This window comes from Bacteroides sp. NGMCC 1.200775, from assembly GCF_040798045.1.
Classification (GTDB): Bacteria; Bacteroidota; Bacteroidia; order Bacteroidales; family Bacteroidaceae; genus Bacteroides; species Bacteroides hominis.
Genome location: NZ_JASCQK010000010.1, coordinates 1 through 57671, shown reverse-complemented (window position 1 = coordinate 57671; position 57671 = coordinate 1). Strand labels below are relative to the sequence as shown.

Genomic DNA, 57671 nt, shown 5'->3' with positions numbered 1-57671 from the left:
AGGAGTGAAGTCCCGGGAGGCAATCAGATATTCGGGAGAGAAAAGATACATCTGGTTCAACCATATATTTTCGGGATAAGGAAGCGAACGCTTGAACGTGCCATCCAGCGAATAGACGTGAATTTTTTGCCGGTTCATCTCTTTCAGATAAAGTTCGCCATTCTCCCTGTTTACGTCTACCGTCGCAATATCTTTGTATTCTCCCGGACCATTTCCCACCCGGTGGATACGGGTAAGGGCTTTTCCCTCCCGGCTGAACAGACAGACATCTTCACTCTGGTGACCTATCGTCACGATATATTTATCGGACACTATCGCGGCAACACCATTGAACAGAAAGTCATCGGTAGTTTCCAAAGGAATATATTCCACATCGGCAATGTCTTGCAGAACAATCTCTTTTTCAGGGTAACTTTTTGTCATGTCGACAACGGATAAAGCCTGAGTCTCCGCCTGCTTCGTCCCCTGGCATGAAACCAACAGGTACAGCACCAGAAAGTAAAAAGGGAATCTTTTCATAGTATCATCATTAATCACACCGGCAAGATAGAAAAAAAATACCGGATTCAGCTCTCAAACTTCAGAAAATAAAAAAAGAAGTTGTACCCCAAACCGCTGCAATTCTCCTATCCTCCCTAAACGGAAGAAAGAACTGTAACCGGATTGGGATACAACTTCTTAAATATGCTGACCGGATTCCCCGGATCAGTTGTTAGGCTTAATATCGAGTTTAACCGGATGAATCATGTTTTCCGGCTTCAGGATCGTATCAAGGTCTTCTTTCGAAAGAATGTTATGTTCCAACACCAGTTCGTAAACTCCCTTACCGGTCTCCTGTGCCTCTTTGGCAATTTTGGTAGAATTCTTATACCCGATGACAGGGTTGAGGGCCGTCACAACACCGATACTGTTGTGAACATCTTTCCGGCATTTCTCCTCATTGGCCGTAATGCCGTCTATGCACAAAGTACGCAGTGTATCGAAGCCATTCATCAGCAAATCGGCAGATTCAAAGCAACACTGTGCCATAACCGGTTCCATCGCATTCAGCTCCATCTGAGCCGCTTCGCCACTCATAGCCACGCAAAGGTCGTTGCCTATCACTTTATAGTCGATCTGGTTCATCACTTCGGGGATAACCGGATTTACCTTACCGGGCATGATAGACGACCCGGGTTGCATGGCAGGCAGATTGATCTCACCCAACCCGCAACGCGGACCGGATGCCAGAAGACGCAAGTCATTGCAAATCTTATTCATTTTTACAGCTATACGACGCATGGCTGAAGAATACCCCACCAGACAGGAAGTATCGGAAGTAGCTCCTATCAGATCGTCGGCCAAACGGATATCCAGCCCGGTAATCTTCCGAAGGGCCGCGATGCATTTGGTAGCATATTCCGGTTCGGCGGTAATTCCGGTTCCGATGGCAGTAGCTCCCATATTGACTGTCAGGAAGTCCTGTGCAGCAAAGTCCAGATTCTTAATTTCATCTTGAAGGATGCTGGCAAAACCATTGAATGTCTGCCCAAGCGTCATCGGCACCGCATCTTCCAACTGTGTACGCCCCATCTTGATCACATGTGCAAACTCTTCTGCTTTTCTCCGGAAAGCACCGATCACTTCTTTGAAATGCTTCACCAGTTTCAGATGCGTATAATACATACCTATATGGATGGCAGTCGGATAGGCATCGTTGGTGGACTGCGAACGGTTGACGTGGTCATTGGGCGAACAATATTGATACTCTCCGCGTTTATGTCCCATCAGTTCGAGGGCACGATTGGCTATCACCTCGTTGGCATTCATGTTGGTGGTAGTTCCGGCTCCACCCTGAATCATGTCTACCGGGAATTGGTCGTGATGTTTGCCTTCCAGAATTTCTTTACATGCATGGAGAATGGCATTTGCCTGTTCTTCAGTCAGCAATCCAAGCTCAAAGTTAGCCATAGCGGCTCCCATCTTGGTTATGGCAAGTGCATTGATAAACAACGGATACTCACAAAGGTGATATTTGCTAATGCGGAAGTTCTCTATTCCCCGAAGGGTTTGTACGCCATATAAGGCGGTTTCGGGTACTTCACGTTCACCTATTAAATCACTCTCTGTACGGGTTGCTTTCGATAATTCTTCTTTCATAATATATCTTTATTAACAATTATAATCTTAACTGTGTTTATAATAACCAAACTTAAGCAATATTGTTTTGAAAGCAATCATATTCACTATTTAGTTAACATACTTTAAACAAGGAGTGATTTACGTATAATAAAGCAAATACATGTATCATATTGTAAATAGCATCCGATTGAGAGATATTTTATAAAATCTCCTTCATAATGAAAAAATATGCAAATCAGCAAAAACCAATTAACTTCTTTTTTGTTGATTACCATATCATTTACCAATTCAGAGACAATTTATTAAATTATCTTTGCCAAAAAATTAAAAAAGAAAGATATGATTTTACAATTGGCTTTTGTACTGACAGCTATTATTATCGGTGCCCGTTTGGGAGGTATCGGACTCGGAGTAATGGGCGGCGTAGGTTTAGGGATACTGACTTTTGTCTTCGGACTGCAACCCACAGCCCCTCCGATCGATGTAATGTTGATGATTGCCGCGGTTATTTCGGCTGCATCATGCATGCAGGCAGCCGGCGGACTGGACTATATGGTGAAGCTGGCAGAAAAGTTATTGCGTAAAAACCCGTCACACGTCACTCTTTTGAGTCCTATTGTGACTTATCTGTTCACCTTCGTCGCCGGTACAGGACATGTTGCCTATTCCGTACTGCCGGTGATTGCCGAAGTGGCCACCGAAACAAAAATCCGTCCGGAACGCCCTCTCGGTATCGCCGTTATCGCTTCTCAGCAAGCCATCACGGCCAGCCCCATTTCGGCTGCCACAGTTGCCTTGCTCGGACTTCTGGCAGGTTTTGACATTACTTTATTTGACATTTTAAAAATAACAATCCCCGCTACCATTATCGGTGTGCTGGTAGGTGCACTGTTCTCAATGAAAGTGGGCAAAGAACTGGTGGACGACCCGGAATATCAGAAGCGATTGGCAGAAGGGTATTTCAACTCTAAGAAAGTAGAGATTAAGGACGTACACAACAAGCGCAATGCAATGATCTCGGTTCTGATTTTCATTTTAGCAACGGCCTTCATCGTATTCTTCGGTTCTTTCGACGGTATGCGCCCCACCTTCCTGATAGACGGAGAAACCGTTACATTAGGGATGTCTGCCATTATTGAAATCGTAATGCTTTCGGCAGCTGCGCTTATCCTGATGATTACCAAGACGGATGGAATCAAAGCAACACAAGGTTCTGTTTTCCCGGCAGGAATGCAGGCGGTAATCGCCATCTTCGGTATAGCCTGGATGGGTGACACATTCCTGCAAGGCAATATGGGGCAACTGACAGAATCTATCGAAGGATTGGTTCGGCAGATGCCGTGGTTATTCGGAATAGCTTTGTTCGTAATGTCTATCCTGCTTTACAGTCAGGCAGCCACAGTACGTGCACTGATGCCACTGGGCATCGCCCTCGGCATTTCGCCGTATATGCTGATCGCCATGTTCCCGGCCGTAAACGGATACTTCTTCATTCCGAATTATCCGACGGTGGTTGCTGCCATCAATTTCGACCGTACAGGAACAACCAAAATCGGTAAATATGTGTTGAATCATTCGTTCATGATGCCCGGATTGGTATCAACCGTTGTAGCTATCGTACTCGGATTGCTCTTCATCCAGGTATTTTAAAAATACGAACTATCTATTTTTTAACCTAAATAACAGTTGAGTCATGAAAGAACTAAAAAGACTAAGCCTTGTAGTGGTTACACTACTGCTTTCCACAATGATGGCCTTCTCACAGAAGCCAAACATTCACATCCTTGCTACCGGAGGAACGATTGCCGGGACAGGCGGCTCGGCAACCTCTACCAATTACACAGCCGGACAAGTAGCAATCGGTACACTGCTGGATGCAGTACCCGAACTAAAAAACATTGCCAATGTGACCGGTGAACAAATTGTGCGCATCGGTTCGCAGGACATGAACGACGAAGTATGGCTGATACTTGCCAAAAAGATCAACCAGTTGTTGAAACGTCCGGATATCGACGGCATCGTTATCACTCACGGAACAGATACAATGGAAGAAACGGCTTACTTCCTGAACCTGACCGTCAAAAGCGACAAGCCGGTGGTGCTGGTAGGAGCCATGCGTCCTTCCACCGCACTTAGTGCCGATGGTCCGCTGAACCTTTATAACGCCGTAGTCACCGCAGGGGCCAAAGAATCTGTAGGCAAAGGCGTACTGGTAGCCATGAACGGATTGATTCTCGGGGCAGAAAGTGTATTAAAAATGAATACAATCGATGTACAAACCTTCCAGGCACCCAACTCCGGAGCGTTGGGCTATATCTTCAACGGAAAGGTATTTTACAACCAAGCCCCACTGAAAAAGCATACCACTCAGTCTGTGTTCGACGTAACCAACCTGAACTCTCTGCCTAAAGTAGGTATCGTTTATAGCTACTCAAACATTGAGGCAGATATGGTAACCCCACTTCTACACCACGATTATAAGGGTATTATCCATGCCGGCGTAGGTAACGGAAACATTCACAAGAACATTTTCCCGGTACTGACAGAAGCCCGTAAGAAAGGAATACTCGTTGTCCGTTCATCCCGTGTACCGACCGGACCTACGACACTGGATGCCGAGGTGGATGATGCTCAATATCAATTTATCGCTTCGCAGGAATTGAACCCGCAAAAGTCACGTGTACTGCTGATGCTTGCACTGACCAAAACCAACGACTGGAAGCAGATTCAGCAATATTTTAATGAGTACTAACCGGGCATCGGACCGATAAAACCTGAACACTTATGAAGAAATTAATGGCAATGCTGCTCCTTGCGGGCAGCATTCAAGGAGTATATGCACAAAAGGCAGAAAAGAAGGAAATGTTTCTGGAAAACAAATCGTTGTACGAAGAACTGGCCAACGTGCAAAAAAAGACGGATAAGTTCAATCTGTACCTCAATATGCAAGGTAGTTTTGACGCTAACTTCCGCGATGGTTTCGACGAAGGAGTATTCAAAATGCGTCAACTCCGCATCGAAGCAAAAGGCAATCTCAACAGCTGGCTCTCTTACCGCTATCGTCAACGCCTGAACCGTTCGAACGAAGGAGGAGGAATGATTGATAACATCCCTACCTCGATAGACTATGCCGGAATCGGTGTGAAACTGAATGATCAGTTCTCTTTCTTTGCCGGTAAGCAATGTGCCGCATACGGGGGATTTGAGTTCGACCTGAATCCGATCGACATTTACGAATACAGTGACATGATCGACAATATGAGTAATTTTATGACCGGACTGAACGTCGGTTATAATATTACCCCCACCCAGCAACTCAACCTGCAGATTCTGAATAGTCGTAACAGTTCGTTTGACAAAACATACGGAATCACCGAAGATTCGGAAGGCAAATTGCCGGATCTCAAATCGGGGAAGATGCCACTGGTCTATACCCTGAACTGGAACGGCAACTTCAATAAGGTATTCAAAACCCGCTGGTCAGCCTCCGTCATGAGTGAAGCCAAAGGCAAGAACCTCTACTATTATGCAGTGGGCAACGAGCTGAATCTGGATAAGTTCAATATGTTTGTCGACTTCATGTATTCGCAGGAAGGCATCGACCGCAACGGTACTATCACCGGAATCGTGGGTAATGCCAGCGGACACAATGCTTTCAACGCCGGTTACTTATCTGTGGTGACCAAGCTCAACTACCGTTTCCTCCCGAAATGGAATGCTTTTGTAAAAGGTATGTACGAAACCGCTTCGGTTACTAAAGCAACTGACGGCATTGAAAAAGGTAACTACCGTACTTCCTGGGGATACCTGACCGGAGTAGAGTTTTACCCGATGAAGACCAACCTGCATTTCTTCCTGACTTACGTGGGACGTTCATACGACTTCACACATCGTGCCAAAGTACTGGGACAGGAGAACTACAGTACCAATCGTTTGTCTTTAGGTTTCATCTATCAGTTACCGATGTTCTAATACCAATAAAACAGTCCCGATAAACCGGATCGTTTATCGGGACTATTTATTATTTTCAATTCATTCGTTCGTATCAATACTCCTCTTCATTGAAGAAGAAATCTTCTTTACTGGGGTAATCCGGCCAAATATCTTCTATACTTTCATAGATTTCGCCTTCATCTTCCATTTCCTGAAGGTTTTCAATCACTTCAAGAGGAGCACCCGACCGCATGGCATAATCAATCAGTTCATCCTTAGTTGCCGGCCAAGGAGCATCTTCCAGTTTAGATGCTAATTCCAACGTCCAATACATAAGCTTTCGTATTTAAAATGTGAATATTAATACCTACTCTCTATTTTTCGGCAAAAGTATAATAAAAAATTTCACTTGCAACTATTATTCCAAAATATTTCGTCTTTTCCCTCATTAAAATTCATTTTACGAGACAAGACAAATAAATAATCAGACAGCCGGTTGACATAAGCCAGCAAATCAGCAGAGATTGTATAGCTTTCGGATAATGCAAGAATACGCCGCTCCGCCCTCCGGCAAACGGTACGGCAAACGTGGCAAAGTGCCGAGCCACGACTTCCTCCCGGAATGATGAAGGAATGTAAAGGCGGAAGAATTTCGTCGGCAGCATCAATTTCACGTTCAATAGCTTCTACATCGGCAGGGGTAATAATACTGACATCGTGCAGTTGGATCTTCTCCTGGTCAGTGGCCAGATGCGAACCAATGGCAAACAGTTTATCCTGCACCGACTGTACGAAATCCAAATCATGCTCGTCCATCAGGTAAGTTGCCAGTAATCCCAGATTCGAGTTCAGTTCATCGACCGTTCCATACGCTTCAAGGCGGATGTGGGTTTTCGGCACACGGGTTCCTCCTATCAGACCCGTTGTTCCTTTATCACCCGTTTTTGTATATACAAGACTCTTTTTCATAATGATAGTAAGTTTATTATTTCTGTAAAGGTTAACACACAAAAGGATTCAGAAGTTGACGATATAGTGCTGTTTTATCTTCGTACGGTCGAAAAAGACGATTCCAAGATCATATAAGTCGAATGTAACACCCGTCCGGTCATCCTGCTGTATCTTTTTCCAGAGTGCTTTCATCTTTTTCGTATAGCAGATACCGGCAATCACAAAAACTCCTTGTTCCGTTGTTCTCGACGCACAGATATCGAATACTTTCTCTACAAATTCCGGGTTACGGTAATGGTGCAAATAAAGAAAATCGACAGGTGTATCTTTCTCTAAAAAGAGTTCGGACAAATCAGAAGCACCCAGATAACCCGCCTTAGCATGTCCGGCCTGCAAATATAGAGACGATACCGACAACGTTCCGGCATCTACAATCGTAGCAGGTTGCATTCGGTTGACCAACCGGAACAATAACCGGTTCACCTTCTTTGATTCATGCTTCCACTTCCTGCCGGGATTTACCGACATTTTCTTTTGTTCAGTCTCCAGCAAACTGTAAGCATAGTAAGGGGTACGCTCATAAATGACGTTGGTTATCAAGTCGAAAGCAAATGGTGAATGAACCCCATATCCACAACGGTGACGAAAGCGGGCCAGCCAGATAAAAGGGCGTTTCAACAGTAGAAATCCGTTCATAATAAATTGAAATATATCGCGTTCAACGCACAAAGATATACTTTTTATCAAAACAGAACAATTTCAACCCAAACCTTCTGATAGATTCAACTCATATCCAAACTATCTATTCAGCACAGTTCTAAGAATATACTATATATCTTAGCACAATATCCTGATCTAAAAACCGATTAATATTTAATCAGCACATTTATTACAAGTTGACTTTTATTTAATATATTTGCATTACTAATGAAAAGATAAACATGGAAAACATATATTTTGCAAATCAGGGGCTATTAATCGGTGTCATAGACCACCCATTCCATTTAGATAGCGAAACTTTCTTTAGGAACTAACTTATTAAATATGAATTGAACATTAATTTATTATGATAGAAAGAGAGAATGACGTGATACTACAGTACATTAGAAGAAAGACCGCATTCCATTCGTGATGAGGGTGTGTCGAAACTCACCACAGAGGAGACAGAGTAACATAGAGTGATTTTTAAGTTATTAATTATCATCATTCTTATTCTGTGATAATCTGTGCAATCTGTGGTAAAAAAGAGTTTTGACACAGTCCCAAAAGCCTTTGTGTATCCATAGACAGCTTATAATAACCAAAACATAAAGACATGATCAACGTCATGCTATTTTTTCAATCCAATTGATAGGGTTACTCAACAAAGTAGCCCTATATTTTTTGCCTACCACTCTCCCTACCATTGATACTCTTCCTAAACTTTTTAGAACCAAATACTTCATAGTGTGTTATTCAAAGACTAAAAACCTAAACAGCATTAAGTATGAAGAAATTAATATTCCTGACCCTCTTGACGGCTGCAATATTCTACAGTTGTTCGGATGACAATTCGTGTGCGCCATGTAAGGAAGATAACGGAGGACTGGTCACCCCCGACCTGAGTGTCACCTTATCCGATACCCAAAGTCCGATGACCGGTGTATTAGAAGCCTATCCTTGCCAGGCTGGCAGTGCCATTTATTATGGAAATTACATAGAAGGCAAGCTGACCCCATTCCCGGGAATGTACTATCTTCAAGATGGGGCAATTTACGGAAATAAGAACAGGGAACTCTCACTTCCGGTAGGTACTTATAACATGATTTATTGGGGTACCCCGAAATATGAAGAGCCCATTTACAGCAATCCGGTTGTCATTGATCCCCAAATCACTATCGGAGGCGATCTTTCCCAGCAATACTTCGGGCTCCGGAGAATCTCGACGGATACCACCTATTATCCGGTATTCGATTTGGTATATACCGTAAAACCGGCACATATTGGTACGGAAGAGTTGAGCGCAGCCATGCAGCGTGTGGTTGCAGGTCTGAAAGTAATCGTAAAAAACAAGAACAATGGAATCCTCAGTTCCAGCATTGCCAGCATGGAAGTTCATATAGGAGGCATTGCCGAAAAACTGAATGTGTATACTGCCGCTCCGGTAAACCAAACCAAGACAGTGGCCTTCCCACTCGTACTGTCAGCTGACGGCACGCAGATGAGCAATGCTACGGTCATGCTTTTTCCTTCATCTGCGAAACCAATGTTCAAACTGATCATCAAACTGAAGAACGGAAATACCAAAACCTATCAGCAACCGCTGAACGCTCCGTTAAAAGCTAATAACAAGTTGACTCTCACACTGACTTTAGGTGACATCTTCTCGGAAGAAACTTCCGGAGGATTCACCATCGACAACTGGCAAGAAGAAAACGAAACGATAGACATACCGACACTGGAATAATAAATACGCCGGCTCACCCCACCATGAGTCGGCAAAACCCCAAAAGAATGCTTCATGTAACGTCTGTACTACGATTTGGTACGATTCATTATAGCCTCATCCGATATACTTTCTTAATATTGCGGCTACTTACCATCAATAAAATCGTATTATGGACACAAAATGGAAACAACTCTTATTATCTTCTCCGAAGCCTGAGTTTACAACAGGAATAATGAGATGGGGGATCACCTTACTTTTCTCCGCTCTGTGCACCTGTTCATTTGCACAGACAAAATATCAGATCACAGTAGAAACTCTCCTGAAAGAGATGACCTCACGGGATGAAATGAGCCGCTATCCGGCCCTGCCCTATCGCAGTATGCAGCAAAGCAGCTACGATCGCAGGTCCGTTTCTCCTGACCAGCCCAATTGGTTTGCCAATGATGACGGCGAAGGATTCATCCGTCTCGAAGAACGCAACGGACGGAAAGAAAAGGTTCTTTTTGAGGACAAAGGTCCCGGTGCCATTACCCGTATATGGCTCACAACCTTTGGCAGCATAAATACAATCTTACGTTTCTATTTTGACGGAAAAGACGAACCGGGCTGGGAGGTGCCCTCTTATGATCTCCAGAAGTTCGGTGTGCGAGGATTGAAGAAAGGGTTAATCGAACCGGACAACAAATGGAACAGAGGCAGCCTGATTTATCTACCTGTCCCCTATAACAACGGCTGCAAAGTGACCATGGAGGAACTTACCCCCGAACGGACTAACCGACACTTTTTGTTCAATTACCGCAAATACCCCACAGGTACTCCGGTAGAAACTTTCTCACAGGAAGTGGCAGACCGCATACCCGCTTTAGCAGAAAAAACATCCGACGCACTCTATAAAAATATGGATAAGGGATTTGATCCCCAGTCTGATTATGGCAAAGGTTCACTTAACCATCAACAGAGCTTTTCATTAAATAAAGGTGAAAAGCAAAAGCTGAACCTTCGCACAGGAAAAAGAGCGATCAGCCTTCTTCAGTTCAATGTGAAAACAGATAAAAACCTGAAACCCGGAACAGACGATTTTGCCCTATTGATGCGTAGCCTGATCGTAACCATAAGCTTTGACGGGAAACAAACCGTATGGGCTCCACTATCCGATTTTGCAGGCTCCGGCATGGGATCTTTTGCGTCCAGGAGTTTTTTCTTCTATTCCGACGGCAAAGGGATTGTCTGCAGCAAATGGTTGATGCCCTATAAGCAAGATTGTGAAATCACGATCTTGAACCTCTCTCCATACAAAGCCGATATACAAACAGATATTGTTTCACAGCCCTATGAGTGGGACAACCGGTCTCTCTATTTCCATACAGCCTGGAAGCAGGAACGTGGTCTGCCCGTCGTCACCTGGATGGAACACGAAAAATGTATGGATTGGAATTTCGCCACTATATCCGGCAGAGGAGTTTATCGGGGAGACCTGCTATCACTTTTCAACCATACGGCAGAGTGGTATGGAGAAGGAGATGAAAAAATAACCGTAGATCACGAACCATTTCCTTCCCATTTCGGAACAGGCACTGAAGACTACTACAGTTTCGATGGTTATTTTAAAAGTCAGACACCATTTGCCGGGCAACCCCGCCAGGATATGCGAAATTTTTATGGCTACAACAGCTTCTTCAGAGTCAGATGCTTAGATGCCATTCCCTTCAACCGGCAATTGAAGTTCGATTTCGAATTGTTAGGTTGGGAAAACGGGACGGTAGATTACTCTTCGACTGTATTCTGGTACGGAGACTTAGGTTCCGAAGCCACAGGCTCTTCCGGCTTAGAAGAAATAGAAGCAGGGTTATTGCCTACCCCTACTCAATCTCCTGTCTGCAACATACCAAATGCCATTGATTTTTGCCAAATCCAGCCAACTTCCAAATCAGAAAGGCTGCGTTATGACAGACAAAGACTCAGCGGGCATCCGGGCAAATGGAACTTAAAAGACCATCTGGTATGCCATGGCGGTAAGGAAGGCGATTACATCGAGTTCGAATTCTCCGGTTTTGAGGATCGTGAATACAGCTTGAATCTATTTTGTACCAAAGCAACCGACTACGGCAATATAAGGTTGTATGTAAATCACCCCAAAAACGGAAAGCAGTTGGACTGTTACAGCGAGAAAGTCGAGCCGACAGGTGCCATAAGCCTGGGAATGCACAAGCCCATAAACGGTAAATTTATCCTGCGGATAGAATTGATCGGACGGAATCCGCTATCGACAGGAACTTTGTTCGGACTGGATTGTATACAGATTGAATAAAATACATCTACAACTCCACCACACAATAGAAATTCCCGTTTTTCATTTTCCTGCAAGGCACTCCCAGTTTACGAAGTATTCTGCCAAAATGCACTATCTTCGTAGCCGACAGTTTAAAGCCGCTTTTCTTTTGTATGCGTCCTAAAATATCGACTGCGAGCAGGGTTTCACACTTTTCTCCCTCGCCGGCAGAGCGGAAATACTGTTGAAAGAGCTGTTCAACCGGAGTTTGCAGTTCAAATTCCTGATTGCTCTCCATCAAAATGGCCTCTTCCTCGGGAGAGAAATAAAAGCGCTCACCGTCACGGAGCTCCCGCACTGCCTGCGCATAGAGTTGCGGATAGTTGATGACAGCATCATTACGGATTCTGCCAGTGATATTGATACAGATAAAACGGCGGCTTCCCGAAGGATCGGAAAGCAAATCGCTATGATTGCTGGTCGCTATGAACGAAGCATAACGCTTCAACTCGCGGACAGCCGCCTCGTTGGGCTTACGCACATTAAGCACCGGTTTCTGGAGTATATGTTTCAAGAAGCCTTGATGATTGACACTTACCTGATCGAACTCGTCAATATTGATCAGCATGAAGCGGTTGAGATAAAGCTCGGCATCGCGTTTCCGGCTGAAGTCAATGCTGTCGGTATAATAGGCTCTCAAATCAGGCGGCAGGATATTGCGGCAATAAGTGGATTTGCCGCATCCCTGCGAACCGATCAACAGGGGTGAAACGGAGTTGGCATACTGCTTGTCATTTCCTTTCCAGTGGGCCACCATTGCGAGAAACCAGCGATGGAAGAAGTCGGGCCAATGCGAATTGTCGCAAGGCACGTAGCGGGCTAACGCCCGAATGCGGTCTTTTCCATCCCAACGGGGCAAGCCATACAAAAAGTCGGTAACAGGTGAATAGACCGGCACACGTTCGGAGTTAATCCAGCGTTTCACATCCCTGTCCCAAAGTTCAAGCCCTTCGCTGATAGCATTTACCGCAATTGTATTGAGCACCCGGTCCGTCACCGGACGAAAATCGAAACAAAACGTCTTTCGTTCACGATATTCCACCACTCCGGCCAGTATGTTATAGCGAAACTCATAACGTCTGCCCATAAACTCGTCGGTACGTATGGCCATGGTCTGCTTGAGAGAAATGCAAGGATTACTTCCGAATCGCTTCTCAACGGCATACACATTGTGAACCGTCTCACGTATCAGTATTTCGGACACTTTACCCCGGAAATGCATCAGCGTCCAACCCACTACCTCTTCTTCGGGGATTCCCGAACGAAAACAGTTCCGGGTCAGTTCCACGATCAAAGATTTAGAATCCTCCTCCCGGTCGCAGCCTACCGTATTAAGAGCTTCATACAGTGAAGTTTCAAACAATGTCGAGATAATTTCGCTCCGTTCGTAACCGGGCATCATACGCTGCAAAGGATCAGTTTCCGCCTCCACTGTTTCGCGGTAGGTAACTTCACCGGGCATCGACAAAGGTTGCTCCAGGCGAATGGGGTAGGCATCCGGATTGAAATAGAGCCCCGGATCGAATGAATACCGGCAACTCTGTTCCGGCACCGGATTCTCAAGCGTAACATCCCGGTGTTCCGCCAAAAGCTGCCCTCTGTAAAAGTTCACCGCCCACTGGTAGGCATGAGCATGAAAAAATCCGGCTTCCTCTACGGTTACGGGCAATGAACCGTCGGGACGTAGGAAAGGCACGAGTATCTTTACACTCCGCCCGCTTGAACCGACAAAAGCAATCATCGTCTGAGGCAGTCCGGACAGCTTGTCACGCAAGCGTGCAGCCTCTTCTACTCCGGTGAATCCCTTCACACTCAGAAGTACCAATCCATGATAAGCCTTCATCACCGATATTTCTTTACTCTTGCCCAGTTCCACCGAAAAAAGGATACGGGGCAGTTTGTCCACCGCCGTGACATGTCCACTTCCACCCGAAAACTTCAGTGTCCGACGTAAAGCACTCACGGGGCAGGTTTTGGTTTCGGTTTTCATATTCTCCAACACAGTTTCGAGTTTCACCGTACGTTGTGCTACGACAGTTTCTTCCTTTCGGATCAGGGTTATTTTCATGGTTTTTCCGGTTTTTTATAATGTGGTAAAGGTACTCTTTCTTACCGGATAAAGCAAGCGGATCATCACAAATAAATCAATTATATTTAATAACAAACAAGAGGAGTATTACTTGTTTTCACGATAAATATTATGTATCTTTATAGGAGCATTATCCAAGCCCGGACAGCGGGACTCATGGGCCCGCATACCCAGGCTGACCGGCCTGCATACCGAGGCTAATGAGCCCGGGGATGCGGGCTCAGGTAAAAAACAAAGGAAAAAGGCTAAAACAAAGAAAGAAAAACCAATAAACAAATAACTATCAACAATTAAAAACCAAACAAATTATGGCAGCACGTTATGATTTCAGAGAAGTTCCTTCTAAAAAAGAGAACGGAGAGGAACCCAAGCTTTATCCCCACATCATTTCGAGTGGAACCATCCGGACACGCACCATTCTTGAAGAAATTTCGGAAGCCTCCACCTTCACAGTAGGCGACCTGGAAGGAGTGCTCTGTGCCCTGACAGAGAAAATCTCCAAATATCTGGTGGACGGATACCATGTGGAGTTGGGCAAGATCGGCTATTTCTCGGCAAGCCTGAAGGCAACGCATCCGGTGAAAGATAAAAAAGAGATCCGCGCACAATCCATTTACTTCGACAACATTAATTTCAGGGCTTCGATGTGGTTTCGCAGACATACCAAGGGCTATGTGGAACGTGCCGGCAAATACGGTTCACGAAGCTCGTCACAGCTCAGCGAAGAAGAAAAGCTTTTTCGACTGGAAAGGTATCTAAATGAAAATGCTTTTATCACCCGTTCGGACTACACCCGACTGACCGGACGACTGAAAAATAAAGCGTTGGAAGATCTACACCGATTTGTAGATCAGGGCATTATCAAACCCAAAGGGCGAGGAAGCCTACTGGTATTTATCAAAAAATCGCCTTCCAAAGAGGAAATTTAGCGGGTGGAAGATGGAAGATGAGGGTGGAAGATAAACGGCTAAAAAACCGCATCTTCCACCCTATTAGTTTACTACGAATCAGACAGTTATCTTTTAAAAGGTGGAAGATGGAAGATCGAAATGCATTTTTTGTATGAGAGGAGGATTTTCTTCATGAAAGCGGCAAACTTCGATTCCTCGTTTATTGGGTCTGTATCCTGAATTTCAGTATCTTCCATGGAGACCAGCATTGCCGCAAGCCTCTCCTCTATCGATTCAAAGAGTTTTGACTGTTTGGAAACACATTCATTCAGCAGTTCGGTTTGCTTTTCCAGCAAACGGATCTTTTCTAATGCATTAGCATATAATTTCGCGATTATCTCGACATTTTCAAAGGTGATGGCACAACCGTAGTCTTTTCCTGCTTCAGCCGGAAGGCTATGCAATTTAATAAAATCACACACGCTGTCATCATTCAATAACAAAGTGTAGTTTACGTAAGTGAAAGTAATTTCAGGAAGTTCCGACCAAGAGAGAACATCTTTTACCGTAGTCTCGTATTTTTCGGCAGCTTGCCGTAGAGTAATCCAATTAGCCATACAGGGAAAAAGATTAAAGTTAAAATAATCTACCCTGCACGGTTTCTTGAATGTGATTATATGAAAAGGTACGGGGCATTACTCATCCAATGGATTAGGTATGTAGCGGCACCCCGACACATGGATAAGTAAGCCCGTACCAATACAGATACAGGCTGCACTCATCCGGTGTGTCTTATAAATCGCTACATTTTAATCCACCGAAGAGAACTGCGTATTTATGGGCATAAAAATGTTTATGCCAACCATAGTTCTACTGCAAAGATACGTTTTTTCTGAACAAAACAACAAACAATAATGAATGTTTTTCAGAAAAGCATTTATCTATCTGCAAGAAGATTATGCGGATGGCAGGATATGTTCAATCAAACGCAATCCAACTTTACCATTCATTCTATTCATTTACCACAAACTGTCTGATCCGGCAGGCCGTACCCTTACTTTGCGGATGATGATCTTTTGACATCCTGAGCATCAGACGATGTTTGCCTTTCGGCAACTCCGTATCGAACATATATACCCAAGGAATATACAGTCCGCCGCTCCAAGCCGTAAACGTATCCAACTTTTTAAACGTAGCACCGTCAATACTATATTCCAGAATCCCGGCAGCCGGACCACTTACACAGAAGATACCGACAGCCGTCCCTTCAAAGTCGAGTGTCAGTTTCGCTCCGGGACGATCGGTTTCAAGCATGGGCACATCGACAAAGCCCGGACGCGTTTCGGCAATAAGGCGCGGAGTCCACGAAGGGACTAACTGCCAGCCTTTATTTATATGAGCTTGCCGGATGTCGACCAACTTGCCATTTGTATAACTATATCCGTCTAGCGGCACGGCAGGAAGCACATGAGGCTTGACGGCAGTTCCGGCAGCAACACAAGAAGCATACATTTCATCGAGCACCTTATTTATCGTAGCCACATAATAAGCATGCCCCAAAGGTTTGGGATGCGTACCGCCAAACTGTTCCCAATTGAATTCACCTTCCCGCATACGGGCGGCGATTTCTGTAGCGAGGTTGACGGAAGGGACCAGATAATGGTTCGCCACCCGTTCGTGATTCAGAATCACATCGGGCATCTGACCTCCGTCCAGTTTCGGGATGAAAGGATCGTAGATAAAATGCAGCATCATGATATCCATAGACGGATTGGAAAGCAAAGCATGGCGTACGATACCTTCCATTCCTCTTACCTGCTCAATGGCATTAAAGCCGTTGGTATCATCGTTCACCGCCGCTTCCACAAAAAGCAGATCGACTTTGGCCTTGGACAACACATCGTCCGCCAAGCGGAATGCTCCGGGCGTACTGCCCGTAGAAGGAATCCCGGCATCGATAAAGGTAAACTTTGTATAAGGGAAACGCTGCTTCAAATCTTCACAAATCATATCCCTCCATCCCTTCATTTCTGTGATGGAACCTCCCAGAAAAGCAACCGTACCAACACGTTCTTTCTCAAACATCTGATACGAGTTACGATAGTCCCCTCTTAATGTATAGCATTGTTTGGCTTCATAACCCGGCTGATGGCGGATAATAAAGTCGACCACCGGAGCAGGATCTGACAAACTATGCGGATGATGATCCACTCCTGGTTTCAAGATAAGTTCGAATGGAGCCCCCATGGCTGTATATCGTTGGCGGACAATAGCCGAGTTCTCTGAAAACGGCACTACCTTGTCACTGTCTCCACATACACAGATCACCGGAATCCTCGCATCCGCCAAAGGTTTCAGCCGGTCAATCGGATTACCGGAAAATGAATTCATCTGATCATCCGTCAGCCCCCATTCCTCTAACAGACCTTTCCATAGTCCGGCATTCTCAGGCGAACGTCCCGGCCAACTGAATACGTTACAAACCGGAGCGTCCACATAGATACAGGCCACTTTATCCGGATGATCGGCCGCCCAATTATAAGCAAACAGACCTCCACGACTGAAACCCTCAAGCGTTACTTTGGGAGATAGTCCATACATACGTACCATATTCCAATAAAAATCAGTACCGGACTTCCGGGCACGGGGACTTCCATAAAGATGAGTCAGATCATAATATGCCACATGAAAACCACGCCTCAACAATTCTTCATCAACTGAAGCAAAAGCACCGAAAAAAGCAGGACGCCAGATCCAGGGATTGCCGGTTGCCGCATGTTTCGGGCAGACAACAATAGCCTCCCGATCCTGATAAGCAAAAGTATATTGATCGAACCCTTTCCATTTACCTTTAAGTCCCGGGAAGGGTTGAGAAACATGTGCCGGTGGTTCCTCGCCGGTCAGTTGCCGGTAAATGGCCTGTGCAATACGGACAGCAGCTTTTTCGTTGGGATGTACGTTGTCGGCAAAACACTCTTTCATCCCCGTTAACGGAGTATGCAGATCGATTACTTTCAATCCGTATTTGGCAGCCAACCGGTTGATAACCGGCATCACTCCATGAACAATGATACTATCATTGATGCCCCACTGGACAGCGTATGCGGGAATAGGATAACATAAATAAATTTCCGGCTTCGACGGTAATGCCCGAAGCGTTCGGATCATCGTCTCCATATCTTTCTTAAAATCGGATTTATATCGCCAGTTCTGAGGTTTCGTATCATTGGTCCCCAATTTAATAGTCACAATATCGGGATTATAGTCCAATGCTTGCCGATAGCGCTCTTCCTTCATATAGGGATTGTCCCCTTTCATCAGCATGGTGCGGGCACTGACTCCAAAGTTCCGGACCTCATAACCGTCGCCCAACATCTGCCCCAGCACAGCGGGATAGCTGTCTTTAGCAGGATTACGTGTACCTACACCATATGTGATACTATTACCGATACAGGCTATTTTGATAACCTTTTTTTGTGCTGCTACATATTGTACGGTAATAAAAAGCAGGAATAAAGAGATAATTGCGTTTTTCATTATTCTGTTAGTTTATCCGCCCCAAAGATACACAACGGTTTTTAAACCCAAAAAGATACGTATGAAAACAATTGTTCCTGACAATTATTCTAATTACCTTTGCCAGCAACCGCTATCAATAAAACAATGGAAACAAAAGACGAAGCCTGGCAAGTAGTCAGCAGCAAATATCTATTTCGCCGCCCGTGGTTGACCGTACGGTGCGACGACATGCTTTTGCCTAACGGCAATCATATCCCGGAGTACTACATCCTTGAGTATCCCGACTGGGTGAACACCATCGCCATCACCAGAGAAGGAAAGTTTGTATTTGTCCGCCAGTTCCGACCGGGAATCGGCAAACAGCTATATGAACTTTGTGCGGGTGTATGCGAGAAAGAGGATGCATCACCGCTTGTTTCGGCACAACGTGAACTGCTGGAAGAAACCGGATACGGCAATGGTAACTGGCAGGAATATATGGTGATTTCGGCCAATCCAAGCACACATACCAATCTGACTCACTGCTTTCTGGCAACGGATGTAGAACGAGTAGACATACAACATCTGGAAGATACGGAGTCACTTACAGTGCATCTGCTCACCTTTGAAGAGGTACAAGAACTCCTGAAAAGCAACCAAATCATACAGGCATTACATGCGGCACCGCTCTGGAAATACGTAGCAGAACAAAAACAAATGAAATAAAACAGTTATCCGGGTAGGGAATTTTTCATTGGGTGTTGTCTTTATAGGAAAGAACCTATAAAACCAACAAACATTATGAAAGAATTTATGCTGATCGCTTCTCTGGTTTTGTCATTCTGCATTCTTATTTTGTGTAGAGACTATATCGTATTTATGCTGAAAAAATGAAAAAGTTTCGCTTTTATGCCTCTTTTTTCGTTTTGACATGACATAACAAATAAGGAATCATTATTTTGCTTTTCTTTGCAGTGAGAAAGAAGAGCATCATGGATTCCTTTGATAAATATATATCCCGAAACCTTCCGCTGGTCAGCCTGATCAGTGCGGTTTTTATCATATACCCCAATATAGCCTGCACTCCGTGGGAGCTAAACTCTTTGAAGCCATCGGACTACCTTGGTTTCTTTTCTTATTTTATATATCGCTTCCTTTTCTTTTGGGGGATGATCGGTTTCCTGATAAACTACAATCTGCGGCAGATCCCGACAGCGCTATTCCGGAAACGCCTGACTCACAACTTCCTGTTTGCACTGACCGGTTATCTGTTCTTCGCATCCGTTTCGTACACCATCTCTTCGCATGGTTTCCATACGGATTTTCTGGGAAGCACTTTAATCTCCCAGTTCTTCACGCTCTGCTTTTTATGCACATTGGTAGGATACATCTCCATGCTTTATACCCGGCAGAGAGAAAAAGAGCAGGAAATAGAACGTCTTCGTTTTGAGAACTTACAAAGTCGTTGTGACGCACTGGCCAATCAGGTAAACCCGCATTTCTTCTTTAACTCACTGAACGGAATATCTTCATTAATACGAAAAAAGAATGATGAAAACACGCTGATGTACGTCAATCAGCTATCTGATATCTTCCGGTACATCTTGCAAAGCGACCGGAAAGGGCTCGTCACGCTGAGAGAAGAACTGGAGTTCATCCAATCTTTCCAATACGTAATGGAGGTACGTTTTGCCAATAAACTGGTTTTTGCCATCGACGTAGCCGAAAGGCAAAAAGATTTGCTGACACTGCCTGTACTCTCACTACTTCCGTTAGTCGATAACGTCACCGTACACAACCGGATAGACAGCGAACACAAGATGGAGATCTCCATCCGGCTGAACGAACAATCTGAACTGGTGGTGTCCAATCCCATTTACCCTAAGCTATCCCCGCCCGACACAAACGGAACCGGACTAAGTAACTTGGAAAATCGATTCAATCTGTTAATGAATAAGCAAATCCGGGTGGAATCTGACGAAGAGACATTCCGGGTATATCTACCTCTAATATAGTAGTTGTTATGAAAGTACTGATTGTAGAAGACGAAACCGCTGCCTATGAAAACCTGACGGATATCCTCGCGGAGGTAGCCCCCGATATCCGGGTCATGGCCAATACAGAAAGTGTCACGCAGACTGTCGGATGGTTGCAGTCAAATCCGGCTCCGGATCTGATATTCATGGATATTCATTTATCAGACGGATCGGCCTTTGCCATTTTCGACAGAATAAAGCTGGAGACTCCTATTATATTTACAACGGCTTATGACCGATATGCCATCGAAGCTTTTAAAGTGAACAGCATAGACTATTTACTGAAACCTGTCAAGGTGGAGGATGTAGAACACGCACTGGAAAAATACAGCAAACTGACCCGACAGGACCTTTTGCAATATTTGGCACAACTGACGCAGCTGAAACCCGCACCCAAGTACAAAGACAAACTATTGATTGCACATAAAGACAAACTGCTCCCGGTGAGCATAAAAGAGATTTCTTATTTCTACGCAACCGGTAAAAACACATATGTATGCCTGAAGGACGGCAACTGTTATCCTTATTCCAAGACCTTGGAACAGATCGTCTCCTCACTCAATCCGACAGACTTTATCCGGGCTAACAAACAGTTTGTCATAGCCAGAGACAGCGTAACGGATATAACTATCTGGTTTGACAGCCGACTGCTCATCACACTCGATACCGAAGTGCCGGAACGTGTTTATGTCAGCAAAAACAAAGCATCGGAGTTTAAGACGTGGCTTGTAAACGATAAATAACAAACTCAATAAAAACAAACGCAATGATACGAAAAATCAGACTAACATGTGGCATCATCTGCCTGACACTGATCACCCTGCTGTTCCTTGATTTCACCGGAACACTGCACGGTTGGTTCGGCTGGCTGGCAAAAATCCAGTTCCTACCTGCGATACTGGCATTGAACATAGGGGTAGTAGCCTTTTTAATAATTCTGACAGCCGTATTCGGACGAATCTACTGTTCGGTGATTTGTCCGCTCGGAGTATTCCAGGATGTGGCAGCCTGGGTTGGGAAAAGACGGAAAAAGTTGCCTTACTCCTATTCTCCGGCACTCTCTTCACTACGCTACGGGGCATTGGCTATATTCATCATTACCCTGATAGCAGGAGTTAGTTTCATCGCAACTTTGTTTGCTCCGTATAGTGCTTACGGACGTATTGCAAACAACCTGTTCCAACCCATCTGGTTATGGGGAAACAACCTGTTTGCTCATCTGGCGGAACGAATCGACAGTTATGCATTTTATGACGTCGAAGTCTGGATGAAAAGTCTGCCGACATTTATCATCGCTGCAGCGACTTTCGTCATCCTGATTCTGCTGGCATGGCGAAACGGGCGTACCTACTGTAATACCATCTGCCCTGTGGGGACAGTACTGGGATTTCTTTCACGCTATTCTTTATTCCGCGTCACGATTGATACGGATAAATGTAACGGGTGCGGACTGTGTGCACGCCATTGCAAAGCGGCATGCATCAACTCCAAAGAACATACGATAGACTACAGCCGTTGTGTGGCTTGCATGGACTGCCTTGGCAAATGCAAGCAGAAAGCGCTCAGTTACCAATTACGAACAAGCAAAACAGGATCACCACAAGTGAAGCAGAATGCTCCTCTGGCTTCATCCGGCCAAGTAAATGAAGCACGCCGCAACTTCCTGACCGTAACGACAATGGTAGCCGCAACATCGGCACTCAAAGCACAGGAGAAAAAAGTAGATGGCGGACTCGCCACCATAGAAGATAAAAAAATACCCAATCGGCAGACACCCATCACACCTCCCGGTTCGTTGAGTGCGCGTAATATGTCTGCACATTGCACGGCCTGCCAACTGTGTGTATCAGCCTGCCCCAATCAGGTATTGCGTCCTTCCACGAAACTGATGAACCTGATGCAGCCCGAAATGTCGTACGAACGCGGCTATTGTCGTCCGGAGTGTAACGATTGTTCCCAGGTATGTCCGGCAGGAGCAATCCGCCCTATCACGGTGGCCGACAAGTCTTCGACTCAAATCGGGCATGCGGTCTGGGTAAAAGCGAACTGCGTACCACTGACTGACGGGGTGGAATGTGGCAATTGTGCCCGTCATTGTCCGACAGGAGCCATTCAGATGATTCTATCCATACCGGACCAAACAGACTCCCCCAAAATACCGGCAATCAATACCGAACGTTGCATCGGTTGCGGAGCATGTGAAAATCTTTGCCCGGCACGCCCGTTCAGTGCCATCTATGTAGAAGGTCACGAAAGGCACCGTATCATATAACACATCCCAAAAGTAGAAACATATGGAAAAACAGAATAAGCATATAGACCGAAGAGGATTCCTCAAAATTGTGGGTATCAGCGCCGCTACAACAACTGCCGCTCTTTATGGTTGCGGCTCCGGAGATAAAGCCGGTCAGGGACGGAGTGCCTCTTCTCCTGTCCCCACAGATAAAATGACCTATCGCTCAGTCGGAGGAATCAAAGATCAAGTTTCTCTCCTGGGCTATGGCTGCATGCGCTGGCCTACAATCCCTTCACCGGAAGGGAAAGGAGACCTTATCAACCAGGAAGCCGTCAATGAACTGGTAGATTATGCTATCGCCCACGGAGTAAACTATTTCGATACATCGCCCGTATATGTACAGGGCTGGTCGGAAAAAGCAACAGGAATTGCCCTCAAAAGGCATCCGCGTGAAAAACTGTACATAGCAACCAAACTATCGAATTTTTCAAACTTCTCACGTGAAAACTCACTGGCTATGTATCACCAGTCGTTTGAGGATATGCAGGTAGAGTACTTTGATTATTATCTGCTGCACGCCATCGGTGGCGGCGGAATGAAAGTGTTCAACGAACGATATATCGATAACGGCATGCTTGACTTCCTTCTCAAAGAACGTGAAGCCGGGCGTATCCGGCACCTCGGCTGGTCATTTCATGGTGATGTCGAGGTTTTCGACCAGGTACTCGCCATGCATGATACGGTGAAATGGGATTTTGTACAAATTCAACTCAACTATATGGACTGGCGCCACGCTACAGGAAACAATGTCAATGCGGAATATCTTTACGGAGAACTGGCCAAACGAAACATTGCCGCTGTCATCATGGAACCACTGTTGGGCGGACGCCTGTCAAATGTCCCTGAACACATCGTGGGACGACTGAAACAGCGACGTCCTGAAGACAGCATAGCATCGTGGGCTTTCCGCTTTGCCGGTTCACCGGAACTGGTACTGACTGTATTGAGCGGTATGACTTACATGGAGCACTTGCAAGATAACATCCGTACTTATTCACCACTGGTTCCTCTGACCGATGGCGACAAGGAATATCTGGAAGAGACTGCACAACTTATGATGCAATATCCTACCATCCCATGCAATGACTGCAAATATTGCATGCCCTGCCCATACGGCATCGATATTCCTGCCATCCTCGTTCATTACAACAAGTGCGTAAACGAAGGGAATATTCCGCAAAGCCGGACAAGCGAAAACTATAAAGAAGCACGGCGCGCTTTCCTGATAGGCTATGACCGCAGTGTACCCAAACTACGGCAAGCCAGCCATTGTATTGGCTGCAACCAATGCACCTCACATTGTCCGCAGTCTATCCGGATTCCGGACGAACTGCACCGTATCGATCATTTTGTAGAACAACTCAAACAGGAAACGCTATAATGGAAAAGATAATCGATCTACTCCACTCCGGAGGCTATTCCTGTGTGATCGGGAACGGAGCGGAAATACGCACCTTCACTCAGCGGGGCGTAGCCGATTTATACGATCTGTTCCAGCAAGAACCCTCTTTCATGGAAGGAGCCTGCATTGCCGACAAGGTGATTGGGAAAGCTGCCGCAGGACTAATGGTTCTGGGAGGAATCCGGCGGGTATATGCAGATGTCATCAGCCAACCCGCACTTACACTCCTGCATGATGCCAATGTTGAGGTTACTTATATCCGATTGGTGCCTTTCATTGAGAATCGGGACAAAAGCGGATGGTGTCCGTTGGAAACAGCTTGCCATGAAATCAGTTCTTTAGAAGAAATATTCCGGATCATTGAGAATTTCCTCTCCCAAATGAGGATGAAAAAAAATCTGCTTGGCATCCTGTTTGCCTGTACTTTTCTAAGTACCTCTTTAGAGGCACAAGTCCGGAGAGACACGACCCACACGACACAGAATTACGAGATAGACGGGGTAGTAGTCACCGGCACACGAAATGAAACTGACATCCGCCATCTGCCTATGACTGTTTCGGTCCTGAACCGCGAAACCATAGAGAAACGTTTAGAGCCTTCTTTACTCCCCATGTTGACAGAACAGATCCCGGGGTTATTCACAACCAGCCGTGGCATCATGGGGTATGGCGTGTCGAGCGGTGCGGCAGGTGGTATCAGCCTGCGTGGCATCGGAGGCAGCCCCACTACAGGATTATTAGTATTGATTGACGGACATCCACAGTACATGGGGCTAATGGGGCATCCTATTGCCGACGCTTATCAATCGATGCTGGCTGAAAAAGTGGAAGTAGTACGTGGCCCTGCATCCGTACTTTATGGTTCGAATGCAATGGGCGGAGTAATCAACATCGTGACCCGTCAGCAGCGGGAAAACGGAGTGAAAACGGGAGCCCGGCTGGGATATGGCTCATATAATACATGGACGACCGAAGTTACCAACCAAGTAAAAAAAGGACGTTTCAGCAGTGTTATCACCGGTTCTTACAACCGGACAGACGGACATCGCCCCGATATGGAGTTTGAGCAATACGGCGGATATACAAGGCTGGGCTATGAATTGAACCGCACATGGAACATATCTGCAGATCTGAACCTGACGCATTTCAATGCCTCTAATCCGGGAACAGTCAGCACTCCGGTTTTCGATAACGATTCACGCATTACACGTGGCATGACTTCATTTGCTTTGGAGAATAAGTATGAACATACATCGGGGGCACTCAAGTTTTTTTATAATTGGGGTAAACATCACATTAATGACGGATACGGTACAGGCGAAGAACCACTGAACTACCGTTTCAACTCTAAAGACCGGATGACGGGAATTTCCTGGTACCAGAGTACTTCTTTATTTACGGGTAACCGGCTGACTGTAGGATTAGACTATATGCGGTTTGGCGGTGAAGCATGGAATCGCTTCATTACAGACCGCCATAAAGAAAATATCTCGGATAAATCGGAAAATGAAATTGCGGGATACGTTGATTTCCGTCAGGCAATCGGTAGTCATCTGACAATAGACGCAGGGATCCGTGCAGATCATCACACTGTCTCCGGAACAGAATGGATACCACAAGTCGGCTTGTCGGTACAGTTGCCACACAACGCAAGCTTGAAAGCTATGGCCAGTAAAGGATTCCGCAACCCTACAATCCGCGAACTATATATGTTCCGCCCTGCCAATCCCGATTTATTGCCGGAACGGTTATGGAATTACGAATTGTCTTATTCTCAACGACTGTTCGATCAAACGTTTTATTATGGGGTTAACCTCTTTTATATCAATGGTGACAATATGATCCAGACTATCCGCACAGACGTACGTCCGCTGAACGTAAACACCGGTAAAGTAGAGAACTGGGGAGCAGAAGCCAGTATAGCGTACCACATCCATCCTACATGGAACCTGACTGCCAACTACAGCTGGCTTCATATGGAACACCCTCTGGTTGCCGCACCGGAACATAAATTATATGCAGGAATTGATTACACAAAAGGCAAATGGAATTTCTCCACCGGAATACAATATGTGGCAGGACTTTATACTGTAGTGAGCCCTGAAGAAAAGAAAGAAAACTTTCTTCTATGGAATCTTCGGGGTAATTATCGTATCTGCTCCATCGCCGGTCTGTTTGTAAAAGGAGAGAATCTGCTGGCGCAACGTTATGAAATAAATGCCGGTTACCCTATGCCGAAAGCTACATTTATGGGAGGAATCAACATTAACTTTTAATTATCATATCATAATATGGAAACAACATCTATCAAGCTTTATTCATTAAATTACAACGATGCCAAAACATATCTGGCAGCAATGCTGTTTGTCGTGGGAAATATGGCATTGCCCCAACTTTTTCATCTCATCCCCCAAGGGGGTATCACCTGGTTACCGATCTATTTCTTTACTCTGATCGGAGCCTATAAATATGGGTGGAAAGTCGGATTGTTGGCAGCACTCTTTTCACCTGTCCTGAATTCATTGTTATTCGGTATGCCCCATCCGGCAGTTTTACCTGCTATCCTTTTAAAATCAGTGCTTCTGGCTGTAGCGGCCGGTTATGCCGCCCATCATTATAAGCGTATCTCCATTCCCATTCTGCTGGTTGTCGTGTTGGCCTACCAGGTGGCCGGTACTCTGGGTGAGTGGATCATGGTCAAAGATTTCCTCAGTGCCGCACAGGATTTCCGTATCGGCCTGCCGGGAATGGCTCTGCAAATATTCGGAGGATACCTGTTTATAAGCCGTTTGATTTATAAATAAACCTGGCTACAGCTACCCTGCCCATACTCCTAAAATGAAAAATGGAAGATACGGCTTTCCAAACCGTCCATCTTCCATTTTTCTGATTTATTCGGCATTCTTCTTCAACCATTCTACTCTGCGTTGGTCAGGCAGATGCCTTACCTTGAAGTGCTCAAATCTCACCTCAAATCCATTTCCATCAGGACAAGCAGCCATCAGTCCCACCTTCACGGGTATATTATCCTGTAACCAGGCATTACGCATTAGCGTGTAAGTTTTATCATCAAATGAATAGAAAATTTCTACCGCATCCAGTCGTCTGACAGCTTTTATCCAGATATAAGGCACGGTTTTATCCAAAGTTATCACGCTCCAGTCACTCGTTTTATGAGTAACGACTGTACTCAAATTAAACTTCCCGTCTACAAACTCAATACCTGCTTTAATATAGTTTTCATGGTCAATACGAAGCATCAGTCCGGCTTGGTCGAAGCGTACTTTATAGTCACCTGTCACTTTTACTTTCGCTTCAAACTCACCACCATAGGTAGCATAATAGAATGGTGCATCATCCACCGTAAAACCATAGTGAGAAATCCGCCAATAATCACTTTGCGGAGTGACAGACATCGATAGTACATTATCTTTTATCTCCCATTGGTCCGGTTCATTGAACCATTGCATTTTTCCCAGCGTCTGCGCAAATGTCACTTGCGCCATCAAGCCCATAAATAGGGCCAAACATACTTTTTTCATTTTACTTTTTAATTATGCTTATCTTATAATGTATATTTTACTTTATCTTTTTCCGTGATTTGCCTAATCACACGGCAAGGATTACCTGCTGCAATCACATTGCCCGGGATATCTCTATTCACCACACTCCCCGCACCTATCACTGTATTGTCACCGATTGTCACACCCGGCAGCACACAAACTTGTGCTCCTATCCAGACATTATTACCCACATGAATGGGACGGGCATACTCTAATCCCCGGTTTCTTTGTTCTGCATCCAGAGGATGCCCCGCAGTATAGAATCCACAAGAAGGAGCTATAAAAACATTATCACCGAACGTTACTTTCGCTTCGTCCAGAATGACACAGTTCATATTGGCATAAAAATTCTCTCCTATCTCAATATTATAGCCATAATCGCAATAAAAGGGTTGTTCCAACAGAAAATGCTCTTTCGTCTTGTGAAGCAATCGACGAATAATGGCTTCCCGTTCAGTTATTTGCAAAGGACGTAAACGATTCAGTTCATAACATAATTCTTTGCAGGCCTGCCGTTCGGCTATCAGCTCTGTATCATAATTAGCATCATACAGCCTGCCTGTTCCCATTTTTTCTTTTTCACTTTCCATCAACAACTATGTTTTATGATTATCTTTGCAAAGGTAAGAGCTTGTATCTAAGCCTGCAATGCTTATTAATAACCATTTCCCTTCCCGATATGGACATTGTTGACAAACTGAACAAAGAGTTTCTGGCACAGCCTTTCTGCAAAGATGAACAACTGCCTGAAGAACTAAAAGAGTATAAACAAATAGCATACAACTATGCACGGATAGAAAATGCAATTGCTGTGCTTAGCGATATGCATACCAACATCAGCTACATTTATTATGGGGGAACAGCCGAAACGTTGGGTATAGCCAAACGTGGAGAAAGCCGGAATTTTGAATCAATATGGGAAAAGGAAATCTTTAAACAGATTCATCCCGATGATCTGTCAGAAAAGTATGTACAGGAACTCCGCTTCTATCACTTCCTGAAACAGATTCCTGCGAAAAAGCGTGCAGATTATTTTCTTATGAGCAAACTCCGCATGCGTAATACTTCCGGAAAATATGTTCCTGTCCTGCACAGAATGTTTTATGTATCTACCCACTCAAGCAATAGCATGTGGCTGGCCCTGTGCCTTTACAATTTATCGACTGATCCTACCATGAATTGCATGGTCATCAACTCGGCAAACGGACAGGCCATAGAACTGGAAAAACAGGACTACAGCAGCCTTTTATCCGACAGGGAGAAGGTGATATTGAAGCTGATCGATACGGGGAAAACAAGTCAGGAGATTGCCCGGACCCTATTCATAAGTAAAAATACCGTCAGCCGACACCGGCAAAATATACTGGAGAAACTCCAGGTAAAGAATTCCATAGAAGCTTGCAGAATAGCGAAAGAGCTAAAACTACTTTCCTGACCGGGCTTTCAGAAGGGTGACAGATCACTGGTCCGGGAAATCCTTATGGGCAGCTTCCCAACCAATAATAGCATTCTTGCGCATCTCTCCCCAATGATAATTTCCCGGTTCGCCGGTAGCCTTTATCACACGATGGCAAGGTATCAGAAAAGCAACCGGATTCTTCCCCACAGCAGTTCCGACAGCCCTACAAGCACCATTGTATCCGGATTTGGTCGCCAAATCGGCATAAGTCGCCAGCCCTCCTGCCGGAATCTTCAATAAAGTTTCCCATACTTTTAACTGGAATTCCGTTCCTTTCAAATGCAGTTTAATTTCTTCCAGCCTGTTCCAATCCCGATCAAAGACAGACAATGCATGTTGCTGCTTCGTGTCCGGTGATAGCACATATTTAGCGTTAGGAAATATACTTCGCAAATGATCAAAAGCTCTCCTCTCTCCTTCATCGACAAAGGCCATGTGACAAACACCTTTATCGGTAGATGCTGCTATTATTTTACCAAACGGTGTATCGGCAAACGAATAATTAATATTCAATGCCAGTCCGCCGTTTTTATATTCACCGGGAGTCATTCCCTCTATGTTTATAAACAAGTCATGAAGTCGCCCTGTTCCCGAAAGTCCAAGCTCGCAGGCTGTATCAAAAAGTGTCGCATGGGTTTCTTTCAATATCTTTTTTGCATACTCAATATTCAGATATTGCAAGAAACGCTTCGGAGTTGTTCCCGCCCACTCGCTAAACATCCTTTGGAAATGGAAGGGACTCATATTGATATGTTCTGCGATCTCCTCCAATTTAGGCTGCGTACGATAGTTCTTCTTAAGAAATCGAATAGCATCTGCAATCCGATTATAATTCAGTTCCTGCTGTGACTTCATCTATATTCAAAAAAACACTTTGTCAGAAAGTTCAAGTTCAAGTAATATCTTCTTTGCAGGAATTCCACCACCATACCCTACTAATTTACGGTCACTGCCAATCACGCGATGACAAGGAACAAGTATTGAAATGGGATTCGCCCCATTGGCGGCAGCCACAGCGCGAATAGCTTTGGGATTGCCTAATTTCCGCGATAAATCGCCATAAGATAATGTCATCCCATACGGGATATTCAACAACTCTTTCCAAACAGTCTTCTGAAAATCGGTGCCGGCAAAGAACAACGGAATATCAAAAGCCGTTCTTTTCCTGCCAAAATATTCATCCAACTGAATTATTGTTCGTACAATTACTTCGGATGAACTCTTTTCATAATCGGCATGTAACAGTTTCTGCATTCTCCGGTCAATTAATGCCCGCCTTCCTTCTCTGTTCCAATCGCACATGCAAAGTTTTCCTTGGTAAGAGCCTAATATCAGCTCCCCGCATGGTGATTGGCAGTATTGTATCTGAATAACGTTTTTCATATTTCTCTCTTCGTTGGAAAATTAATAGTTTTTTGTTTCTTTGATTTATCTGTCATTATCCGAAGCACAAGGAACACAGACACATTCACTCTGTTCGAGTACGTAGCAAATGTACGAAGTTTCCAAATGAAAAATAATCCGAAACTTGCTAAAATCAGTTCCCGAATGAGTTATTTATATAATAAAACCAATTAGAGCGGAATTAATTGCACGAACGCTTCAACCGAACCATTAAAAGAACCTGTTTAATAATTCTTCACCGGCTCTTCATGGAATGTACAGAGGCTACAAATACTAAAAAGGGTGTTTAAAAACTAATTGTTTAATAGAATATAGCTCTTTCTAAAAAGATAAAGCAATAAAAGAAATGCAAGAACGACATATTGACCGTAAACGCTATTTTAATGAACAAGCGCAAACCTGCAGAAACGATTACATTCCATATATAAAAAGCAAGATAGGATATCTTCCCGATAAAGTATTGGAAGTAGGATGTGGCAAAGGACATCAACAGATTGCAAAAGGAAAAATTATCTCACATCTACCTTTTATACATCTCCTTCCTCGTTTCTTGTACAGATGGCTACTAAAACTATGCGGTAAAAAAGATAATACGATAAAAGAACTACTAAATATCAAACAGGCAAAATGTAGCGTTGAAATATTCAGAAATGTCGCAAAACAAGCCGGATACCAGATTATGAATGAACAACTATATCTTTTCAATCCTCACTATGAAGTCAAATTTGGCTTTCCGCCAAGAAAACTAAGCAAAGGAATCTCTATGATTCCATATGTAAGAGATTTCTTCAGCACAAGTTGTTTTATATGATTATAGAAAATGATTAAATGTTTCAGTAGAAAAATAGAAAACCCTTGTAAACTTTGTATTTACAAGGGTTTATCTTCATCTTTCGTACCCAGACCCGGTACAAGCCATAGAAATCATAGGAAAATAAAAGAATTTATCTTCCTTATTATCAACTATTTGAATATTTCCTATTTTCTCTATTTTTGCCATATTTTGCCCATTTTCCGTTATTCAGTACACTTTTAGTACACTTTGAAATATCATTTTCTTTTGTACCTTTGCAATATTGGAAAACAAAAGAAAATCAACTATTTAGCGTAATCACCCGGTTATGGTACCTAAATCGGGATAAAACCTCTAAACAATGGCAAAGTTAGAAAATAAAACGAAAGAAAACCCCAAGTTAGAGCAAAATAAGCTCTCGGATGGTAGAATCAGCCTTTACTTAGAGTATTATTTAGGTAGAGAGGAAAAGCCCGTATTAGATGAAAACGGCAATCAAGTGTACTATGATAGTGGAAAGATGCAAGGTAAGCCCAAGTTTGCAGTAAAGCATAACAGGCGAAAAGAAAACCTTAGTCTGTATCTGATAGATAAGCCCCGTACCCCTGCGGAACGCCAGCAGAACAAAGAAACATTGGAGCTTGCCACAAAGATACGTGCGGAGCGTGAGCAGGAATTTAAAGAAAGTATGTTGGGCTATCGGTTGAAAAAAGATAGAACGGTCAATTTCTTAGACTATTTCCAAGCCTATATCAACAGTTATACCAAGAAAGATATTCGCATGGTACAAATTGCGCTTAGCCGTTTTAAGGACTTCTTAAAAGAGCAATACCCCATGAATGAGTTTAGTATCAAACCGGAACTTATCACCAAAGAAATGATGGAGCAGTTTGTAGCCTATTTGCAATCCCGAAGTGTGGGTGAAGGTGCTAAAAGCATTTACCAGCGTTTCAAGAAAGTTATTCGATATGCGATTGACCACGATGTAATGTTGAAAGACCCATGTAAAAGTGTTACCTGTAAAGTGGATAGCCAAATGCTTCGAAAAGATGTTCTTTCTCCCGAAGAAATACAAAAGTTGGCGGCTTGCCATTATGACAACGAGAACCCGAATGTCAGACGGGCTTTTATCTTCTGTTTATACAGTGGTTTGCGTTTCTGTGATGTAAAAGACCTTACCTATAAGAATGTGGATTACGCTAATCGGTTATTGAAATTTGAACAAAGCAAGACAAAGGGACATTCTGCCAGTAGTGGTGTGGTTATTCCCCTGAATGATGGTCTATTGTCTATCATTGGTGAAGCCCCGGCAGATAAAAACTGTTTGATATTCGATTTACCTACTTACGAAAGTTGCTGTAAATCAGTAAAGCGTTGGGTAAAGAGAGCCGGGATAGACAAACATATAAGCTGGCATTGTGCCCGGCATTCGTTTGCCGTGAACATTCTGAACAATGGGGCAAATATCAAAACCGTAGCCAGCCTTTTAGGGCATAGCGGATTGAAGCATACGGAGAAGTACACCCGTGCGGTGGATAAATTGAAAGAGGAAGCAATAAACAGCTTGCCCGAACTAAAGTTTTAACCATAAAAGACTTATCTTTGTAACTATGAACTTTGAAGCATTAGTAAAACATATCAGCACGATACAGAACACGTTGCAGGCACAAGCCGCACATGCTGTAAACCTTGCCCTTACTTCCCGTAACTGGCTTATGGGTTGCTATATTGTAGAATTTGAGCAGAACGGAGAAGACCGTGCCGCCTACGGTGAACAACTGTTGAAGAAGCTGGAACAACGACTGAAAACAAAAGGTCTGAATGAACGTAGATTCAGGGAATTTAGACGGTTGTACCTTGTTTATCCACAACTAAAAGAACCTGTTACACAATACATTGCATCACAAATTCAAATTCGGCAGTCATTGACCGCCGAATTCACTGAACCAATTCGGCGGTTGGTGACCGCCGAATCTGAAAATGGAGTTTGGAAACTATCAACAGAATACCCACAAACCGAAACATGGATGATTCCGGCTGATAGATTATTCAATAGATTATCTTCCACCCATTTAAACACTATATCGGGAATTGAGAACCCGGTAAAACGTGCTTTCTATGAAATGGAAACCATTCGTGGCTGCTGGTCTGTAAAGGAGTTGGAGCGACAAATCGCATCTTTATATTACGAACGTAGCGGACTATCCAAAAACAAAGAAGCCCTCTCCGCTTTAGTCCAGCAACAAGCAACCTTATTACAACCTAAAGATGTTATCAACACCCCTGTTACTTTGGAGTTCTTAGAGTTGAATGAACGTGCATTGGTGACAGAAACTGATTTGGAACAAGCCATTCTTGACAACCTGCAACACTTCCTGTTAGAAATGGGACATGGCTTCTGTTTTGAAGCCCGGCAAAAACGTATCTTGATAGACGAGGATTATTTCTTTGCCGACCTTGTGTTCTATCACCGCATTTTGAAATGCCATGTTATTGTAGAATTGAAGATAGATAAGTTCCGCCATGAGTACGCTTCGCAACTAAATATGTATCTGAACTATTTTAAAGCGGAAGTGATGCAGCCGGATGATAACCCACCTATCGGCATTTTGCTCTGCACCGAAAAGGGAGATACCTTGGTTAAGTATGCCACTGCCGGGTTAGACCCAAATATTTTTGTGCAAAAGTATAGGATAGAACTTCCAACAGAAGAAGAAATAAAAGTATTCATTTCTTCCTCAAACTATGAGAGTTACAAACTTTAAAATTGGCGAAAAGAAAAAAGATTGTTTCTTCTTTCGCCAGCACATATATTTTGCAGGCTACAAAAGTTAGTTTGGTACGTTTTGGATATATATACAAAAGCACAAACTAAACTCACAATAAAGTAGATTAAAAAAAAGAGAAGATGTTTTGATAAAGTCAGGAATCTATTTTCCCTTTTTAAGAGAACAACTCACGAGGTTATTCTATATTTTAATTGCAATTAGTTTATAGTATGGAAGATTTTAACTCACAATATGCCAACCATTCGAAATTAGAACAGCTAAAGCAGTTCATTTTGGAACATGGTACTTATATCGAACTCAAAAAGGGTGAACAATTCACTATTCAAGGCAAAGTGAATCATCGGGGAGCTTATATCGAACACGGCTTATTGAGATATACTCGTGTGGATGAAAAAGGGAATATACATATAGTAGGATATACTTTCTCCGGAGAGTTTACAGGAAGTTTATGCACACTTATAGAGCCTAATCAACCGTCATTAGTAACAATTGAAGCCGTTTGCGATACAAAGATTTGTTATATACCCTATTTAAAAGTAGAGGAATTCTTTGCCACAAATGTAGAAACCATGCAAGTAAAATGTACTCTTATTGAACAATCATACTTATTAATGTATCATAGATTAATAGATATGTACTGCAAGACTACGGCAGAACTGTATCTTGACTTATTGAATAGATGCCCCGATATTCAAGAGTACATTACGTTAAAGGAGATTGCCTCTTTCTTGCAAGTCACACCGGAAACAATCAGTCGCATACGCCGTGGACTGAATAAATAGCTTACGACAATGAAAGATTTTAATTCATACCTCGACAATTTAGACTATTCCCTCGTAAAAGATTTATTTCATGAAAAAGGGAAGCAACGTATATACCACAAAAAAGATTTCTTTATTCGTCAGAATGAAATATCACGTTTTGCCGAATGGGTAGAAAACGGTACATTCCAATATACATATATTGATGGAGAGGGTGAAGAACACATTGTTGGATACGCTTTCACCAACGAGTTTGTATGTGACTATTCTTCTTTAATGAGAAGTGGCTTATCGTTAGTAAATATTCAAGCCATAACAGAGTGTTCTGTATATGAAATATCCCGTCATGACATTATTGAATATTGGGAAACGGATATGAAAACTCAACGATTCGGAAGGCATGTGGCAGAGAGTCTATTTGAAATGGTATATGAACGATTACTTGATTCATATTGTACGCCTGAAATACGATACAGGAACTTGATGGAACGTTGTCCTAACTTGAAAGAAGTAGTTCCTTTGAAAAGCATCGCTTCATTCTTAGGGGTTACACCGGAAACCATTAGCCGCATACGCCGCAAGTTAGAGATATAACTCACCTTTTAACAATTGTTATATTGGGGTCTTGATAATTGTCAAGACCTTTTTCCTCCACCTTTCATTACTTTGCACACATTGATTAAAAACTATTAGTATGATACGGAAATTAATGAAAGAAGAATATAAAAATGCTATAAACTTATCCTATCAAGTATGTATAGAGTGTGGCATTAACGATTTTACGGAAGAAGGGATTGAAACCTTTAAAAGTTTCGTGTATGACACATCGTTGATGAATACGCTTGACATATATGGGGCTTTTGACAATCATTTATTGATAGGAATAATCGGTGTACATCGGGAAAGGCAACATATATCCCTCTTCTTTGTCTTGCCACACTATCATCGGCAAGGAATAGGAAAATCGTTATTTGACTATATGATGAGCAATTGTAATTTTACTTATATAACAGTTAATTCTTCAACCTATGCAGAAACTTTTTATACATCTTTAGGCTTCAAAAAAGTGGGTAAAAAAGAGATTAATAAAGGTATTGTTAGTATCCCTATGAAGAGAAATATATAATTATTGTCAATCACTTAAAATAGAGATAAGATGAAAAAGAAAATTACTTTATGTATGGTGCTTTCCACATTCATTATTTGCGCCATGTTATGTCTGACAAATTGTAGTAACGATGATGCCCCTACTTCTGTCTTCACCCCCGAAGCCCTGAAGCAAACTACTTGGCAAGCGCAAATGACCGTGTACAATATCGAAGATGAGATAGACTACACAAAACAATCCATTCTTCAGTTTACTAACGAATCAGAAGGCATTTATACAAGGACGAACGAAGAAGACGGATATATGTGGAACACAGATTTTACTTATCAAGTAAATGGAAAAATCATCACGTTCGACAACATAGCAGGTCCGTGGACAGTGATGGAATACACAGGAACACATCTCGTAATGGAAGCCTATAATCCCAATAAGATGGTGTGGACGTTGGAGAAGATGTATTAACCTAAAAATAGCGGATATGAAGATTTCAACAATTCTCTTTTTCTGCCTACTAATGACAGCTTGTATGCAGACAAAATCCTTTCACCGGACAAACGGCTGGTACTACGTAACATCACAGACTACAGACAGCCTTTCACAAACACCTTTCCTTACTGTTATGGATTTCGATTCTTTACGTTTGGAAACTGATGCTTTTGGACACTCGGTCATTACCGGTGTCTTCCTCCAAGATAAATTGCCTATATGGAGAGAAGCCACAACAAAGAGTGTAGGAAAGTACATCGCTTTCGTTTTCAATGACACGGTGATAACTGCTCCTCAGGTTAATAGCCCCATAGAAAGCGGATGTTTCCAAATTTCCAATCCGCATGGATATGATTTGGAACGTATCTTTAGGGAACTACAAAAAGAAATTGATATATCAAGGTTTGGAAATTAAATGTTAACTGGAAAATGGGAACATTAGGTTGCATAAATGATATGCTACAACGGGACAAAGAGAACCGTGAGCTTCGCAAGTTGAATAGAGACAGGATGAAAGAACATCACAAATATCTTGTAGGCAAAGGTAAAAATGCTGATTTATCCAATGTTTCCATTGAAAAGATAGAAGAAATCCGTAAAAAAACCATAGAAAAGGAGCAATCAGACCAAATATATATGTTTAGGATATATATATTTCTTACAATATGCCTTTTAGTGCTATTTTTATTGGGATTACTTTGCTATAAACTATTTTTCTAAATTCCCCCAAAACAACAACTTGCGGATTACAATATTATGAATTGAAATAAGCCTTTTCCTAAGTCTCGCTAAGGCTTATTTTTTATATGAATACATACATGAATCTAATTTTAGAACAGCGATTTTTCCGCTTATTGTCGGAATATTCACAACGTAAAGTTTCTGCATCGGAGTTTACAGAAGCTATTGAGGAATTGGCTACGCATGTAGCCGATTTTGGTATCAACGAACAGGATTACAGTATTTTACTTCGCTATTTTTCCTTTGGTTTACACCGTCTTAAATCGTATCGTGTACGGTTTGAGCAAGAAAAAAATGCCCTATTTGCATTTAATTGATGAAGCGATAGGACTTTTGAACACTGAAATACGCCTTATTGAATGGCGCATCAAATACCCGGAACAACTACAGCAACGCATCAATAAACAGCCCCTTTCCCCTCTCTACCTCGCCGACAAAACAACCCTTATCAATATCATGGAAGTGGTAAGCGGCTTATTCCTCTCCAAAGACATCGTTTATCAGAACGGTAAACCTGCCTATTTAGTGGACTTATCCAAAGGTTTTGAATGGTTGTTTAACATTAAGATAAGCGACTGCCACCAAAAACATGAGGACGTGATAAAACGGAAGCCGGGCAAACTCACCGAATTTCTTAATGGACTGGCAAACCTAATCAAAAATGAACATGATAAGAAAGGATATAGATAATCAGCAACTTATGATTTATTTATAGGGGACTCCATTAGTTCTCCTGTAATTTCTTTGTATCCGTTTTTAGAACTTTGCTTCATCAATCGATTGACAAACAAAATGTATAATCTGAAAAATGAAGCAATTATGTATATAGACAATGACGAATTTGGTGGATGGATGCAGAAGCTGTATGCCAAACTGGAAGAACTCTGCAAAGATGTACGGGTACTACGCAATGCAGACAGGGTACTGCCCGAAGATGATAACCTATTGGATAATCAAGACTTGTGCCTGCTGTTCAAAGTAAGCATCAAAACCCTGCAACGCTACCGGGCTATCGGTGCGTTGCCATACTTCACTATCAGCGGAAAAGTGTATTACAAGGCTTCCGATGTCCGGGAGTTCATCAAGGAAAGGTTCAGCGTCACCACGCTACGCCAGTTCGAGAAAGAACACTGTACGAAGAAAAAGAAGTGAATCTGAAAAGCCGGAACGGTGAATGTGCTTCATCCATCCCGGCTTTCCCCGTTTATGGCTTACCCAGCTTATCAGCTTCTTTCTTTAGCTGTTCGGCTTGCTCGTTCAACAGCCTTGCACGTTCCAGTGCTTCCGCCTGCTTTTGGATGCGGTATTCAAAATCCATCACTGAATCGGTCAGACTTCGGATAAAGCCGTTATCCCGTTGCCATTTGAACTTGTTTTCCAGTATATCAAAAGTTTCCCCGTCTGCCTGTCCTTGCATCAGCAAATAGCGGTATTTCATATCGTTGTCCTGTAACTGCTGCATACGTTCAGCCAAACGGATATTCAAGAATATGGAAACGGAACAGATAACCAGCACTGCCGAAAAAAGGAACAATCCCGGACGAATCCAAGAAGCGACCTTGTTGCAAATCCGTTGATAGAGCGGTAAGGGTATAGCTTCCTCTTTATCCGTCTTGCAAGAGCCCAAAGCATCAAGCATTACCTTGAAACAACGGTAGGTTTCCAATACTATTTTCTTGGTGTCCTCGATATGTTTCTGCTGACCTTGCATCCTATTCCTTATCTCGTCAAGCTGGCTTCGGATAGCCTGCAAATCCTTTTCGGGAACAGCCGGGTTACTGTGCAATTCCGACAATGCCTGTTCGATTGCGTTCAGTCTTTCAAGAGTTTCCTCCCGACTGGCTGGCGTTACCTGTGCTTCCTGCTTCTCTTTCAATTCAGTAACCATTGAGAGAAGCCCCTCTAAAATCAAATTTTTCTCCATGTGTTTACAAATTAAGTTGTTTTTTCTTTTTCTTCTTCTTTCTTAAATTCAAGTTTGGTTCTTCATCCGCAGGGGGTGATGAAGCGGTGAACAGACCGAGTGAGCCAGTTATCAACGGACTGTCAGTCTTTCCCTGTGTCGGCAATGGCTCCCGAACGGGTGTAAAAGCTGTCTGCCGTTGATTTCCGACCGTATTCAGTCCTGCATCCCCGAAACATTTATCCAGTTTGGAGAAACTAAAATTGCGGTCTATCTCCGAACCCTTGAACGTGTATTCGCCTTTGGAAAAGGAAACGCCCTGTATCTCGCCCGTCTGCCCCTTGTACTTGAACCGGACAGTAATACCCTTTTCCGCTAACCGCTCCTGTAACTGCCGCCAGTTCTTGAACTTCCCGATTTCGTTCTTTACAGCCGTGTAAATCTCGTATTTCGACTTGTCCGGCTCTTTCAAGCGGTGCTGCTTTACCTGTTCTTTTCCACCAGCAAAATAAAGCCCGTGTTTGGTTTTCAGCTTCTTGCATACCTGCTCGTTACGGTACATATCGTTCCTGTCCGAAATGGTCTTGCCGTTGTTGTCTATGCGGTTGAACACGATATGCACATGTGGGTGTTCCCGGTCTTGATGGCGCACGATGATATACTGCGTATCGGTGATTTTCATTTCACGCATATACTCCTGCGCAAGCTGTACCATCTTCTCGTCTGTCAATTTGGGTGCATCCACTGCCGAATAACTTAACGCAATATGTCCGACAGGCTTCTTCAAATCGGGATTCATCCCGGTCTGCATACAGAAGCTGCGGATTATATCGCCCCGGCTTTCAGTCAGAACCCCGTCCGCATGAAGCAAAACCGCCTGCTCCTTACCAAGCACATAGTTCACACAGCCCTTAAACCCGCTTCCCTTTTTTATTTTTCCAATCATCCGACAACTGATTTATAATTTCGACAATCCTGTTTTTGAGTTTCACCAGTTCCACCGCCACCAGTGCGAAACCTCCGGCATTCGCTCGGTGCGCCAGTTGGTTGATGTTGTTGGCTTCCCCTGCCAGCTTGCGGATGGTGTCCGCATCCTGCCTATTCAGCCGGGGTATGACCTCTGCCGAAACAACCGCCTGCCGGACATACTCACTGACACGCAACCCGGCTTCCCCGGCTCGCTTCCTGATGGCATAATACTGCAACTCGGTCAGCTTCGTGCTGACTACCCGTTGCTGCTTCTCTATCCGTTTCTTTGCCGGACGTCCCCCCGGCTTATCCTTTATATTCGTCATAGGTTTTTACATTTAAATGGTATCTTAAAAATTGCGACCAACGGGAGAAATTTTCTTTGCTGTCAAGCAAAGCAAGGTAGTTTCGGTTTACCGAAACATAACCTTGCTCTCCAAATTAAACCGCCTGTCGCTGGTAATCCTGCCGGACTAAATGCCCCTGCCCCTTTTCTGTCTTGGGGCGGCACGTTGTCCGGTTTCCTGCTTTATCTCCTGCGCTTGGCTGGTGCTGTTCTTCTGTTCCTGCTTCCTGCCGCACAGGTAATCGTTCAAGTCCGAATACCCCCTGTAATTGCCCGAGAAGTCACGCACACGGTAGGAGTATTCCAATTCGATAGCCCGTGTCGCTTCATATCCTGCCTTGTCATTGTCAAGCATACAGTGGATGCGTTCATACGGGTACAGCACGTCAATAGCTTTCGGCACATTGACAGTAGAGTTGAGTATGACATAATCCTGCCTGTCAAGGTCGGGCATGGTCGGGCAGTTCTTCATCCGGAGCGTGAGGAAAGAAAGATAGTCCATAAAACCCTCGAATACCAAACACTTCTCTCTCGGCTCTCCCTGCTGCCGTATATGGGTGATGTCTTTCGGGGCGATGCAGCCTTTGAAAAAGGAATTGCGAACCTCGTAACCTCCTGCTATGTTCGGGAAACCGATAGCAAAGAACGGTCTGCCGTTATTGGTAAAATGGAGTTCCTTACATTCTCTTTTTGCCAGTTCGATATTGATACCCCGTCCCTCCAAGTAACGGAGCAATGCCGGATGGGTCAAGTCACGGACTTCCAAATGTTGGAAACTCGGTTCTGTCCTACGCTGGGGAAAAGAAAAACTGACCGGGCGGACGTGCGGTGTCTGTTCCGCTATCCGGTTTAACAGGTATGGCAGGCTGTCGGAGCAATAGAGTTCCTTTGCCAGTGCGATGATGTTGCCGCCCTTGCCTGCGCCAAAGTCATACCAAAGGTTGCGGTCAGTGTTCACCTTGAAAGACGGTTCGTGTTCCTCCCTTAACGGTGATTTGTACCATAAGCCGTTACCCTGCTGCTTGACAGGAGAGTAACCTAAACTATGCAGATAGTCTGCGATGGGTATTTGTTTCACATCTTCGATGTTCATAACATTTTCTTTTTTGGGGATTAAAAAATAGTTGAAAAGTGCGCCAGTCCTGTTTAGTCCGTTATATATATACCCGTACCATACTAAACCTGCCTGTTCCGATACAGGGAAATAGTAAGTCCGTTCCTCTTATATATACACCCGGACTAAACCAAACTGACTTTTAATAATGGAAATCGGGATTATAGCGGTAGCCCTTGCCCTCTTTCACAATCATGCGCTTGTTCACAAGGAACTTGTTCAAATCCACATGGATATTGCGTCCACGCTTGTAGCCGATACTTGCATAACCCTGTTTCAAGGTCTTTAGGACATTCTCGTAACCATATATGACCTGTTTGCCAAAACCGTTTTCCAAAGCTGTCCTGTGCTGTTGCTCCGTCAGTTCTGCCAGTGGAAAGCCCCTGTCTTGGCTGGGTTGCTTGAATACATAACCGTCCACGGCTTCGGGCAATGCGCTGTCGTTGATACGGAATGCGAACGGGTCAAACTCCCGGTCACGTATGTGCATCGCCTTTACCTCGCTTATGTTGCCGTCCTGCGTACTTTTGGTAATTTGCAGGACGGTTTCAGCCTTATTGTTCAGTTCCGTACCGATATGCCCCCTTGTGTTGTCATCCCCCTTGTTCAAATGCAGTACGGTATGGATATGCAGGTTATATCCGCTTGACCAGCGCATCAAGAGGTTGATTAGGTCAGTCGATTCGCTGGGGCTGTTGATGTCATACATCAAGTCACGGATTCCGTCAATGATGAGCAACCCCACATCGGGCATATTTTCAAGCATATAACCGATAATCTGTTTCCGCTTATCGGGTGTCTGCTCCCTTAGCACGATGAAAACAAAATCGTCCCTGTCCTTGTCGGTAGGCAGTCCGGCAAGCCGCAAAATACGCTCCATGACCTTGTGGCAATGGTATTTGCTCTGCTCGGTATCTACATAGAGGATTTTCCGTTTGTTCGGTGGCAGGTATGCCGAATACTTCAATACCTCGTCATTCTTCAACGCTGCCGCAACGATAGCGGAAATGTTGAATGTCTTTTTGCTCTTGGCTTTACCCGTGGATGCACTGAAATTACCCAACGTGCCAATGGTAGAGCCGTTCACCCAGAGTATTTCGGGCGGCACTTCGTAAGTGTCCGTCACCTTTAGATGAATGGTTTTCCAAAGGGCTGCGAAATCCTCTTTCTGCATGGTGATGTCCTGCCCGGCTTCTGTCGCTTTTCTATTTTCCATAGCCGTTATTTCTTTAGAGGACGGTTAAGGATATACTTCTGCGCTTCCTGCTCTATCTGCGCCTGCGTCTTGACCGGGTTCTGACGCAACCATGCTTCCAACTCCGCTTTCTCAAAATAAAGCATTTTGCCCTGCGGCTTGTAATGGGGTATCAAGTTACCCGAAGTCAGCTTGTACAGGTAACTTTTAGAAAGGTTCAAGAACTTGCTCGCTTCATCGAAGCTAAGCACGTTCTTTGAAAGGAACAACATCTTTTCGAGTTCGGAAACTCTTAACTCTAAATTTTTTTCCATATTGTTTAGGAATTTAGGTGAAACAATATGAAGGTGCGCACCCTCGTTTTTTTGTTAACGGGGGCAAAGTTAAGAGCTTGAAAATGAAGTCTAATTGACCTTTGTTTGAGCGTTCAATCTATGCTCAACCTTTTTGCAGTTGTTTGATGTATTTGTCTATGATTTCATATCCTTTCGGATAGATGTTTTTCGCTTGGTCTGTCGCACTCGACAGGTCAGTACGTGTAAGCGGTTCACCTTTTATCTTCTTCAATATCAGTTTATTGTTTGCTATGACAGACTGCCATTCATAAACGATGTAATTATAACAGCTAAGTTGCATCATAAGATAGGCTAACAGACGGGTATTATTAACTTTCAATACCCCATTCAGTTTGCAGTTGAAAAAATCGGTAAGTATTTTGGCACTGACGGTAGTAGTAAACATATTCGCTTCATTCACACAGTCGGTCAGAAGTTTGATTTCATTAGCTTTCAACGTGGACTTGAAAGGATTGCTTTTGCCCACAATCTTGGTTGGATTAGTATCTGCACTTTCCTCTTTCTCTTTTGGCAAGGCTTGCTCTTGGATGGCAACCGCATCTGTATGGTAATTGCTTTCCTGTTCTTGCAGATAGCGCAAATATTTGGAAAGCACGACAAGATTAACGATAATGGACAAATAAGGAAGCCGCCCATCATAACAGGACGGTTCATGCAAATATGCATCCATATCAAAATCAGAGCAGCGGAAACCGATATACTTTTTTCTTTCATCAGAATTCAAGTCCTCAAAATAACCACTTTCCCACAAAAAATCGGGAATATCCATGTCCAATACAATGTTACGCACGACACGGTATTTTTGTTGGATGGCTACAATATTTTCAGTCACACGGAAAATTTCTTGTCGCAAATAATCCTTTAGCTGGGCTTGCGTCAAATATTCACGTTTTAAAAATAGTGCATCTACTTTAGTTTTATAGTCATGAGCTATACAACTATCTAATATCTTCTGTATTTCTCTGAAATTGGTTTCTATATGATTTTCCATAATCGTGTGCCTTTAAACGTTCTTACTACAAATATAAGGTAAGAATCTCACTTTTCCCGAAAACATCGGCAATAATAAGGAAGAAAAGATAGGATAAGCGTTAAGAAATTATAAAGATATGGGGAAGAAAACTATTAAAGTACACCTTTTCTTTGTATTCGTCATTCAGTACACATTTAGTACGCCCTATAAAAGCAGAAAACCCTGATAATCAGGTGATTATCAGGGTTTATTCGTACCCAGACCCGGGGTCGAACCGGGATGGAAGTGAATCCACTGGTGTTTGAGACCAGCGCGTCTACCGATTCCGCCATCTGGGCATTGGTTTCAAATGCGGTGCAAAGATACGGCTTTTTTTTGAACCTGCAAGAGTTTTATAAAAAAAAGGAGAAAAAAAGAATAAAACATCTCATAAACGCTTCGGTTTTCAGAGAATAAACTGTATTTTAGCAGAAACATTTAAAACAGTCAATATCATGACAAGTAAAGATAATTATTGCGTAATTATGGGCGGAGGTATCGGCAGTCGTTTCTGGCCGTTTAGCCGCAAGACAATGCCTAAACAGTTTCTGGATTTCTTTGGTACAGGTCGTTCGTTGCTGCAGCAAACCTTCGATCGATTCAATAAAATTATTCCTACGGAGAACATACTTATTGTGACAAATGCGATATATGCAGATTTGGTAAAAGAACAACTTCCGGAATTAGACCCCAAACAGATTCTGTTAGAGCCGGCAAGGAGAAATACAGCTCCTTGCATCGCATGGGCCTCTTACCATATACGCTCTTTAAATCCGAACGCTAATATCGTAGTTGCTCCTTCTGATCATCTGATTCTGAAAGAGGGAGAATTCTTAGCCGCCATAGAGAAAGGTCTGGACTTTGTTTCAAAATCCGACAAGCTCCTCACCTTAGGGATAAAACCTAATCGCCCGGAAACAGGATACGGATATATTCAGATAGCAGAACAGGAAGGAGATAATTTCTACAAAGTAAAAACATTCACGGAAAAGCCCGAGTTGGAGCTTGCTAAAGTTTTTGTCGAGAGTGGAGAATTTTATTGGAATTCCGGACTTTTCATGTGGAACGTCAATACAATCATCAAAGCAGAAGAAGCTCTTCTTCCAGAATTAGCATCAAAACTGGCTCCGGGAAAAGATGTATATGGCACACCGGAAGAGAAAGCCTTCATCGAAGAAAACTTCCCGGCATGCCCAAATGTTTCAATAGACTTTGGTATCATGGAAAAAGCCGACAATGTATATGTTTCTTTAGGAGATTTCGGATGGTCGGACCTTGGAACATGGGGATCATTGTACGACTTATCACCTAAAGATGAACAAGGAAATGTAACTCTGAAATGCGATTCTATGATCTATAACAGTAACGACAATATCGTTGTATTGCCAAAAGGCAAGCTTGCTGTAATAGAAGGATTAGAAGGATTCCTGGTTGCCGAGTCAGACAATGTATTGCTGATATGCAAAAAAGACGAAGAACATGCCATACGCAAGTATGTAAACGATGCACAAATGAAATTAGGAGAAGACTATATTTGATTTCTGCGTAAAACTAAAAAAGGGACTGAACGCCAGGTTCAGTCCCTTTACTATATTATGAAGGAAGGATTTTATTGGGCTGCTTCGTAAGCAGAATTAATAGTCTTAGCAATAGCGACGAACTCTTCATCTGCCAGCTTCAGTTTCGGATTAGAAAAAAGCATATCCGATTCATTCTGAATAGGAATCAAATGAATATGAGCATGTGGAACCTCAAGTCCGATCACTGCTTCACCCACTTTTTTACAAGGAAAGGCTTTCTCAATAGCACGGGCTATTTTTTTGGCAAAGACGTGCATTGCAGCCAGATCCTCATCACTCAAATCAAAGATATAATCAACTTCCTGTTTAGGCACAACCAAAGTATGTCCCTTCACCAACGGATTGATATCAAGGAAAGCAAAAAACTTTTCGTTTTCGGCTACCTTATAGCATGGAATTTCACCTGCTATGATTCTACTGAATATTGTTGCCATAATCCCATATATATAAAATAGGGCAAGCCCCAGTATGGACCTGCCCTCTTGTTAAAACGAAATGTTTACTACTTCAAGACTGATTTTACCTTGTGGAACCTGGATCTCAGCAACATCACCTACCTTCTTGCCGAGTAATCCCTGAGCAATCGGCGTACTAACAGAAATCTTTCCTTCTTTCAGATTAGCCTCGCTTTCTGAAACGATGGTATAAGTCATCTTCATACCATTCTTGGTATTCTTCAGTTCTACTTTATTCAGAATCTGCACTGAATCTGTTTTCAGTTTCGATTCATCGATAATCTTAGCATCCGCTATTACAGCTTTGAGTTTGTTGATTCTCATCTCAAGCATACCCTGAGCCTCTTTTGCAGCATCGTATTCGGCATTCTCCGATAAGTCTCCTTTATCGCGTGCCTCAGCTATTGCCGCAGAGATTTTGGGACGTTCCACTGTTTCCAGTTCTTTAAGTTCCGCCATCAATTTCTTGTAACCTTCTTCTGACATATAAGCCATGATGTTTTCCTCCTTTTATTTTTTAACGGTCATATAAAACAAAAAAGAATTCCAACATGAGTCATGCTGGAACCCTCTTTTCAATTATTTCTTCGCAAAGATAACCTTTTAAACGATATGCGTCAAGCAAAAAGTAATGCTATGTAACATATTTAAACGAAAACTTCTAATTTATAACAACTTAAAGCATAGACTTGATAGTTCCTTCCAAGTCTTTTATCGTCTCTCCACGGGCTCTCAGTTCATTGTTACGATTGATAAGGAATAGAGCCGGCAGATTCTTTACGCCATATAAAGCTGCATTCGTTGAGTAAATTCCATTTTCATCGCGAACACATACCCAAGGCAAATTATCGGCTGAAGTTTTCCAGAAATGTTCATCAGCGTCCAATGAAACCTGATAAATTTCCAGCCCCTGGCCCGCATACTTATTATACAAGTCACGCAGCATCAGGTTATGTGGAGCCGAAACTGCACTTTGGTAGACCGTAAAGTCAAGAAGAACGACTTTACCCTTCAAATCAGTGAGTTTACGGATATTACCTTTCATATCTCTCAAAGCAATATCAATCACACCTGTTTCAGCAATCTTTTCTTCCGGTATCTCGATTGTCTTTTGCTGGGGGGTACGAGTATTCTTCATACCTTTTATAACTATATTATAGAGATTCTTCGAACGTACCGCATGCGGATAAGTATTGTTCAGACTTGTGGCTACGGCACCAAAACATTTAATATCGTCTTTATTGTTCAAAGGATCAAAAATCATATAATTATTTAGCTTCTGGAACAAAGCAAAATAAGCAGAAGCTGTATTGGGAGCGGCAAAAATATAATTGATTTTCACATCATCCTTATAATTCTTCAACAATACAGCCAGGCTGTCTTCAAACACATCGTTACCTAATTGATTGGCTTGCGCAGCTTTTACCAACGCATCCACATTCTTCTGTAAACGGATCTGTTTTAGAGTCAGTTCTTTAATTTTCGCAGAATTGTCCGAGCCTTCTACTGTATAAGCAGTCGAAAAGTCTGTATAAGGCGCTTTGATGCTGACAGTTTCTGTAGAGTCAACCGAGAAATTAATCACTTTATCTTCCACCCGTAAACGATAAAACTCAGGAGATTCAGGGCGTAATTGTTTAAAACTGAATGAACCGTCTCCTTTCAATTTTACAGAATCCAAAGGCACAATTCCTTCAAGTCCGGAAGCTTCCAGATAAAGCATTTTTCCATCTGCTCCCGAAACATCTCCTTTCACATTAAATTTAGGGTCAGAATTACAAGAACTTAAAGCAAGAGCCACAAGAGCTACTAACGTTACTTTTTTCATAATATGCGTGTTATTTTTCAAGCTGCAAATATACTTCTTTTCAAGATTAGTCAAAGCATTTTGCCATGTTCTTCACTCCAAAATTGAAAAAAATCAAATTCCCACTAACTTTTTATCTCATTTTCACGAGATTAGTGCAATAAATGTATATCTTTGCGGGAATTTTGAAAGAAAGATATTAGATAAAACAATTTTTATGATTAACCCAATTGTTAAGACGATCGAGTTGGGAGATGGCAGAACCATCACACTCGAAACGGGAAAGCTGGCAAAACAGGCAGATGGCTCTGTGATGCTTCGCATGGGTAACACCATGTTGTTAGCTACTGTTTGTGCCGCTAAAGATGCAGTTCCCGGAACAGATTTCATGCCGCTTCAGGTAGAGTACAAAGAAAAATTTGCAGCATTCGGCCGCTTCCCCGGTGGCTTTACAAAAAGAGAAGGAAGAGCATCTGATTATGAGATTCTTACCTGCCGCTTAGTAGACCGTGCTCTCCGTCCTTTATTCCCCGATAATTTCCACGCAGAAGTTTACGTAAACATTATCCTTTTCTCAGCAGACGGTGTTGATATGCCCGATGCATTGGCCGGACTTGCAGCTTCAGCAGCACTTGCTGTTTCAGATATTCCTTTCAACGGACCTATTTCGGAAGTACGTGTTGCGCGTATTGATGGCAAGTTCGTTATCAACCCGACTTTCGACCAGCTTGAAAAAGCTGATATGGACATCATGGTTGCCGCTACTTATGAAAACATCATGATGGTAGAAGGTGAAATGAGCGAAGTATCAGAAGCCGAATTGCTGGAAGCAATGAAAGTAGCTCACGAAGCTATCAAAGTACATTGCAAAGCACAGATGGAACTGACTGAAATGGTTGGTAAAACCGTAAAACGTGAATATTGTCACGAAGAAAACGACGAAGAACTCCGCAAAGCCGTTCACGATGCCTGCTACGATAAATCGTATGCCATCGCAGCTTCCGGAAACAGAAACAAACATGAACGTCAGGATGCTTTCGACGCTATCCGTGACGAATTCAAAGCTCAGTTCTCCGAAGAAGAGTTGGAAGAAAAAGGTGCACTGATTGATCGTTATTACCATGACGTAGAAAAAGAGGCCATGCGTCGTTGTATCCTTGATGAAGGAAAACGTTTGGATGGACGTAAGACTACTGAAATTCGCCCTATCTGGTGTGAAGTCGGCTACCTACCCGGACCTCACGGATCAGCCATCTTTACCCGTGGTGAGACTCAGTCATTGACTTCAGTCACTTTGGGTACCAAACTGGATGAAAAAATCATTGACGACGTTCTGGCTCACGGAAAAGAACGCTTCTTATTGCACTATAACTTCCCTCCTTTCTCAACAGGTGAAGCAAAAGCTCAACGTGGCGTAGGCCGTCGTGAAATTGGGCACGGTAATCTGGCACACAGAGCACTGAAGAGAATGATTCCGGAAGATTACCCATATGTAGTACGTGTTGTTTCAGATATCCTTGAATCAAACGGTTCTTCATCCATGGCTACTGTATGCGCCGGAACTCTGGCCCTGATGGATGCCGGTGTGAAGATTAAGAAACCGGTATCGGGCATCGCTATGGGATTGATTAAGAACGCCGGCGAAGAAAAATATGCAGTATTGTCTGACATCCTCGGTGATGAAGACCACCTGGGTGATATGGACTTCAAAGTAACAGGTACCAAAGACGGTATTACAGCTACCCAGATGGACATTAAAGTAGACGGTCTGTCTTATGAAATTCTGGAACGTGCTTTGAACCAGGCAAAAGAAGGACGTATGCATATTCTTGGTAAAATCCAGGAGACAATTGCCGAACCACGTACCGAACTGAAAGATCATGCTCCCCGTATCGAAACAATGACTATTCCTAAAGAATTTATCGGTGCTGTAATCGGCCCGGGTGGAAAAATCATTCAAGGTATGCAGGAAGAAACAGGTGCTACAATCACTATCGAGGAGATCGACAACGTGGGCCGCATCGAGATTTCCGGAACCAACAAGAAATCAATCGATGATGCAATCCGCCTGATCAAAGGTATTGTTGCCGTTCCCGAAATAGGTGAAGTATACAAAGGTAAGGTACGCTCAATCATGCCTTATGGTGCATTCGTTGAATTCCTTCCGGGAAAAGACGGTCTACTCCATATCTCAGAAATTGACTGGAAACGCCTTGAAACTGTAGAAGAAGCCGGCATCAAAGAAGGTGACGAGATCGAAGTGAAATTGATCGACATTGACCCGAAGACAGGTAAGTTCAAACTTTCAAGAAAAGTTTTGTTACCCCGTCCGGAAAAAAAATAAATAATTCCTGTCCTTACTGACAGATTGATAACCTGGCTATTATTTATAGCCAGGTTATTTTTTAACCGGCAATCAGCATAAAAGTCATTCTTTTATTTTGATATTCCAAAAAGTTTATGTTGCTTTGTCATAACAAAATCCAACGAACCTTTAAAATCTATTCATGTCAAGCAACAACAGTCTTCATACCATGGACCTATTCAGTCGGTTCTTCCAAGAAAACCAGGAGAGGTTTCTGTCGTTTGCTTACTCATATACCCGAAATAAAGCCGCAGCTGAAGACATCCTGATGGAAGCAATGATCAGCCTGTGGGAAAACCGTGAAAAATGGGAAAAAGATTCTAATCTCCACGCATTATTGCTCACTATCATCAAGAATAAATCTCTTAACTACCTTGAGCACGAACAGGTACGTATGCGGGCCGAAGAAGCCATCAACACACACAAACAGCGGGAACTCGACCTCCGCATTGCTACTTTGGAAGCTTGTGAACCCGAATCGATCTTCAACACCGAAATACAACGCATTGTATATAAAACACTTGAACAGCTACCGGAACAAAGCCGTCACATCTTTATATTAAGTCGCTATCACAATGCTCCCAATAAAAAGATAGCCGAACAACTTGGCATTTCCATCAAGAGTGTAGAGTTCCATATCACTAAGGCACTGAAATTATTGCGGCTTGAGCTCAAAGATTATCTTATTTCCCTACTTTTCTAAAAAAAACTTCATTTTCCTTTAGGGTTGTCCGGGAGTATCCTGTTATATATACAGAAAGAGGAAATAAGGCCTCCGACAATATATAAACTAAAAACATTTTATGGAAGAGGAACTACTATACAAGTATTTTAAAGGAACTGCCTCCGAAGAAGAAGAAAAACTAATTCTAAACTGGGTGGATGCATCTCCCGAAAACCGGAAAGCATTTCAAAAAGAACGGATGCTATATGACATCGCTCTGTTCACGGATGAAAAACAAATAAACCGGAGAGACAAAAAAAACCGGATTCTCCCGATGTTGAAGTGGAGTGCACGTGTTGCTGCCGTACTCATCGTAGCTGTCAGTTGTGGGTTCTTGTTTAAGAATTACCAATATGAAAAATCAGCTCACCGCCAAACCATAACTGTTCCTGCAGGACAACGTGCACAAATCACACTGGCAGATGGAACAAAAGTATGGTTGAACTCAAAGTCTACTTTGACTTATGCATCCAACTTCGGACGCCAAGAAAGAAACGTAGAGCTGGACGGAGAAGCTTATTTTGAAGTAGCCAAAAACAAAAAGATACCATTTTTTGTCAACACGGAAATAAACCGGGTAAAAGTGGTAGGAACCCATTTCAACGTCTGCGCCTACAAAGGCAGTAACGAATTTGAAACGACCTTGATTGAAGGTATTGTCGACATCTATCCGGTAGGAAGTGATCAAGTGATCACCCGACTGACCAAAGACGAGTTCTTCGGATCATACAACGGAAAGTACAAGAAAACTACTTTACCTTCGTACGATTATCTGAGATGGAAAGAAGGATTATACTGTTTTGATGATGCGCCGCTTAACAGCCTGCTCAACAAACTGGAAAAATATTATAATGTGAACATAAGCGTAAGAAATCTGAAAATACTTAACTACCGCTGTACAGGTAAGTTTAAAGAGCAGGATGGCATAGAGCATATTCTGAAAGTCATTCAGAAGGATCATAAGTTCACATACCGCATCAATGAAGAAAAAGACAGTATCATCATTGAATAGAAATAAGGAAAGAGCTCAATATAGACCTTAAATTAGTACGAACCATTAAAAACCAGATACGCATGAAAAAGTAGAAAAGAAAGTCCATTATTCTCAAAAAAGAGAATCGGAAAGTACCCCCATACTTTCCGATTCGAAACAGTCAAAAATCGACCTTAATCAATTTATTAACTTAACACGTTACAAAGATATGAGAAAAATTTCTTTGCCAAGGCATTTATGCCCAAAAAATTTTGTTTCAAAACAAATATTGTTAACCATGAAGATCACATTATTCCTTCTCTTTTTCGTAGCATTCCAAGCTTACAGTGAGAATGGATACTCTCAAAATGCTAAAATAAGCATACCACGTTCAAGTCTGAAAGTAAGCGAATTACTATCAAAGATTGAATCTCAGACGGAATATCTGTTTGTCTATAACAAAAAGAATGTAGATACCAGACGTACAGTAAACGTACAGGCTGACAACAAAGCCGTATCCGAAGTTCTCGACGAGGCATTTAAAGGTACCAACATTAAATATGTAATGGAAGGGCACAACATTGTTCTGACCAAAAACAACGATAACGCCTCAACAGCCCAGCAGGACAGAGTAACCGTAAAAGGAGTAGTTACTGACCAGAATGGCGATCCCATCATCGGTGCCAATGTATTGGAGAAAGGTACTACAAACGGTTGCATCACCAATATGGAAGGCAACTTCAGCCTTAATGTACCCAGCAACTCTATTCTTACGATTACCTATATCGGTTATCATCCACAAAACATACAGGTAAACGGACAACAAAATCTCAACATAAAGATGCAGGAAGAAGCCATGGCACTGGAACAGGTAGTCGTAACCGCCATGGGTATCAAGAAAAAAGAAGCCTCCTTGACCTACTCAACCCAACAAGTAGGTGGCGACGAACTGACCCGCGCCAAAGATCCGAATATGATTAATGCCCTTGCCGGTAAAACAGCAGGTGTACAAATCACCAAAAGTTCATCCGGACTGGGCGGCTCAGCCAAAGTGTCTATTCGTGGCAGCCGCTCTATCAGCGGAAACAACCAGCCCCTTTATGTGATTGACGGTGTACCGATGCTGAATAGCAGCAACGAACAGGCTTCCACAGCCATCGGTGGTACTGCCGATGCAGGTAACCGTGATGGCGGTGACGGTATCTCCAACCTGAACCCGGATGATATCGAAAGCATGAGTATCCTGAAAGGAGCTTCCGCAGCAGCCCTCTACGGCTCACAAGCTGCCAATGGTGTCATCCTGATTACTACCAAGAAGGGTAAAGCCGGTATCCAGAAAATCACATTCTCTTCTAACTTGACTGTAGACCATGCCATCTGCCTGCCCGAATTCCAAAACAGTTATGCCATGGATCCCGAAGCAAAAAACGGTTGGGGGAAAAAGGCAACTCTAAAAGATTATGACAATGCAGATAATTTCTTCCAGAATGGTGTAACAGCCATCAATTCCGTATCCTTTATGAACGGCAGTGAAAAGATGCAAACTTACTTCTCTTATGCTAATACCACTGCCAAAGGTATAGTCGAGAAAAACAAAATGCAGAAGCACAATCTGAATTTCCGCGAAACAGCCAATTTCTTTAACGACTATCTAAAGCTGGACGCCAATGTCAACCTGATGACACAAACAATCAAAAATCGTCCGACTTCCGGTGGTTATTATATGAATCCGCTGGTGGGGCTCTACGGTTTCCCGAGAGGTGAAGACTTATCCGAATATAAAAACAACTTCGAAGTGTTTGACCCGGCACGTAATATGAATGTACAGAACTGGTATACTTCTTATCAGGATATGGAACAGAATCCTTACTGGATCACCAACCGCATCAACAGCAACGATAAACGTACACGCGCCATCGCTTCACTGACCGCCAACGTGAAAATCACTGATTGGCTGAATATCCAGGCTCGTGGTACTGCCGATTACACACACGATCAGTATCAACAACGTATGTACGCTTCTACTGCTCCTGCCCTATCAGGACAAAACGGACGTTATATTGACTTGAACCATACTGAAACATTGTATTACGGTGATGTCATGGCTATGATAAACAAAAAATGGAATGACTTCTCATTGAATGGCGCGATCGGCGGCAGCATTAACAGTACGAATGTCAATTCTTTGAGACTGGACTCCAAAACAGCTTCACTGTACTACCCCAACGTCTTCACCGTAGCCAATATCAAAATGACACAGGCTGCTTATATCGACGAACAAATCAATCAAAAAAGAGTATTACAGTCTCTGTTCGGCACTGCCCAGTTAGGTTGGAAAGAAAGCCTGTATCTGGATGTCACCGCACGCAACGACTGGTCGTCTACATTGGCCTATACCAAACATAGCAGTTTCTTCTATCCCTCGGTAGGTCTGTCATGGGTGCTGAACAATACAGTGAAACTCCCCGAATGGATTTCTTTCGGAAAGATCAGAGGTTCATGGTCCAAAGTTGGTAACGATCTCCCGTTGTTCATCAGCAACACGATTCCGGGCAGTAATGATATCATCGGTGCAGGTGGTGCCATCGTTACTTACTCTAAAGCTCCTTTCAATGATCTGAAACCCGAGATGAGTACTTCCTATGAAATCGGTACCGAATGGAAATTCTTCAACTACCGACTGGATTTTGACTTCACCTATTATCGTACCAACACCAAGAATCAGTTATTTACATTGCCTTCATCGGCAGGTGCCGAGTATAAATACTACATGGTAAATGCCGGTAACATTCAGAACGAAGGTATAGAAATCACTTTAGGAGCCACTCCGGTGATGAATGACGCTTTCCGTTGGAAGATTCAATTTAACTTCTCTACCAACAAAAACAAGATTATCAAGCTTCATCCGGACCTGAAAACATTTGTTTATGGTGACGAAAGTTTCTCTTCCTCCTACTCCATGCGCCTGGTAGAAGGTGGTTCATTCGGTGATATTTATGGCAAGGCATTCGAGCGTGACAAGAATGGCAAAGTGGTGTTCACTGCAGACGCAGACGGTGATAAGATTCCAAACGTTATCGGTGGCGGCAATACAGAAAAAGTAGGAAACTGTAATCCGGACTTTATGTTGGGATGGAGCAATACTTTCACTTACAAAGGTTTCTCACTCTACTTCCTGATTGACGGACGTTTCGGTGGCGATGTACTTTCACAGACTCAGGCCGAACTTGACCAAAGAGGTGTCAGCCTGAACAGTGGAAAAGCCCGTGATGCAGGTTATGTCAATGTCGATGGAACCCAAGTGAAACCGCAAAAGTTTTATACCGCAGTCAGCGGACGTGACGGATGTACGGAATACTATATGTACGATGCTACCAACATCCGCCTCCGCGAACTTTCATTAGGCTACTCACTTCCTCAAAGCTGGTTGGCCAAAGCCGGCGGTGCTTTCAAAGATGTCCAGTTGTCATTCGTAGCACGCAACCTGTTCTTCATCTCCAAGAAAGCTCCGTTCGATCCGGATGCTGTTCTTTCAACAGGTAACGATAATCAGGGTATTGACGTATTCGGCATGCCGACTACCCGCAGCTTAGGTTTCAATATTAAGTTCACATTCTAAAAGAGATTCATCATGAAAAACAATATCAAATATATAGCAAGTATACTCTTAGGAGGACTGATCGGATTTTCAGCCTGTACCGATTCTTTCGAATCATTCAATACCAACGAAGCGGGATTCGATAACGATAGCAAGAAACAGGATTTCAACTATTATGGTATTCCACTGGGCATTATCCAGCAAGGAATCTACTTCAATTACGATTGGGGAAGCGGTAAGAACTGGCCTTTCCAGACCATGCAAAATCTGGGAGCGGATTTATTCTCGGGATACGTACATGACTTCAAACCCTTCAACGAGGGGAAGAACAACAGCACTTATTATATGATGGACGGATGGAACGGTTCCACATGGGATAACACCTACGGATACATCATGCCGGAAGTCCAGAAATCTGAGACAATCAACGAAAAAGACAATATAGGATTCTATGGCATCACCAAGATATTGAAGGTGGAGCTAATGCACCGTTTGTCCGACTTATATGGTCCGATCGTTTACACCCAATTCGGATCGAAAACTGGTTCTACTCCCGATACACAACCGGAAGCCTACAAAGCTTTCTTCAACGATCTGGACGAAGGTATCGCAAAGATACGTGAATATCAAAAAGCCAATCCGGAGATAGAGAGCTTTGCTAAGTTCGATATCCTGATGCCCCAGGGAAAACGCACTTTCAGCGAGTGGATCCGGTTCGCGAACTCTCTCCGTTTGCGCCTGGCTGTCCGCATCGCCATGGCGGACTCTAAACTGGCTGTTGCAGAGGCGCAGAAATCCCTTACAGACAAAGAAGGATTGCTGGAAGGAAATGATGAGGTGATAGCCGTATCGACAGTGTCGGGCTATACCAACCCTTTCGGAGAAATCAATATTGGATGGGGCGAGGTGTTTATGAACGCCAATATGGAGTCCTTGTTAGTAGGCTATGAAGATCCCCGTCTGGAAAAATACTTTAATAAAGCAGCCGGCTCCGACGCAACAAGTATTATTAACTACAAGGGTACTTACAAAGGGATCCGCCAGGGAACGGGTTTCAATCACCAGAACTACAACGGACATTCCAAAAGCACTATCACCCAGCAAACCGACGCCATACTAATGACTCCTGCCGAAATATGGTTCCTGCGTGCCGAAGCAGCTCTGAGGGGGTGGAGTAGTGAGTCCGTCAAGGATTGTTATGAAAAAGGTGTAAAAGCATCATTTACCCAATGGGGTGCTGCAGGAGCAGAAGCTTACCTGGAAAGCGAGAAGAAACCTGCAGACTACATAGATGCTTTCAAAGCGGAGAATAATGTGAAAGCTGTCAATACGCTGACCCCAAAATGGGACGATGCTGCCAGCAATGAAGATAAACTGGGACGTATCATTACACAAAAATGGCTGGCCATGTATCCGGAAGGAGGAGAAGCTTGGGCAGAACAACGTCGTACAGGTTATCCGAAATTATTCCCTGTTTTGGTCAATCAGAGTGAGGGTACAGTAGACACCGGCATCGGGCCACGCCGACTGAACTTCTTCGTAGGTATCAAAACAACAAACCCGGAACAATATACTCAACTGGTAAATGCTTTGGGTGGAGCCGATAATTGCGGCACTCGCCTGTGGTGGGACACCGGAAGAAATTTCTGACACACAAAGGTATAAATTTTAATTAGTGGTGTTTTCTTCGTATTAGTTACGGGAAAAAAGATTGGAAGGGGCAAAGTCGGGGGGCTTTGTCCCTTTTCTATTAAAAATAAAATCAATAGAAAAAATCCCCGAAAACCTAAACAATAAGTCTATAATAGATTAATAACAAACATATTACCCATCATAGAGTGTTTCAAAAGACGTTCGTTTTATGGAACACGATTTTTGCTTCCTACACAGAATGTAAGAGAGAGAGATAAAAGATTGATAATTAAAACAATGTGGAAATATTTGCACAGATGAAAAACACACCTTATCTTTGTTCCATAAAACGAACGTCTTTTGAAACACGATTGTATTTTCCAAGACGTTATATCTAATTGTAATACACAAACTTACGCATAATAAAAGTTGTATCAAACAGTCTTTACCGACTTATACACACATGTATAAGCCGGGCGAGAGATTTTTGATCTGATTATTCACTAAACAAATTTAGAATGAACAAACTTTTTATTATGCGAGCACACCTCTTATGGATCGCGGT

At 43.3% G+C, this 57671-nt stretch carries 54 protein-coding genes and 1 tRNA gene (1 of these 55 running past the window's edge); 32 read left to right on the top strand and 23 right to left on the bottom strand.

The window, feature by feature from the left end; translation table 11 throughout:
• Together QK890_RS18995 and aspA are read right to left on the bottom strand one after the other, a co-directional pair.
• Positions 1-519 carry the start of a 6-bladed beta-propeller gene (locus QK890_RS18995; RefSeq protein WP_032539196.1) on the bottom strand. It extends 642 nt beyond the left edge of the window, so 519 of the gene's 1161 nt are visible here — the first part of the coding sequence; the start codon lies at positions 517-519; its stop codon lies off the left edge, out of view.
• A 186-nt stretch (positions 520-705) separates the two neighbouring features.
• Positions 706-2139, bottom strand: a complete 1434-nt coding sequence (gene aspA / locus QK890_RS18990) for an aspartate ammonia-lyase (protein ID WP_005782141.1) — start codon at positions 2137-2139, stop codon at positions 706-708.
• A gap of 321 nt (positions 2140-2460) precedes the next feature.
• Between aspA and QK890_RS18985 the strand changes: the two genes are divergently transcribed.
• Genes QK890_RS18985 through QK890_RS18975 form a run of 3 tightly spaced genes read left to right on the top strand, consistent with a single transcriptional unit; the run spans position 2461 to position 6093 of the window.
• Positions 2461-3771, top strand: coding sequence for an anaerobic C4-dicarboxylate transporter family protein (locus QK890_RS18985; RefSeq protein WP_005782138.1), 1311 nt, complete (start codon positions 2461-2463; stop codon positions 3769-3771).
• A 43-nt stretch (positions 3772-3814) separates the two neighbouring features.
• Positions 3815-4873, top strand: a complete 1059-nt coding sequence (ansB, locus tag QK890_RS18980; protein WP_005782137.1) for an L-asparaginase 2 — start codon at positions 3815-3817, stop codon at positions 4871-4873.
• A gap of 32 nt (positions 4874-4905) precedes the next feature.
• Complete coding sequence (locus tag QK890_RS18975; RefSeq protein ID WP_032539195.1) at positions 4906-6093, top strand: porin; 1188 nt, start codon at positions 4906-4908, stop codon at positions 6091-6093.
• 73 nt (positions 6094-6166) lie between these two features.
• On the opposite strand, the gene QK890_RS18970 is transcribed toward QK890_RS18975, so the two are convergent.
• From QK890_RS18970 to QK890_RS18960, 3 genes are all read right to left on the bottom strand, one after another.
• A complete protein-coding gene (locus QK890_RS18970; protein ID WP_002558131.1) occupies positions 6167-6388 on the bottom strand; it encodes a DUF2795 domain-containing protein in 222 nt (73 codons plus the stop codon).
• A 71-nt stretch (positions 6389-6459) separates the two neighbouring features.
• A complete protein-coding gene (locus QK890_RS18965; RefSeq protein WP_005782133.1) occupies positions 6460-7023 on the bottom strand; it encodes a cob(I)yrinic acid a,c-diamide adenosyltransferase in 564 nt (187 codons plus the stop codon).
• Positions 7024-7071: 48 nt separating this feature from the next.
• Positions 7072-7701: a hypothetical protein gene (locus QK890_RS18960; protein ID WP_032538263.1), complete on the bottom strand. Its 630-nt coding sequence runs from the start codon at positions 7699-7701 to the stop codon at positions 7072-7074.
• Positions 7702-8491: 790 nt separating this feature from the next.
• Between QK890_RS18960 and QK890_RS18955 the strand changes: the two genes are divergently transcribed.
• Together QK890_RS18955 and QK890_RS18950 are read left to right on the top strand one after the other, a co-directional pair.
• The gene (locus QK890_RS18955; protein WP_005811517.1) at positions 8492-9451 is read left to right on the top strand and encodes a FimB/Mfa2 family fimbrial subunit; all 960 of its coding nucleotides are present in this window, start codon (positions 8492-8494) and stop codon (positions 9449-9451) included.
• Positions 9452-9602: 151 nt separating this feature from the next.
• Positions 9603-11741 (top strand): glycoside hydrolase family 172 protein, encoded by a 2139-nt coding sequence (locus tag QK890_RS18950; protein ID WP_050550157.1) that lies wholly within the window; start codon positions 9603-9605, stop codon positions 11739-11741.
• Positions 11742-11748: 7 nt separating this feature from the next.
• On the opposite strand, the gene QK890_RS18945 is transcribed toward QK890_RS18950, so the two are convergent.
• Positions 11749-13830 carry a VapE domain-containing protein gene (locus tag QK890_RS18945; RefSeq protein ID WP_032539193.1) on the bottom strand — a complete coding sequence of 694 codons (2082 nt, stop codon included), beginning with the start codon at positions 13828-13830 and terminating at the stop codon, positions 11749-11751.
• A gap of 329 nt (positions 13831-14159) precedes the next feature.
• Here QK890_RS18945 and QK890_RS18940 point away from each other — a divergent pair, with 329 nt between their 5' ends.
• The gene (locus QK890_RS18940) at positions 14160-14780 is read left to right on the top strand and encodes an HU family DNA-binding protein (protein ID WP_032539192.1); all 621 of its coding nucleotides are present in this window, start codon (positions 14160-14162) and stop codon (positions 14778-14780) included.
• Between the two features lie 86 nt (positions 14781-14866).
• On the opposite strand, the gene QK890_RS18935 is transcribed toward QK890_RS18940, so the two are convergent.
• Together QK890_RS18935 and QK890_RS18930 are read right to left on the bottom strand one after the other, a co-directional pair.
• On the bottom strand, positions 14867-15358 hold the full coding sequence (locus QK890_RS18935) for a hypothetical protein (protein WP_005782123.1): 492 nt from the start codon (positions 15356-15358) through the stop codon (positions 14867-14869).
• A gap of 394 nt (positions 15359-15752) precedes the next feature.
• Positions 15753-18278, bottom strand: a complete 2526-nt coding sequence (locus QK890_RS18930) for an alpha/beta fold hydrolase (protein ID WP_220576086.1) — start codon at positions 18276-18278, stop codon at positions 15753-15755.
• Between the two features lie 126 nt (positions 18279-18404).
• Between QK890_RS18930 and QK890_RS18925 the strand changes: the two genes are divergently transcribed.
• The 7 genes from QK890_RS18925 to QK890_RS18895 all read left to right on the top strand — a co-directional run bounded on the left by QK890_RS18925 (position 18405) and on the right by QK890_RS18895 (position 26777).
• Positions 18405-18965 carry an NUDIX hydrolase gene (locus QK890_RS18925; protein ID WP_005811532.1) on the top strand — a complete coding sequence of 187 codons (561 nt, stop codon included), beginning with the start codon at positions 18405-18407 and terminating at the stop codon, positions 18963-18965.
• A gap of 266 nt (positions 18966-19231) precedes the next feature.
• Positions 19232-20254: a sensor histidine kinase gene (locus tag QK890_RS18920; RefSeq protein WP_032531583.1), complete on the top strand. Its 1023-nt coding sequence runs from the start codon at positions 19232-19234 to the stop codon at positions 20252-20254.
• Positions 20255-20262: 8 nt separating this feature from the next.
• Positions 20263-21018 (top strand): LytTR family DNA-binding domain-containing protein, encoded by a 756-nt coding sequence (locus QK890_RS18915; RefSeq protein ID WP_005782112.1) that lies wholly within the window; start codon positions 20263-20265, stop codon positions 21016-21018.
• A gap of 23 nt (positions 21019-21041) precedes the next feature.
• Entirely contained in the window at positions 21042-22547 is a 1506-nt protein-coding gene (locus tag QK890_RS18910; protein WP_044300912.1) for a 4Fe-4S binding protein, read from the top strand.
• A gap of 22 nt (positions 22548-22569) precedes the next feature.
• Complete coding sequence (locus QK890_RS18905; RefSeq protein WP_367627507.1) at positions 22570-23952, top strand: aldo/keto reductase; 1383 nt, start codon at positions 22570-22572, stop codon at positions 23950-23952.
• Positions 23952-26249 carry a TonB-dependent receptor gene (locus QK890_RS18900; protein ID WP_367627506.1) on the top strand — a complete coding sequence of 766 codons (2298 nt, stop codon included), beginning with the start codon at positions 23952-23954 and terminating at the stop codon, positions 26247-26249. The genes QK890_RS18905 and QK890_RS18900 overlap by 1 nt, the downstream gene beginning before the upstream one ends.
• Before the next feature lie 15 nt (positions 26250-26264).
• Positions 26265-26777, top strand: a complete 513-nt coding sequence (locus tag QK890_RS18895) for an ECF transporter S component (RefSeq protein ID WP_005811556.1) — start codon at positions 26265-26267, stop codon at positions 26775-26777.
• Between the two features lie 87 nt (positions 26778-26864).
• On the opposite strand, the gene QK890_RS18890 is transcribed toward QK890_RS18895, so the two are convergent.
• Together QK890_RS18890 and QK890_RS18885 are read right to left on the bottom strand one after the other, a co-directional pair.
• Positions 26865-27515: a DUF1349 domain-containing protein gene (locus QK890_RS18890; protein ID WP_005811559.1), complete on the bottom strand. Its 651-nt coding sequence runs from the start codon at positions 27513-27515 to the stop codon at positions 26865-26867.
• 23 nt (positions 27516-27538) lie between these two features.
• The gene (locus QK890_RS18885) at positions 27539-28126 is read right to left on the bottom strand and encodes a sugar O-acetyltransferase (RefSeq protein ID WP_250703192.1); all 588 of its coding nucleotides are present in this window, start codon (positions 28124-28126) and stop codon (positions 27539-27541) included.
• Between the two features lie 8 nt (positions 28127-28134).
• Between QK890_RS18885 and QK890_RS18880 the strand changes: the two genes are divergently transcribed.
• On the top strand, positions 28135-28971 hold the full coding sequence (locus tag QK890_RS18880) for a response regulator transcription factor (RefSeq protein ID WP_005811564.1): 837 nt from the start codon (positions 28135-28137) through the stop codon (positions 28969-28971).
• A gap of 24 nt (positions 28972-28995) precedes the next feature.
• On the opposite strand, the gene QK890_RS18875 is transcribed toward QK890_RS18880, so the two are convergent.
• Complete coding sequence (locus tag QK890_RS18875; protein WP_250703191.1) at positions 28996-29850, bottom strand: methylated-DNA--[protein]-cysteine S-methyltransferase; 855 nt, start codon at positions 29848-29850, stop codon at positions 28996-28998.
• A gap of 6 nt (positions 29851-29856) precedes the next feature.
• Positions 29857-30378: a methylated-DNA--[protein]-cysteine S-methyltransferase gene (locus tag QK890_RS18870; protein ID WP_250703190.1), complete on the bottom strand. Its 522-nt coding sequence runs from the start codon at positions 30376-30378 to the stop codon at positions 29857-29859.
• 367 nt (positions 30379-30745) lie between these two features.
• Here QK890_RS18870 and QK890_RS18865 point away from each other — a divergent pair, with 367 nt between their 5' ends.
• The 12 genes from QK890_RS18865 to QK890_RS18810 all read left to right on the top strand — a co-directional run bounded on the left by QK890_RS18865 (position 30746) and on the right by QK890_RS18810 (position 38229).
• The gene (locus QK890_RS18865; RefSeq protein ID WP_250703189.1) at positions 30746-31210 is read left to right on the top strand and encodes a hypothetical protein; all 465 of its coding nucleotides are present in this window, start codon (positions 30746-30748) and stop codon (positions 31208-31210) included.
• Positions 31211-31553: 343 nt separating this feature from the next.
• A complete protein-coding gene (locus QK890_RS18860) occupies positions 31554-32777 on the top strand; it encodes a site-specific integrase (protein ID WP_005944350.1) in 1224 nt (407 codons plus the stop codon).
• A 25-nt stretch (positions 32778-32802) separates the two neighbouring features.
• A complete protein-coding gene (locus QK890_RS18855) occupies positions 32803-33957 on the top strand; it encodes a YhcG family protein (RefSeq protein ID WP_005944347.1) in 1155 nt (384 codons plus the stop codon).
• Between the two features lie 233 nt (positions 33958-34190).
• Positions 34191-34763, top strand: coding sequence for a Crp/Fnr family transcriptional regulator (locus QK890_RS18850; RefSeq protein ID WP_005944344.1), 573 nt, complete (start codon positions 34191-34193; stop codon positions 34761-34763).
• Between the two features lie 9 nt (positions 34764-34772).
• Entirely contained in the window at positions 34773-35336 is a 564-nt protein-coding gene (locus tag QK890_RS18845; RefSeq protein ID WP_005944341.1) for a Crp/Fnr family transcriptional regulator, read from the top strand.
• Positions 35337-35436: 100 nt separating this feature from the next.
• Positions 35437-35868: a GNAT family N-acetyltransferase gene (locus QK890_RS18840; protein WP_005944338.1), complete on the top strand. Its 432-nt coding sequence runs from the start codon at positions 35437-35439 to the stop codon at positions 35866-35868.
• Between the two features lie 30 nt (positions 35869-35898).
• Positions 35899-36312: a hypothetical protein gene (locus QK890_RS18835; RefSeq protein WP_005944336.1), complete on the top strand. Its 414-nt coding sequence runs from the start codon at positions 35899-35901 to the stop codon at positions 36310-36312.
• A 16-nt stretch (positions 36313-36328) separates the two neighbouring features.
• On the top strand, positions 36329-36751 hold the full coding sequence (locus QK890_RS18830; protein WP_005944333.1) for a hypothetical protein: 423 nt from the start codon (positions 36329-36331) through the stop codon (positions 36749-36751).
• 14 nt (positions 36752-36765) lie between these two features.
• Entirely contained in the window at positions 36766-37056 is a 291-nt protein-coding gene (locus QK890_RS18825) for a hypothetical protein (RefSeq protein WP_004323652.1), read from the top strand.
• 98 nt (positions 37057-37154) lie between these two features.
• Positions 37155-37394 (top strand): hypothetical protein, encoded by a 240-nt coding sequence (locus QK890_RS18820; protein WP_080720260.1) that lies wholly within the window; start codon positions 37155-37157, stop codon positions 37392-37394.
• Positions 37348-37767 (top strand): hypothetical protein, encoded by a 420-nt coding sequence (locus QK890_RS18815; protein ID WP_004323654.1) that lies wholly within the window; start codon positions 37348-37350, stop codon positions 37765-37767. The genes QK890_RS18820 and QK890_RS18815 overlap by 47 nt, the downstream gene beginning before the upstream one ends.
• Positions 37768-37896: 129 nt before the next feature.
• Complete coding sequence (locus QK890_RS18810) at positions 37897-38229, top strand: helix-turn-helix domain-containing protein (protein WP_004323655.1); 333 nt, start codon at positions 37897-37899, stop codon at positions 38227-38229.
• A 52-nt stretch (positions 38230-38281) separates the two neighbouring features.
• Here QK890_RS18810 and QK890_RS18805 read toward each other — a convergent pair whose 3' ends face one another.
• The 8 genes from QK890_RS18805 to QK890_RS18770 form a co-directional block, all read right to left on the bottom strand.
• Positions 38282-39001 carry a hypothetical protein gene (locus QK890_RS18805; protein WP_005944331.1) on the bottom strand — a complete coding sequence of 240 codons (720 nt, stop codon included), beginning with the start codon at positions 38999-39001 and terminating at the stop codon, positions 38282-38284.
• A gap of 4 nt (positions 39002-39005) precedes the next feature.
• Positions 39006-39926 (bottom strand): relaxase/mobilization nuclease domain-containing protein, encoded by a 921-nt coding sequence (locus QK890_RS18800; RefSeq protein ID WP_008642636.1) that lies wholly within the window; start codon positions 39924-39926, stop codon positions 39006-39008.
• Positions 39892-40275, bottom strand: a complete 384-nt coding sequence (locus QK890_RS18795; RefSeq protein ID WP_004310825.1) for a MobC family plasmid mobilization relaxosome protein — start codon at positions 40273-40275, stop codon at positions 39892-39894. Before QK890_RS18795 ends, QK890_RS18800 begins: the two co-directional genes overlap by 35 nt.
• Before the next feature lie 147 nt (positions 40276-40422).
• Positions 40423-41388: a toprim domain-containing protein gene (locus tag QK890_RS18790; protein ID WP_005944329.1), complete on the bottom strand. Its 966-nt coding sequence runs from the start codon at positions 41386-41388 to the stop codon at positions 40423-40425.
• 163 nt (positions 41389-41551) lie between these two features.
• On the bottom strand, positions 41552-42625 hold the full coding sequence (locus QK890_RS18785) for an AAA family ATPase (protein WP_004323659.1): 1074 nt from the start codon (positions 42623-42625) through the stop codon (positions 41552-41554).
• Between the two features lie 5 nt (positions 42626-42630).
• Positions 42631-42918 (bottom strand): helix-turn-helix domain-containing protein, encoded by a 288-nt coding sequence (locus tag QK890_RS18780; protein ID WP_005944327.1) that lies wholly within the window; start codon positions 42916-42918, stop codon positions 42631-42633.
• 124 nt (positions 42919-43042) lie between these two features.
• Complete coding sequence (locus tag QK890_RS18775; RefSeq protein WP_007479974.1) at positions 43043-43951, bottom strand: hypothetical protein; 909 nt, start codon at positions 43949-43951, stop codon at positions 43043-43045.
• 236 nt (positions 43952-44187) lie between these two features.
• A tRNA-Leu gene (locus QK890_RS18770) sits at positions 44188-44271 on the bottom strand.
• Positions 44272-44427: 156 nt separating this feature from the next.
• Between QK890_RS18770 and QK890_RS18765 the strand changes: the two genes are divergently transcribed.
• Positions 44428-45510: a mannose-1-phosphate guanylyltransferase gene (locus QK890_RS18765; RefSeq protein WP_317468843.1), complete on the top strand. Its 1083-nt coding sequence runs from the start codon at positions 44428-44430 to the stop codon at positions 45508-45510.
• Positions 45511-45581: 71 nt separating this feature from the next.
• Here the strand turns inward: QK890_RS18765 and QK890_RS18760 are convergent, their stop codons facing one another.
• The 3 genes from QK890_RS18760 to QK890_RS18750 all read right to left on the bottom strand — a co-directional run bounded on the left by QK890_RS18760 (position 45582) and on the right by QK890_RS18750 (position 47835).
• A complete protein-coding gene (locus QK890_RS18760; RefSeq protein WP_032530810.1) occupies positions 45582-45986 on the bottom strand; it encodes an HIT family protein in 405 nt (134 codons plus the stop codon).
• A 51-nt stretch (positions 45987-46037) separates the two neighbouring features.
• Positions 46038-46502, bottom strand: coding sequence for a transcription elongation factor GreA (greA, locus tag QK890_RS18755; RefSeq protein ID WP_005782039.1), 465 nt, complete (start codon positions 46500-46502; stop codon positions 46038-46040).
• A 181-nt stretch (positions 46503-46683) separates the two neighbouring features.
• Positions 46684-47835, bottom strand: coding sequence for a thioredoxin-like domain-containing protein (locus tag QK890_RS18750; RefSeq protein ID WP_005782037.1), 1152 nt, complete (start codon positions 47833-47835; stop codon positions 46684-46686).
• Between the two features lie 196 nt (positions 47836-48031).
• On the opposite strand from QK890_RS18750, the gene pnp reads away from it, so the two are divergent.
• From pnp to QK890_RS18725, 5 genes are all read left to right on the top strand, one after another.
• Positions 48032-50158: a polyribonucleotide nucleotidyltransferase gene (gene pnp, locus QK890_RS18745; protein WP_005811578.1), complete on the top strand. Its 2127-nt coding sequence runs from the start codon at positions 48032-48034 to the stop codon at positions 50156-50158.
• Positions 50159-50321: 163 nt separating this feature from the next.
• A complete protein-coding gene (locus tag QK890_RS18740) occupies positions 50322-50882 on the top strand; it encodes an RNA polymerase sigma-70 factor (RefSeq protein ID WP_032530804.1) in 561 nt (186 codons plus the stop codon).
• Positions 50883-50982: 100 nt separating this feature from the next.
• On the top strand, positions 50983-51915 hold the full coding sequence (locus QK890_RS18735; protein ID WP_005811580.1) for a FecR family protein: 933 nt from the start codon (positions 50983-50985) through the stop codon (positions 51913-51915).
• Between the two features lie 259 nt (positions 51916-52174).
• Positions 52175-55495 carry a TonB-dependent receptor gene (locus QK890_RS18730; protein ID WP_080594433.1) on the top strand — a complete coding sequence of 1107 codons (3321 nt, stop codon included), beginning with the start codon at positions 52175-52177 and terminating at the stop codon, positions 55493-55495.
• 12 nt (positions 55496-55507) lie between these two features.
• Complete coding sequence (locus tag QK890_RS18725; RefSeq protein WP_367627505.1) at positions 55508-57124, top strand: SusD/RagB family nutrient-binding outer membrane lipoprotein; 1617 nt, start codon at positions 55508-55510, stop codon at positions 57122-57124.
• Positions 57125-57671: the final 547 nt, after the last annotated feature.

Excerpts from the sequence above, each read along its gene's own strand:
- aspA (WP_005782141.1), bottom strand. The coding sequence starts at position 2,139 with ATGAAAGAAGAATTATCGAAAGCAACCCGTACAGAGAGTGATTTAATA.
- QK890_RS18985 (WP_005782138.1), top strand. The coding sequence starts at position 2,461 with ATGATTTTACAATTGGCTTTTGTACTGACAGCTATTATTATCGGTGCC.
- ansB (WP_005782137.1), top strand. The coding sequence starts at position 3,815 with ATGAAAGAACTAAAAAGACTAAGCCTTGTAGTGGTTACACTACTGCTT.
- QK890_RS18975 (WP_032539195.1), top strand. The coding sequence starts at position 4,906 with ATGAAGAAATTAATGGCAATGCTGCTCCTTGCGGGCAGCATTCAAGGA.
- QK890_RS18970 (WP_002558131.1), bottom strand. The coding sequence starts at position 6,388 with ATGTATTGGACGTTGGAATTAGCATCTAAACTGGAAGATGCTCCTTGG.
- QK890_RS18965 (WP_005782133.1), bottom strand. The coding sequence starts at position 7,023 with ATGAAAAAGAGTCTTGTATATACAAAAACGGGTGATAAAGGAACAACG.
- QK890_RS18960 (WP_032538263.1), bottom strand. The coding sequence starts at position 7,701 with ATGAACGGATTTCTACTGTTGAAACGCCCTTTTATCTGGCTGGCCCGC.
- QK890_RS18955 (WP_005811517.1), top strand. The coding sequence starts at position 8,492 with ATGAAGAAATTAATATTCCTGACCCTCTTGACGGCTGCAATATTCTAC.
- QK890_RS18950 (WP_050550157.1), top strand. The coding sequence starts at position 9,603 with ATGGACACAAAATGGAAACAACTCTTATTATCTTCTCCGAAGCCTGAG.
- QK890_RS18945 (WP_032539193.1), bottom strand. The coding sequence starts at position 13,830 with ATGAAAATAACCCTGATCCGAAAGGAAGAAACTGTCGTAGCACAACGT.
- QK890_RS18940 (WP_032539192.1), top strand. The coding sequence starts at position 14,160 with ATGGCAGCACGTTATGATTTCAGAGAAGTTCCTTCTAAAAAAGAGAAC.
- QK890_RS18935 (WP_005782123.1), bottom strand. The coding sequence starts at position 15,358 with ATGGCTAATTGGATTACTCTACGGCAAGCTGCCGAAAAATACGAGACT.
- QK890_RS18930 (WP_220576086.1), bottom strand. The coding sequence starts at position 18,278 with ATGAAAAACGCAATTATCTCTTTATTCCTGCTTTTTATTACCGTACAA.
- QK890_RS18925 (WP_005811532.1), top strand. The coding sequence starts at position 18,405 with ATGGAAACAAAAGACGAAGCCTGGCAAGTAGTCAGCAGCAAATATCTA.
- QK890_RS18920 (WP_032531583.1), top strand. The coding sequence starts at position 19,232 with ATGGATTCCTTTGATAAATATATATCCCGAAACCTTCCGCTGGTCAGC.
- QK890_RS18915 (WP_005782112.1), top strand. The coding sequence starts at position 20,263 with ATGAAAGTACTGATTGTAGAAGACGAAACCGCTGCCTATGAAAACCTG.
- QK890_RS18910 (WP_044300912.1), top strand. The coding sequence starts at position 21,042 with ATGATACGAAAAATCAGACTAACATGTGGCATCATCTGCCTGACACTG.
- QK890_RS18905 (WP_367627507.1), top strand. The coding sequence starts at position 22,570 with ATGGAAAAACAGAATAAGCATATAGACCGAAGAGGATTCCTCAAAATT.
- QK890_RS18900 (WP_367627506.1), top strand. The coding sequence starts at position 23,952 with ATGGAAAAGATAATCGATCTACTCCACTCCGGAGGCTATTCCTGTGTG.
- QK890_RS18895 (WP_005811556.1), top strand. The coding sequence starts at position 26,265 with ATGGAAACAACATCTATCAAGCTTTATTCATTAAATTACAACGATGCC.
- QK890_RS18890 (WP_005811559.1), bottom strand. The coding sequence starts at position 27,515 with ATGAAAAAAGTATGTTTGGCCCTATTTATGGGCTTGATGGCGCAAGTG.
- QK890_RS18885 (WP_250703192.1), bottom strand. The coding sequence starts at position 28,126 with ATGGAAAGTGAAAAAGAAAAAATGGGAACAGGCAGGCTGTATGATGCT.
- QK890_RS18880 (WP_005811564.1), top strand. The coding sequence starts at position 28,135 with ATGTTTTATGATTATCTTTGCAAAGGTAAGAGCTTGTATCTAAGCCTG.
- QK890_RS18875 (WP_250703191.1), bottom strand. The coding sequence starts at position 29,850 with ATGAAGTCACAGCAGGAACTGAATTATAATCGGATTGCAGATGCTATT.
- QK890_RS18870 (WP_250703190.1), bottom strand. The coding sequence starts at position 30,378 with ATGAAAAACGTTATTCAGATACAATACTGCCAATCACCATGCGGGGAG.
- QK890_RS18865 (WP_250703189.1), top strand. The coding sequence starts at position 30,746 with ATGCAAGAACGACATATTGACCGTAAACGCTATTTTAATGAACAAGCG.
- QK890_RS18860 (WP_005944350.1), top strand. The coding sequence starts at position 31,554 with ATGGCAAAGTTAGAAAATAAAACGAAAGAAAACCCCAAGTTAGAGCAA.
- QK890_RS18855 (WP_005944347.1), top strand. The coding sequence starts at position 32,803 with ATGAACTTTGAAGCATTAGTAAAACATATCAGCACGATACAGAACACG.
- QK890_RS18850 (WP_005944344.1), top strand. The coding sequence starts at position 34,191 with ATGGAAGATTTTAACTCACAATATGCCAACCATTCGAAATTAGAACAG.
- QK890_RS18845 (WP_005944341.1), top strand. The coding sequence starts at position 34,773 with ATGAAAGATTTTAATTCATACCTCGACAATTTAGACTATTCCCTCGTA.
- QK890_RS18840 (WP_005944338.1), top strand. The coding sequence starts at position 35,437 with ATGATACGGAAATTAATGAAAGAAGAATATAAAAATGCTATAAACTTA.
- QK890_RS18835 (WP_005944336.1), top strand. The coding sequence starts at position 35,899 with ATGAAAAAGAAAATTACTTTATGTATGGTGCTTTCCACATTCATTATT.
- QK890_RS18830 (WP_005944333.1), top strand. The coding sequence starts at position 36,329 with ATGAAGATTTCAACAATTCTCTTTTTCTGCCTACTAATGACAGCTTGT.
- QK890_RS18825 (WP_004323652.1), top strand. The coding sequence starts at position 36,766 with ATGGGAACATTAGGTTGCATAAATGATATGCTACAACGGGACAAAGAG.
- QK890_RS18820 (WP_080720260.1), top strand. The coding sequence starts at position 37,155 with ATGAATCTAATTTTAGAACAGCGATTTTTCCGCTTATTGTCGGAATAT.
- QK890_RS18810 (WP_004323655.1), top strand. The coding sequence starts at position 37,897 with ATGTATATAGACAATGACGAATTTGGTGGATGGATGCAGAAGCTGTAT.
- QK890_RS18805 (WP_005944331.1), bottom strand. The coding sequence starts at position 39,001 with ATGGAGAAAAATTTGATTTTAGAGGGGCTTCTCTCAATGGTTACTGAA.
- QK890_RS18800 (WP_008642636.1), bottom strand. The coding sequence starts at position 39,926 with ATGATTGGAAAAATAAAAAAGGGAAGCGGGTTTAAGGGCTGTGTGAAC.
- QK890_RS18795 (WP_004310825.1), bottom strand. The coding sequence starts at position 40,275 with ATGACGAATATAAAGGATAAGCCGGGGGGACGTCCGGCAAAGAAACGG.
- QK890_RS18790 (WP_005944329.1), bottom strand. The coding sequence starts at position 41,388 with ATGAACATCGAAGATGTGAAACAAATACCCATCGCAGACTATCTGCAT.
- QK890_RS18785 (WP_004323659.1), bottom strand. The coding sequence starts at position 42,625 with ATGGAAAATAGAAAAGCGACAGAAGCCGGGCAGGACATCACCATGCAG.
- QK890_RS18780 (WP_005944327.1), bottom strand. The coding sequence starts at position 42,918 with ATGGAAAAAAATTTAGAGTTAAGAGTTTCCGAACTCGAAAAGATGTTG.
- QK890_RS18775 (WP_007479974.1), bottom strand. The coding sequence starts at position 43,951 with ATGGAAAATCATATAGAAACCAATTTCAGAGAAATACAGAAGATATTA.
- QK890_RS18765 (WP_317468843.1), top strand. The coding sequence starts at position 44,428 with ATGACAAGTAAAGATAATTATTGCGTAATTATGGGCGGAGGTATCGGC.
- QK890_RS18760 (WP_032530810.1), bottom strand. The coding sequence starts at position 45,986 with ATGGCAACAATATTCAGTAGAATCATAGCAGGTGAAATTCCATGCTAT.
- greA (WP_005782039.1), bottom strand. The coding sequence starts at position 46,502 with ATGGCTTATATGTCAGAAGAAGGTTACAAGAAATTGATGGCGGAACTT.
- QK890_RS18750 (WP_005782037.1), bottom strand. The coding sequence starts at position 47,835 with ATGAAAAAAGTAACGTTAGTAGCTCTTGTGGCTCTTGCTTTAAGTTCT.
- pnp (WP_005811578.1), top strand. The coding sequence starts at position 48,032 with ATGATTAACCCAATTGTTAAGACGATCGAGTTGGGAGATGGCAGAACC.
- QK890_RS18740 (WP_032530804.1), top strand. The coding sequence starts at position 50,322 with ATGTCAAGCAACAACAGTCTTCATACCATGGACCTATTCAGTCGGTTC.
- QK890_RS18735 (WP_005811580.1), top strand. The coding sequence starts at position 50,983 with ATGGAAGAGGAACTACTATACAAGTATTTTAAAGGAACTGCCTCCGAA.
- QK890_RS18730 (WP_080594433.1), top strand. The coding sequence starts at position 52,175 with ATGAAGATCACATTATTCCTTCTCTTTTTCGTAGCATTCCAAGCTTAC.
- QK890_RS18725 (WP_367627505.1), top strand. The coding sequence starts at position 55,508 with ATGAAAAACAATATCAAATATATAGCAAGTATACTCTTAGGAGGACTG.